Below are 53616 nucleotides of genomic sequence, written 5' to 3' on the forward strand. Positions count from 1 at the left end.
CCTGCCGGACCATCCCAACGGCATGGTGTTCACCGCCTACGACGCCTCAGGCCAGGTACGCCGCGAGCGGACCTACTACTCCGTCGGCTCCTGGCAGCACACGACGTCATTTCTGGATGCTGCAGAGCCACTCGATCGGCTCGAAGCCCATGGCCTCGTTGACCGAGATCATGTGCTCGTTGACCTCGGCGTTGTAGGTCGTCAGGGTCGGCACTTCGGGACGCTCGGACTGGAGCAGCCTGAGGTTGGCGACCTTCACCGCCAGCCCGAGCCGGTGGCCCCGGTGAGCCTTCTCGACCAGGGTGCCCCACTGATAGCTCTTGCCGTCCATGCTCGAGTAGCCGATCACCGTATAGGCCACCACCCGGCCCGCGGCGTCCAGCGCCACCGAGTGGTAGAGGGTCCGCTTCTGAGCCTCGACCAGCTCCTCCATCTCGCGCACCTTCGCCACTTCCGGTTCGGGCGCCTCGATGTCCAGGTCGCCGGTCGGCGCCTCGGTCTCCAGGCTGGCGTCGAGCACCGCCCAGCTCTCGACGATGTCGTCGGGCACCCGGCCGACCCAGGACCGCAGCGTGTAGGAACCGTGCCGTTCGGCGGCCTGCGCCGCCAGCCGGTCGAGGACGTCGCCCGGCACCGGGAGCCGCAGCAGGCGGCGTACCTCGACCAGCGCGGCCGCATAGCCCCGGGCGAGCCCGAACTCCCGCCCCGGCGAGCCCTCACCGCCCGACCCGAGCGACCAGGGCCACCAGACCTCACCCGTCAGCGACGTACGCCCCTGGGCCCGCGCAGCCGCCTCGACATGGCCAAGCAGGCTGGTGCCATGGCCCCGCCGGCGGTGGGCCGGCAGCACCGCCACCACGAGGGTCGCCCGGTGGAGGTTGTCCAGCAGCGGCATGGCCATCCAGGCGGCGGCGACCGCCTCCCCACCGACACGGCCGACGTACGCCCTCCGGTCGGTCTTCGCGGTTTCCTGCTGCAGCTCGACGCGCAGCTCCTCACGTGCCCACAGGTCCGCGTCGGGGCCGCGCACGTCCAGCCACGACTGCGTCATCACGTCGTACCACGTGTCGAAGACGTCCCCGTCGAACGGATCCACCCGCTCGATCACCAGCTCGCTCATCGTGACCTCTCCACTCTCGTCTCGTCCCAGACCGGCTCCGGGGACTCGTAGACGTCTCCGTCCGCGCCGTAGACCAGGAACCGGTCGAACCCACGGGCGAACCAGCGGTCGTGGGTGACGGCGACGACCGTGCCGTCGAACGACTCCAGCCCGGCCTCGAGAGCCTCGGCCGACTGGACGTCCAGGTTGTCTGTCGGCTCGTCGAGCAGCAGCAGGGTGGCGCCGCTCAGCTCGAGCAGGAGGATCTGGAAACGCGCCTGCTGCCCGCCCGAGAGCGATTCGAAGGCCTGCTCCGAGGCGTGGGCGAGCTCGTAGCGGTCGAGCACCCGCGAGGCCGCCTCGCGCCCCATCCCCGCGCGCCCGCGCCCGTCGGGCGTGACCTCACCGCGATGGAGGATGTCGAGCAATGTACGCCCCACCAGCTCCGGATGGGCGTGGGTCTGCACGAACCAGCCCGGCCGCACACGGGCGCCGAGCTTGGCCTTCCCACGGTGGCGGACCGGCTCGATGGGGGTGTCCTCGACCGGGCGGTGCTCCACGTCCGGGTCGGTGCCGCCGCGGGCGAGCAGCCGCAGGAAGTGGGACTTGCCCGAGCCGTTGGAGCCCAGCACAGCAACCCTCTCGCCGTACCAGACCTCCAGGTCGAACGGCTTCATCAGTCCGCTGAGCTCGAGCGCCTCGCAGACCACCGCCCGCTTGCCGGTGCGGCCGCCGCGCAGCCGCATCTGCACCGCCTGCTCTCGTGGCTGCTCGACGGGCGGGCCGGCCTCCTCGAACTTCCGGAGCCGGGTCTGGGCCGCTCGGTATTGGCTGGACATCCCGTCGTTGTACTCCGACTTGACCTTCAGCCGCAGGACCAGCGCCTTGATCTTGGCGTGCTCCTCGTCCCAGCGACGGCGCTGCTCCTCGAACCGCAGGAACCGGTCCTTGCGGGCCTCGTGGTAGGAGGCGAACCCACCAGGGTGCGTCCACGTGCTGTTGCCGGCGCCGGACGCGCCGAGCTCGACCGTGACCACCCTGGTCGCGGTGTTGTCCAGCAGCTCACGGTCGTGACTGATGTAGAGGATCGTCTTCGGAGACTCCCGGATGCGCTGCTCCAGCCAGATCTTGCCGGGCACGTCGAGGAAGTTGTCCGGCTCGTCGAGGAGCAACACCTCGTCGGGGCCGCGAAGCAGATACTCGAGCACCAGCCGCTTCTGCTCGCCGCCGGACAGGGTGTCCAGGGAGCGGTAGCGCGCGCGGTCATAGGGGACGCCGAGCCCGGCCATGGTGCACACGTCCCAGACGACCTCGAGGTCGTAGCCGCCGGCGTCGGCATACTCGGCCAGCGCGGTCGCGTACCGCATCTGCAGCCGTTCCTCCTCCGAGGACATCAGCTCCAGCTCGCACGCCTCCACGGCCGCCGCCGCCTCGCGCACCCGGAGAGGCGCCACGGAGAGCAGCAGCTCACCGACGGTCGAGGAGTCCTTGCCCACCATCTGCCGCATCACGCCGAGACCGCCTGAGCGCACCACAGACCCGGCCGTCGGGGTCAGCTCCCCGGTGACGATCCGCAGCAGCGTGGTCTTTCCGGCGCCGTTGGCACCTACCAACGCCACCTTCGCGCCCTCCCCCACCCGGAAGGAGACGTCGTCCAGCAGCACTCGCCCATCAGGCAGCTGGAACCGCACTCCAGCAACATCCACATGTCCCACAACCGTCCAGTCTGGCATCCGTGTCGAATGGTTATTCCGGCCCGGTTGGGTCGAACGGTCCCATCAGTAGAACGTGATGCTCGACACATTTCAGCGAATACCGATATGACTTACGCCATGCCTCCGCTCGACAGCCAGATCGCCGACCTGCTCACGCTCTTCGCAAAGGGCGAGCCCCTGGAGTCGTACGACCCGCCGACGGCACGAGCGCTCTTTCACGCACTGAGCGAGGGCGTTCCACTTCCACCCGTCGCCTCGGTCGAGAGCTCGGTGATCCCAGGTCCGGCCGGCGACCTGGACGTACGCATCTATCGACCGACCACCGAGGGACCGCTGCCGACGATCGTGATGTTCCACGGCGGCGGCTGGGTCGTCGGCGACCTCGACACCCACGAGGACCAGGCCCGCAACCTCGCCTCCATCTGCGACGCCGTGGTCGTCTCCGTCGACTACCGCCTCGCTCCTGAGCATCCCTTCCCCGCGGCCTACGACGATGCGCTGGCGGCCGCCCGCTGGGTCAGCGACAACGTGACGACGCTCGGGGGTGACGGCCGGGTGGCCGTCGCCGGCGACAGCGCCGGCGGCAACCTGTCGGCCGTGGTCGCCCAGGTCTTCCAAGCCGAGGGGCGCGAGCTCGCCGGCCAGCTGCTGATCTACCCGGCGACCGACATGACCAGCGGCTACCCCTCCTACGCGGAGAACGGCCACGGCTACTTCCTCGAGCTGCCGACGATGAAGTGGTTCTCCGACAACTATGTCGGCCGCGTCGGCCGCGCCGACCGCGCCGACCCGCGGATCAGCCCGATCAAGGGCAACCTGGAGGGTCTGGCACCGGCGGTCGTGGTGACCGCTGAGTTCGACCCGCTGCGCGATGAGGGCATCGCGTACGCCAAAGCCCTGGAGAGCTCAGGGGTGCCCACCACCTACATGCACTGCGACGGTCTCATCCACGGCTTCTTCGCGATGGGCCAGCATTCGCAGACGGCACAGCTCGCGATCGAGGAGACCTGCGCGCTGTTCCGGGCCGTGCTCCACGGGTGATTTCGATGGGTGATCAGGGATCGTCGGGGGTCTCGACAAGCTCGACCACCGGGAACCAGGGGTATTCCTGATGACCGTGCCCTGACGATGGGCCAGACTGGGCCGCATGCAGATTGCTGCCCAGGTACGTTCCTCTCTACGGGCTATGACGCGACCACTGACCGAGCGGGTCCGCAAGCTTGCCCTGCAGGTCGCGATGCGGGGCAAGGAGTCGCCGATCCCCGACATCACCACGCTGCGCAAGATCCCCGAGCATCTGACCTTCCCGTTGCTCCGTGACGGCGTCGACCCGGTGCCGATGCTCGCCGAGAGCCGCGAGCAGGCGCCGGTCACCAAGCTCGGCTCGGTGCTCGGGCTCGACATCGTGCTGGTCACCGGCCATGCCGAGTCCAAGCACGTCCTGGCCGACAAGACCGCCTACTCCAACGACATGCGCCACCTGCTCGGCACCCGCAAACGCACCGACGCCGAGAGCATCGGTGGCCTCGGCATGACCGACCCGCCCGACCACACCAAGCTTCGCGGGCTGTTGACGCCGGAGTTCACCATGCGGCGCCTGGGTCGACTCACCGAGATGATCGACCGGATCGTCACCGACGCCCTCGACGACATGGAGGCCCACGGTCCCGAGGTCGACCTGGTCCAGCACTTCGGCTTCGAGATCCCGTTCCGGGTGATCTGCGAGCTGCTGGGCATGCCCGAGGACGTACGCGAGGAGTTCCACAAGCTCGGCATGGCCCGGTTCGACCTGTCGGAAGGCAGCGCCGGGTCCTTCGGTGCCGCCACCGAGACCAGGACGTTCCTCATCGAGCAGGTCCGCCAGCAGCGCGCGAACCCCGGCGAGGGCATGATCGGCGAGATCATCCGCAACAAGGGCTCGGAGTACGACGACGTCGAGCTCGGCGGGCTCGCCGACGGCGTCTTCCTCGGGGGTTACGAGACCTCCGCCTCGATGCTGTCCATGGGCGCCTACGTCTTGATGCGGAACCCCGAGGCGTACGAGATCCTGCGCTCGGGCGAGCGGGCCGGGGTCGACAAGGTCGTCGAGGAGCTGCTCCGCTACCTGTGCCCGGTGCAGCTCGCCTTCCCGAGGTTCGCCCGCGAGGACCACGACCTCTTCGGCCTGCCGGTCAAGAAGGGCGCCGTGGTCCTGGTCAGCCTGACCGGCGCCAACCGCGACCCTGCGGTGGTTCCGAAGCCGGAGCAGTTCGACCTCCGCAACGCCGACACGATGCACTTCGCCTTCGGCCACGGCATGCACCGCTGCGTCGGCGCCGAGCTGGCCCGCATGGAGCTGCGCGCCGCCCTCACCGGCCTCGCCCGCCGCTTCCCCGACCTGGCCATGGCCACCGACGACCCCGGCGACCTCGGCTGGCGCGACCTCTCGGTCGTCTACAGCCTCGACCGCCTCCCGGTCCGGCTCGCCAAGGACCCGGTCCCCGCTTGATCAGTCGGTGCTGAGTGCGTACACCACGCACAACAGCACGAAGGTGTATGCGCCGATGTAGACGTTTCGAGCGGCAGGGTGGTGCACCATCGGCGTCGTCGCGACGGCAGCCCCAAGGCCCGGGGCGAAGAGGGCGATGGACCAGCCGAGCGGCGGGCTGACGGCGTAGGTGATGAACCCGAGGACTATTCCTCCCAGCGTCACCAGACCACTCACACCGGGCAACCCGGACACCCATGACAGCACGAGACCGCTCGCCGCCCCGACCATCACGAACGCGACGATGGCCCACCCCAGAGCGTCAAGTCCGTCCCCGCGCTGGTTGTTGAGCGCCCATAGCAACAACGACCATCCTGCGGCCGCTGCCGTGATGGCCGCGCTGATCCACGCAGCGTACGAACGCAGAATTTCGCCGTACCAGGTGGGTTCCGATTCGCTCACGCCCCGAGCATCCCGGGTCGGCGGATCCGTGCCTATCCGTACGGGTACTCAAACCCGCCGAGTCGGCGCGTCATGACGGGCCGACTCGACGGGAATCTTAGTCAGGGCGGGCCGGGTCGGCGGGGTCAGGCGCGTGCGGTCTCAAGGACGCGGAAGCCCTTGGCGCTGCCAATACGGGTGGTGGGGAAACCCTGCTCGGTGATCCAGCGCTGCAGCGAGTCCCCGCCGAGGTTCTTGCCGACGACCATGACCGCCCGGCCGCCCGGGGCGAGCCGCGGAAGCCAGGTCAGGAGGAGCTCGTGGAGGGCCTGCTTGCCGATCCGGATCGGTGGGTTGCTCCAGATCTCGTCGTACGTCACCTCGGCGTCGACCTGGCCAGGTGTCCGCGCGACATAGCGGTCTCCAAGCCCGAGCTTGGCTGCGTTCTCGTTCGCCAGCAGGACCGCTCGCTCGTTGACGTCGACCCCAGTGATGTACGCCTCCGGCACCGCGAGCCCCAGGGCGAGCCCGATCATGCCGTAGCCGCAGCCGAGGTCCAGGACTCGCGCACCCGGCTTCAGCGAGGGCGGCTCGGTCTCCTTGAACAGCACCGAGGTGCCGATGTCCAGGCGTCCCTTGGCGAACACGCCCGACCCCGAGACCAGCGAGAGATCCATGTCCCACACAGTCGCCGAGACGGGGATCCGTTCGAAGGGCACCGACGGGTCGGCGGAGAAGTAATGCTCATCATCGATCCCGGTCAAGCTCGCTCGCCTCTCTGCGATTCATGGTGCGTTCGTGCTGGGCCGCCAGCATCTCGTCGGGCGGATAGGCGACCTCTTCGAGGGTCAGCCCGTTGGCCGGCGCGATCGGGATCGAGGAGGACCGGGTGCGTGCGGCCAGCGACTCCTTCGCCCAGGTCACGTCCTTGCGCCCCTCCCCGATCACCATCAGGCACCCGACCAGCGACCGCACCATCGAGTGACAGAAGGCGTCGGCGAGGACGGTCGCCTCGATGATCCCGTCGGGGCGTCGGTCCCAGGTGAGCTGGCGCAGATCGCGGATCGTGGTCGCCCCCTCCCGCGGCTTGCAGAAGCTGGCGAAGTCGTTGAGCCCGATGAGGTCGGCGGAGGCGACGTTCATCAGCGACAGGTCGAGCGGCCGCGTCCGGTAGAGCACGTGCCCACGCTGCAGCGGGTCGACATACGCCGGATCGTCCACGATCCGGTAGACGTAGCGTCGCGACAGGGCCGAGAACCTGGCGTTGAACCCCATCGGCGCCTCGATCGCCCGGTGAACCCGCAGGTCAGCGGGGAGGATCCCGTTCAGGCGGCGCACCAGCGCGTCGAGCGGCGACTGCTCCGACCGTCCCCGGGAGGACTCGAGCACCTCAGCGTCGATGTCGAAGTGCGCGACCTGGCCGCGGGCGTGCACCCCCGAGTCCGTACGCCCCGCCACCGTCACCCACACCTGGGACCGCTCCCCGATCGCCGGCATCCGCAGGGCCGTCGCCAGCGCGTCCTGCAGCTCGCCCTGCACCGTACGCAGCCCCGGCTGGGTCGCCCAGCCGTGGAACATGGTGCCGTCGTAGGCGAGGTCGATCCTGATACGCACGGCTACCATCCTCCCAGACCGATGACGCTCAGCCCGAGCGGCCACGGCTACGAGCTCTTGACAAGGACCCTCATGAGGACTCCGTCTGATACGCGAGGAGAGATTCAGCGACTCCCAGCGGCGACTGTGGCGGTCGTGGGCGCGGCGGTTGCGACGTTCATAGCAACGATGGCACTGATCTACTACTTGGACTTGTACTGGTTCAAACTCCCGCTCCCGCTGCTTCGGCTTCGCGCGACGCCCGAGTGGGACCTCGTCATGTCATTGATCCGTTTCGTGCCCTTCGCGGTCCTTGCGGTCGGAGTTGGGATCATCGCCCCAACAACCCGGCGTCGAATCCTCGCAGTCGTCCTGGTCCTGGTCGCGGCGGCCGCCACCCAGATCGCCCTACCCTCCGTTGCAGCACCAGCGCCGTTGGTCATGATCATCGCCGCTTGGGGCGTCGTCCGGAGAAGCGGCAGCGCATGGTTGGCCGCCCTCCCCATGGCCTACCTCATCATCTGGACGTTTTCCTTCGCGTGGAACTCGATGCTGGAACGCATCGAGCTCACGAGATCCGATGCCTATCCATGGTTCCTCGCCTACTCGACAATTGCTGTCGCGATCGTGGCGGCCAGCGGCATCGGAGCGTGGCTTCTGGAGCTCGTTCAACGCCGCAGCGCCAAGAATCCCGAGCCGGAATCCAGATGACAGTGGCCCGTCACCCTCGCGGGTGACGGGCCACTGTTCAGAACCAGATCAGGCCTTGGCCTCGTCCGTGGTCTCCTCGGCGGGAGCCTCCTCGGCGGCAGCCTCCGTGGTCTCCTCGGCAGCGGTCTCCTCGACCGGCGCCTCCTCAACCTTCTCCTCAACGGGGGCAGCAACCGGAGCCGCGGCAGCCGGAGCGGCCTTGGTCTTCGGCTCGTAGGCCTCGTTGACGAGCTCGATCACAGCCATCGGAGCGTTGTCGCCCTTGCGGGGACCGATCTTGGTGATCCGGGTGTAGCCACCGGGGCGCTCCGCGAACTGCTCGGCGATCTCGGTGAAGAGGGTGTGCACGACGGACTTGTCGCGGATGGTCTTGAGGACCTCGCGGCGGTTGTGCAGGTCACCCTTCTTGGCCTTGGTGATCAGCTTCTCCGCGACGGGGCGGAGAAGCCGGGCCTTGGCCTCGGTGGTGGTGATGCGGCCGTTCTCGAACAGCGCGGTGGCGAGGTTCGAGACGATCAGCTTCTGGTGCGCGGGCGAACCGCCGAGGCGGGCACCCTTCGTCGGGGTAGGCATCGAGCCTGCTCCTTCTCTCCGGCCGTACTAGGTACCGGGGTAGACGCCCAAATGGGCGGTTTCTTCATGGGTTACGCCGGGCCGCGGCGAAGTCGCCTGGCCCGGCGCTACAAACTCAGTACTGCTCGTCCTCGACGAACGCGTCGTCGTCATCGTCGCCGTAGGCGGCGAGGGCGGCGGACGGGTCGAAGCCCGGGGCGCTGTCCTTGAGCGACAGGCCCATCTCGTGCAGCTTCAGCTTGACCTCGTCGATGGACTTGGCGCCGAAGTTGCGGATGTCGAGCAGGTCCTGCTCCGAGCGGGAGATGAGCTCACCCACGGTGTGGATGCCCTCGCGCTTGAGGCAGTTGTAGGAGCGGACGGTCAGCTGCAGGTCCTCGACCGGGAGGGCGAGGTCGGCGGCGAGCTGCTCGTCGACCGGCGACGGGCCGATGTCGATGCCCTCGGCGTCGACGTTCAGCTCACGGGCCAGACCGAAGAGCTCGACCAGGGTCTTACCTGCCGAGGCGATCGCGTCACGGGGAGCGATCGACGGCTTGGTCTCGACGTCGATGACGAGCTTGTCGAAGTCCGTGCGCTGCTCGACACGGGTGGCCTCGACCTTGTAGCTGACCTTGAGGACCGGCGAGTAGATCGAGTCGACCGGGATCCGGCCGATCTCGTTCTCGGCGCCCTTGTTCTGGACCGCGGAGACGTAGCCGCGGCCACGCTCGACGACGAGCTCGAGCTCGATCTTGCCCTTGTCGGACAGCGTCGCGATCTTCAGGTCGGGGTTGTGCACCTCGACACCGGCCGGCGGCGCGATGTCGGCAGCGGTGACGTCACCGGCACCGGACTTGCGCAGGTACATGGTGACGGGCTCGTCGTGCTCGGAGGAGACGACCAGGCCCTTGAGGTTGAGGATGATCTCGGTGACATCCTCCTTGACGCCCTCGATGGTCGAGAACTCGTGGAGAACGCCGTCGATCTTGATCGAGGTGACCGAAGCACCGGGGATCGACGAGAGCAGGGTGCGCCGAAGAGAGTTGCCCAGCGTGTAACCGAAGCCCGGCTCGAGGGGCTCGATCACGAAACGGGAGCGGAACTCCTCGACGGACTCTTCCGACAGGGTGGGGCGCTGTGCGATAAGCACTGATTTGTCCTTTCCGGGCCGACCGCTATTTGACGGACCCGAACTTCAAGGGGTGATGACGGAAGGCTGTGGGGGCGGCAAGGCCCCGGCGTACTTCTTCTGTGAAGTTTGAACGCCGGGGACTCGCCGTGGTTACTGCGTCGGGCTGATCAGAGCTTCGAGTAGTACTCGACGATCAGCTGCTCCTGGACCGGGACGTCGATCTGAGCCCGGACGGGGAGCTGGTGAACCAGGATGCGCATCCGGTTCGGGACAGCCTCGAGCCAAGCCGGGACGACGCGCTCGCCGTGGGTCTCGCGAGCCACGATGAACGGGGTCATCTCCAGCGACTTCTCGCGAACGTCGATGACGTCGTGAGCCGAGACCTGGTACGAAGGCACGTTGACCTTCTTGCCGTTGACCAGGAAGTGGCCGTGAACGACCAGCTGGCGGGCCTGGCGGCGGGTGCGGGCGAACCCGGCGCGGTAGACGACGTTGTCCAGGCGGCCCTCGAGGAGCACCAGGAGGTTGTCGCCGGTCTTGCCACCGCGACGGTGGGCCTCGGCGTAGTAGGAAGCGAACTGCTTCTCCATCACGCCGTAGGTGAAGCGAGCCTTCTGCTTCTCACGAAGCTGGAGGAGGTACTCGCTCTCCTTGATGCGGCCGCGGCCGTGCTGGCCGGGAGGGTAGGGGCGCTTCTCGAACGCCGCGTCGTTGCCGACAAGGTCGACACCGAGACGGCGCGACTTGCGGGTCATGGGTCCGGTGTAACGGGCCATTACTCTTCAGTCTCCTTCTATGTCTCGGTGGGGATCAAACGCGACGGCGCTTGGGCGGACGGCAACCGTTGTGCGGGGCCGGCGTGACGTCCTGGATGGTGCCGACCTCGAGGCCGATCGCACCCAGGGAACGGATCGCGGTCTCGCGGCCCGAGCCCGGGCCCTTCACGAAGACGTCGATCTTCTTCATGCCGTGGTCCATCGCCCGGCGACCAGCGGCCTCGGCGGCCATCTGAGCGGCGAACGGGGTGGACTTACGCGAGCCCTTGAAGCCGACGGTGCCGGCCGAGGCCCACGAGATCACCGCACCGGTCGGGTCGGTGATCGTGACGATCGTGTTGTTGAACGTGCTCTTGATGTGGGCCTCGCCCTGAGCGACGTTCTTCTTCTCCTTGCGACGAACCTTCGTCGCACCCTGTCGGGTCTTCGGAGGCATGCATTAACTCCTGTGTTGGCTGGTCTGTGAGATCGAGGCGAAGGCCGGATCAACGCTGCCCGGAAGAATCCGGTACAGGCGTCGAATCACTTGGCCTTCTTCTTGCCGGCGACGGTGCGCTTCGGGCCCTTGCGGGTGCGCGCGTTGGTCTTGGTGCGCTGACCGCGGACCGGAAGGCCCTGACGGTGGCGGCGTCCCTGGTAGCTGCCGATCTCGATCTTGCGACGGATGTCAGCCTGGACCTCACGACGGAGGTCACCCTCGGTCTGGATGCCCTGGGCTTCGATCTCGTCGCGGAGCTTGACCAGCTCGTCCTCAGCCAGAGCGTGCACCCGGGTGTTCGGGTTGACGCCGGAGGCCTCGAGGAGCTTCTGCGAGGTGGTACGGCCGATGCCGTAGATGTAGGTGAGAGCGATCTCCACGCGCTTGTCGCGCGGAAGGTCAACACCTTGGAGGCGTGCCATTGTGATCCTTACGTTGCGTCAGAGGTGTCGGTCGGGCCGCGTCCCGGGGTGGCACCCTCGGGCTCCGGCCTCTGCTCCGGAGGTGAGTTCGGACCCAGAAAGTTCTGGCCTGCGTCCTAGCGACTCGATGAAGTATTCAGTTGTGCTGCGAGCTGGGGCTCAGCCCTGACGCTGCTTGTGGCGCGGGTTCTCGCAGATCACCATGACGCGGCCGTGGCGACGGATCACCTTGCACTTGTCACAGATCTTCTTAACGCTCGGGTTGACCTTCATGTCAGCCCTTTCTTGATCGTCGGCTGGCTACTTGTAGCGGTAGACGATCCGACCACGCGTCAGGTCGTAGGGGGACAGCTCCACCACCACGCGGTCCTCAGGAAGGATCCGGATGTAGTGCTGCCGCATCTTGCCGCTGATGTGGGCGAGAACCTTGTGTCCGTTGCTCAGCTCCACGCGGAACATAGCGTTGGGGAGGGCCTCCACTACGGTGCCCTCGATCTCGATCACGCCTTCTTTCTTCGGCATGCCCTCTGCAATCTGTTGGTCGGTCATCTACCGTTCAAACCACGGATCGGATGACCCGCGGGCGGTCCGGGAACCTCCCCGATACTCGGAGTGGACCTCGTGAAGCCATCTGCATGTCTCACCCGCGAGCGCGCAGAAGCGCGCTGACCGGGCAGCCGCGAGGCACGACGGGACAGACCCACGTTGGACCGACTACGAAGCCTAGTCCCCTAGAACAGCAATGCCCTAATCGTCAAGCCGCCGCCTCCGTAGAGCATTGCAGAGAATACGGAAGCGGCGGCTTGAACCTCTGTGATCGCTCGCTGACGCTCGCTCAGGCCCGGGCGGCTGCGTCGGCCTCAGCGGCCTCCGCGACGTACGCCAGCGCCGCCTCCGGGTCACCGAGGAAAGGCCCGAGGTCCTCGGGGTGCGGGAACAGCCGGGTGAACCGGTCCGCCACCGCCTGGTGCTGGGTGGCCGCGCCGAGCACCTGCTGCACGTGCTCGGGCAGCGGGTTGAGCAGCGCGTCGGTCAGGCCGGTCGAGTGCTGGGCACGGGTCTCCCAGAAGGTCTCGAAGGTCGCCTGCATCCATTCCGGGTCGAACGGCTGGTCGCCCCGCTCGACGATCGCCTTGGTGTAGATCCCGGCGCAGTGCGCGGCGTTGTTGGACCCCTGACCCGCGACCGGGTCGTTGACCACGACGACGTCGCCCATGCCGAAGACGTAGGTGCCGTCGACGACCTCGGCGTACGGCTTGCGGATCATGCCGGTGAAGGAGCCCGAGAGCGAGGCGCGGGCGTCGGTCGGCACGCACTCACGCATCAGCTCGCCCTCCCACGGCATGTGCTCGAGCATCAGGTGCTGGAGACGGCGCAGGTGCTCGTCGGGACGCGGTCGGTCCCAGAAGCAGTCGAAGGGGCCGTCCGGGATCGCCTCGACGAACGCGACCCGGCTCGGTCCGGCGCTGGTCAGGGCGGGGATCACGAACAGCTCCCCCACGCCGGGCGCGACGTTGATGCGCATGCTCCCGGCCGGGAAGTCGTCCGGCTCGACCCAGTTCTGGAGGTAGATCGCCGAGAGCGTACGGCCGGGGCTGGTGTACTTGGAGCGGACGGGGTCCCGGTCGAAGAGGTCGACGATCTCGCCCTTGCCCGCGGCGATGAGGGTCAGGTCGTACATCGGCGCCAGGCCGGCCAGGTCGGAGGTCATCACGGGGTGGTAGATGATCCGGCCGCCGCGGTCCTCGAACAGCTCCAGCCAGGTGGACATCTTCAGCCGCTGGTCGACGGACATCGCGTACGGCTGCCACGGCCCGTCGAACTTCAGCGCCCGAACCCCTGGCTCCGGGCTGACCGAGATGCCGACCGCGGGGATGCGCGGTGCCTCGTCCTCCCAGAGGTTCAGGTCGTAGGCACGCTCGTAGGCCAGGGCGGGCTCGAACATGACCTGCGTCGACATCGGCCAGCCGTCGCGCAGCTCGGCGGGCGTACGCGCGGACATGACCGTCACCTCATAGCCCTCGATCTGGAGGCTGAGAGCGAGCTGCATGCCCGCCTGTCCGGCGCCGACGATCAAGATCTTGCGCAAGGAAACTCCTTCGGAGTGGGGACGCCTCCGGGGTCAGGCGCGGGTGGGGGTGGTTTTCATCGTGTGTGCCAGGCAGGCGACCAGCGTCTTGGCCGTGGACCTGCGGTCGCGGGCATCCACGGTCACCAGCGGCGTCTTCTCGTCGAGGCAGAGCGCGTCGCGCACCTTCTCCAGGGAATGGGTGAGCTTTCCGTCGAACAGGTTCACCGCCACGACGAACGGTACGTCGGAGTCGTTCTCGAAGTAGTTGATCGCAGGGAACGACGCATCGAGCTGGCGGGTGTCGACGAGCACGACGGCACCACTGGCGCCGCGGCACAGGTCGTCCCACATCGGCCAGAACCGGGGCTGCCCCGGCGTACCGAACAGGTAGAGCAGCAGGTCGGGGGCGAGGGTGACCCGACCGAAGTCCATCGCGACCGTCGTGGTCGTCTTGGCGCTCGAGTCCGAGAGCGGGTCCACAGACTCGCCGGCCTGCGTCATCCAGGCCTCGGTGTTCACCGGCGGGATCTCGGAGACGGAGGCGACCAGGGTCGACTTCCCGACGCCGAAACCTCCTGCGACCACGAGCTTGGCAGAGGTGACGGACAGCGACTGGCGGTCAGCCGAGCTCGGAAAGGCCATCGATAACTCTCTTCAACAGACGGTGGTCGAACGGGGAGTCGTAGGCCCCCTCATTGATCTGCAGGTGCTCGGTCGAGGCAAGGTCCTCGAGCAGCACGCGAGTCACCCCGAGTGAGATCCCGCAATGCGCGGACAGCTCCGCGACCGACTGTGGCCCGAGACGTACACGGTCGTAGAGCCGGCGCGACTCAGGCGTCAGCTTGGACGCCGCTCGCGCATCGAAGTGCGACGCCGAGATCAGCGTGTGCACGTACAGCTGGTGGTTGGTCTGGGTCCGGCCGCCGGTGAGCACATAGGGCCGCACCCACGGATTGGAACTCATGGTGCCCCCTCCCCGCGCTGAGCGTCGTTCACGCCCGCTCCCCCGCCATCGAGCTGACCGTCATCTGGCGCAGCTCGTCGCGCATCTGGGGAGTGAGTACGTGGCCGACGGCGTCGACCAGCTGCGCCATCTTGTGGGCGACGACGCCCAGGTTCGCACCGGCGCCGACGAGGACGGCGAAGCCGGCGAGGTCGCCGATGCCCATGAAGAGGAAGTGGCCGCTGTGGAACTTCAGCATCACCTGGTCGCAGCCGGGCTCGCCCACCTCACGCGCGATGTTGTTGCCGAGACTGATGACCCCGGCGGTCATCGCGGCAAGAGGGTCGGCGACATTGGCGGACATGCCGCCGGCACCGATCAGCGGAAGACCGTCGGAGGAGACGATGAGCGCATGGGTCACACCGGGAGTGGAGCTGGCGAAGTTGTCGATCAGCCAGCTGAATTCCTTGGGGTCGCGGGGGACGACCGGGCTTTCCATTACGAAAGGGTTCCTTTCACTGCTGAGACTTAGCTACCAAGGGAGAACGCGTCGAGGTCGTCTGCGAAGGAGTGACGGGCCGCCGACTGGTCCTCCGGTGAGGAGTCGTCGGTCGTCGGTCCGGCGGCTGCTTCAGGCACGGTCTGCTTGTTACGCAGGCTGACCGGCTCCCGGCGCGGGAGCGCACCGGACTCTACTGGTCCGCTCTGCTCAGCGGGCACGGAGGCCTCGTTCGTCTCATCCGCCCCACCGGTCTCACCGGGGAGCGGGATCGGCGACTTCAGGGTGTCGGTGGACGGATCCGGCGAGGGCTGCTGGCTGGGCGCCGGCGCGAACTGGGTCTCCGGCCGTCGGACGGGCTCCTGCGCGGGGTGCTGTCCGGTTGCCTCCGTGTGGGTCTCGGTGAACGGATCGGTGAGAGGGTCGGTCCGATGCGTGGGCCGCCGCACGGAATCCATGGGCTCGACGGGCTCCAGCGGGGGCCGCCGTGTCTCCAGGCGCGCAGGCTGCGCTGCCGACGGGGGCCGAGGCTGTGACACCGGCTGTGACGCCTGCTGGGGGCCACGCCGCCGCGGCGCGGGAGGCAGGACCGCGACGCTGCTCGCGCTGGAGCCTCTTGGCAGCTCGGCCGGCTCGATCGGCGCGACCGGCACCTCGCACAGCAGCTGGGCCGGGACGGTCACCATCGCGATCATCCCGTTGCCGGGTGCGGGCCGGGTGACGAGGCGTACGTCGATGTCGTACTTGCGGGCGATCCGGTGCACCACCGGGAAGCCGGTGTGGCTGCCCGACTTGCTGACCAGCTCCACGACCGGACCTGCCAGCAGCGCGTTGAGGCGTCCCACCGACCGCTCCGGGATGCCGATGCCGGTGTCCTCGATCCGGAAGAGAACGTCACCGGCGTCGGCCAGGTGGACGTTGACCGTCACCGCTCCCGGGGAGTACTTGGTCGCGTTGTCCAGCAGCGCGGCGATCAGGCAGGCGACGTCGTCGGCGGCATAGCCGATGACGGCCAGCTCGCTCACCCGGCCGATCGTCACCTGGTTGTAGCGCTCGATGCTCGACAGCGCCATCCGGATGATGTCCAGCAGCGAGGTGTCGACGCCGCCCATCTCGTCCTGGGCCCGACCGGCGAGCGTACGCAGGTCGCGGCTCGCGCGCCGCATGCGAGTCACCGCGTGGTCGACCTCGTAGAGCTTCCGCAACCGCTCGGGATCGTCCTCGTCGGCCTCCAGCCCATCGAGCGAGATGCGCATCTGCTCGGCCAAGCTGATCAGGTGGAGCCCGAACTGCTCCATGATCTCGGGCCAGGCCTCGTCATCGTCCTCCGGAGGCAACGCAGGTGTCGAGGAGATCGGCAGGGAAGCAGGTGTCGGCGGCGCGACCGGGTTCGTTGGCACCGGTGGAAAGGGCGCGGCATGGCCGTTCGTCGGAGGGAATGAGCGAGCAGGACCCGGATCTGACTGCTCAGCGAGCGTCGCAGTCTGGGGCGCCCGGCGCTTCATCAAGCGCAGGCTCCAGCGTGTCATGAGGCGGCACTTTCAAATGTGGAGAAGGAAAGGAGCGGTGATCAGATTGGCACAACCCGTGCGCGAGCGCAGAGTTACGCGCCCAGAAGCAGACAGTGTCCTAGGTCCCTCTTCCCGAGTGGCTCAGGCGCGCCGTCAGCTCCCGACGAGGTGAGCCAGATCCTACGCCGCCGCCCGACTCAGCTCGCCAGCAGGCGCAGGGTCTCCTCGCGGGCCGGCGCGGTGCGCGGATCCGTTCCCTCGTACGCAGATCCGACAGGGTTCACCATGACCTCGTCCACGCCGTACTCGTCGGCCATGCCGGCCAGGCGCGCCTTCGCATACTCGGCGGAGCCGATGATCCAGCGGCTGCGCATGGTGTCGACGAGCCCCTGGTGGGCCTCGGGGATCTCGGTCTTCTCGGCCTCGTCGATGCTGGGCTGCGCGGTCAGCGGCTGACCCGTACGCAGCTTCAGCATGGTCAGCAGCTGCGGCAGGGCCCGGCGGTCGGCCTCCTCCGCGGTCTCGGCCACGCTCGCGTTCACCGTGAGGAACGTCTTCGGCTCACGGAGGAGCTCCGACGGCTGGAACGTCGACCGGTAGAGGTCGATCATCGCCTTGGTGTCGGTGCCGTTGCCCGCGAAGTGGTGCGCGAAGACGTACGGCAGCCCCTTCTCGGCGGCCAGGCGCGCCGAGTAGTCCGAGGAGCCGAGCAGCCAGAGCTCGGCGACCGACGCTGCCGACGGGGTCGCGTGCAGGACGTGCTGGCGACCGCCGGCCATCAGCCCGACGCCCTCCGGCGCCATCATCGCGACGATGTCGTCGAGGTACTCCGGGAACCGGTTCACCGCATCGTCGGTGACTCCCCCGGCGCCGTGGCGCAACGCCCACGAGGTGACCGGATCGGTGCCCGGCGCGCGGCCGATGCCGAGGTCGATCCGCCCGGGGAACGCCGCCTCCAGCAGCGCGAACTGCTCGGCCACGACCAACGGTGCGTGGTTGGGCAGCATCACGCCGCCGGAGCCGACTCGGATGCGCTCGGTCGCGCCGGCCACCAGCGAGATCAGCACCGGCGGGTTGGTCGAGCCGACCGCCGGCATGTTGTGGTGCTCGGCGAGCCAATAGCGCTCATATCCCAGCTCGTCGGCGATCTTGGCCAACGACAGGGTCGCGGCCAGGGCATCTGCGGAGGACTGGTCCTTGCGGACCGGGACCAGGTCGAGAACGCTCAGCTTCACGTGAGGGCTCAACCCCCGCCGAGGCGTCGTTTATTCCGGGGGCAGCAGGGCGCGGAGTCCGTCGGCGACGGCTGAGCGCCACCAGGCGTAGTCGTGGCCGCCGTTGTGCTCCGCTGAGGTGACGTCGATCCCGGCCGCCCGGAGACGGTCGACGAGGTCGTGGTGGAGCTCGTCGAGGACCCACTCCTGGGTGCCGTGCGCCAGGTGCACGCGCGTCTTGGCCTCCGGCGTGACTGCGTCAGCGAGGTCGTCGAGCCACAGCGAGGCCGACTGGCTCGCGACACCGTGGATGTGCCCGGGATAGGTCAGTCCGGCCCGCAGCGCCGTCACGCCGCCGAGGCTCTGGCCCACGACGTACGTCTCCTCGGAGACCGCGCGACGCTCGCGCACCCACGGCAGGAGCTGGTTGACGATGTAGTCGGCACCCTCGCCACCGGCCAGCTCCTCCCAGCGCTTGTCCCGGCCACCGGAGGCGGGCAGGACGCAGCGTACGTGGCGGAGGTGGCCGTCGGCGATCAGGTTGTCGAGCGTGGTCGGCAGCGAGTGGTGGTCGGTCCAGATCTCGCCGTCGAGCGCGATCACGAGCGGCAGGTCGACGTTGAGCCCGGCGCCCGCCGGGTCGTAGAGCCAGACGTCGCGTCCGTCGGGGCCCGCCTCCAGGGTGACGGTGCCGGGGACGACGTCGTCGCGGCGGTGCAGCCAGGGCTGCAGCGGAGCGTCGGGCAGCGAGACGACCGACTGCTTGATGCCCTGCCGGTTGTGGCACCAGTCAGGGTTGAGCGGGTCGAGGTAGCCGCGGTGCAGCACGGCACGGAGCTCGACCTGCCCCTCGCTCTCCCACGGGGCCAGCTCACCGGGGTGCTTGCACAGGAACGCGTACGAGGCGCGCCAGTCGGCCTTCATCAGGAACGAGGCGTGCCACAGGTCGGTGCCTGCCTTGCGCTCGAGCATCGTCTCGTCGAGGTGGCGCTCGTCGGAGAGCCGGTTGGCGAAGAGGAACACCTCCTCGGCCTCGTCGTCGCGCCAGCAGAAGGTGACGACGACCTCGTCGTCCGCGCCCCCTGGCCCGGTCTCCTCGATGAGCGGGAGCGAGGTGGCGATCTGGTCCCAGAACATCTCGATGTCCTCAGGACTGAGTCGATCGATGATCGCGCTTCGCGTCCGTGCTGATGGATTGGGTCGCGCCGCCATGGGTCGTCGCAACTGCGTACTCATCCGGTTATTCCTCCCGAGTACGGGGCTCTCCCTGTCCCCGCGGGCTGACCAAGTTACTCACAGACGGGCCGGCACGCGAGGTACCGAGGTCCCTTTCTCTGTCAATCGACAGGTGATGTCGCATATCCGCTAGTCAAAGGCATGGACAACCGGGTTTCGTTCAGTTTCCTATCAGGTTTCGGTCCGCATGTCGGCACAGATCGCCACCGCGCCGAGAAATCCGTCGCCCTCCCATTGGGTGATCCGGAGCTCGCCGAGCCGGTCCATCGGGCCCTCTTCCGCCAGAACGTCGAGACGCTGCACCGCCGCCATGCTGCCGTGGCCGGCCTTCACCAAGGCCTCCTTGCGCACCCACAACCGCGTGAACGCGTACGCAGCGTCCGGTTGCCCCGACACCCAGGCCGCCTCGCGCGGCGAGAGCGCCCGGTCGGGCCCGCGCACGACTCTCTCCACGTCGATGCCGCACCGACGGGTGGCGGCGACCGCGGCGACCTGCCCGCGAGCGTGGCTGAGGCTCACCTGGACCGCGGATCGCGCCGGACCGGCCACCGACGGCGCTCCGTGCTCGGCGCTGCCGCACCGAGCGCAGCGCTGCTCGATCACGATCTCCTCGCGCGCGAGGCCCAGCAGCTCCGCTGCGCACTCGCGGACGAGGACGTGCCCTGCCGCGTACGCCTCTCGGTCGGCCTCGGCCACCAGTCGCTGGTGACGGGCCCGCTCCGCGGCGGTCAGCAGCCCGAGATCGGCGGCGACCTCGTCCACCGGCGCGAAGCGCACGATCTCAGTCATCCCGCGGCTCGACCCTGCCCGGCTCAGTGACCGCCCCAGGGGACACCGAGCTTGCCGAGCATCTCCTCGCCGCCGTCGAGCGCGGTGAGCACCCAGGCGCCGTCGGACGTCAGCGCGAAGGTGTGCTCGTAGTGGGCGGCCCAGGAGCCGTCGTCGGTGACGACGGTCCAGTCGTCCTCGAGGGTGGTGACCTCGGGGCCGCCGAGGGTGAGCATCGGCTCGATGGCCAACGCGATGCCGCGCTGCAGCTTGGCGCCCTTGCCGGGCTTGCCGTAGTTGAACACCGACGGCTCCATGTGCATCTCGGTGCCGATGCCGTGGCCGCTGAACTCCTCGAGGATGCCGTAGTCACCCTGGGAGTCGACATAGGTCTCGATGGCGTGCGAGATGTCGGTGACCCTACCGCCGAGGCGGGCCGCGGCGATGCCGTGCCACATGGCCTCCTCGGTGACCCGCATCAGCTCCGAGACCTCGTCGGAGACCGACCCCATGGCCACCGTGATCGCGGCGTCGCCATGCCAGCCGTCGACGATGGCGCCGCAGTCGATGGAGATGATGTCGCCGTCCTTCAGCTCCCGGGACCCCGGGATGCCGTGGACCACGACCTCGTCGACCGAGGCGCAGATCGAGCCCGGGAAGCCGTGGTAGCCCTTGAACGACGGGACGCCACCCCGAGACCGGATCGAGTCCTCGGCGATGGCGTCGAGCTCGGATGTGGTGACTCCGGGCCGCGCGGCGGCCCGGAGCACCTCGAGCGTCTCGCCGACCACGAGGCCGGCGGTACGCATCTTCTCGATCTGCTCAGGGGTCTTGATCTGGACCTTGTTCATGAAGCCCATGGCTCCCCCACGTACGAGATGTCGATCAGGATTCCGGGACGATGTCGAGCTCGTCGAAGATCCGCTTGGTGACGTCCTCGACCTCACCCAAGCCGTCGATCTCGTGAACCAGGCCGCGACCCTTGTAGACCTCGATCAGCGGGGCGGTCTCCTCGAGGTAGACCTCCTGACGACGCCGGATCACGTCGGCGGTGTCGTCGGCGCGGCCCTCGAGCTCGGCACGCTGCAGCAGCCGCTGCACGATCTCGTCCTTGTCGACCGTCAGCACGACCACCGCGTCCAGCGCGTGACCGGTGAACCTGATCATCCCGTCGAGCTCCTCCACCTGCGCGAGCGTGCGCGGGTATCCGTCGAGCAGGAATCCCTTGGCTGCGTCGGGCTCGTCGATGCGGTTGCGAACCATCAGGTTCATCACCGAGTCCGGGACGTACTCGCCCTTGCTCATGTACGAGTCGGCCTCGACTCCCAGCGGCGTGCCTTCGTCGACGTTCGCCCGGAGGATGTTTCCGGTCGAGATCGCGGGGATGCCGAAGTGCTCGGCGATGAACTTCGCCTGGGTGCCCTTGCCGGCACCCGGCGGGCCCATGATGATCAGTCTCATCGGAGGAACCCTTCATAGTTGCGCTGCTGGAGCTGGCTCTCGATCTGCTTCACCGTGTCGAGGGCGACGCCGACCATGATCAGGATCGAGGTGCCACCGAACGGGAAGTTCTGGTTCGCATTGATGAGCGCCAGCGCGATCAGCGGGATGAGCGCAACCAGACCGAGGTAGAGCGAGCCCGGCAGTGTGATACGGGACAGAACGTAGGACAGATAGTCCTCGGTAGGCTTCCCGGCCCGAATTCCTGGAATGAAGCCACCGTATTTCTTCATGTTGTCGGCGACCTCCGGGGGGTTGAAGGTGATCGACACATAGAAGTAGGTGAAGAAGATGATCAGCGCGAAGTACGTCGCCATGTAGATCGGGTGGTCACCCTGGACGAAGTAGTTGTTGATCCAGTCGACCCAGATGGGCGGGTCCTGCGCGTTCTGGTTGAACTGCGCCGCCATCGCCGGCAGGTAGAGCAACGACGAGGCGAAGATGACCGGGATGACACCGGCCTGGTTCACCTTCAGCGGGATGTACGTCGAGGAGCCACCGAACATCTTGCGGCCGACCATCCGGCGAGCGTACTGAACCGGGATCCGGCGCTGGGCCTGCTCGATGAAGATGACCGCGGCCATGATCGCCAGACCGATGACGAGCACGATCGCGAAGGTCCACCAGCCCTTGTCGTTCTTGACGGCCCACATGGTGGCCGGGAAGGTGGCGACGACCTGGGTGAAGATCAGGATCGACATACCGTTGCCGATACCGCGCTCGGTGATCAGCTCGCCCAGCCACATGATCACCGCGGTGCCGGCGGTCATGGTGATGACCATGACCAGGAAGGTGGCGGTGCCGTCGTCGTGCAGCAGGGGCTGCGTGCACCCCTGGAGCAGGTCGCCGGACCGGGCCAGCGCGACGATGCCGGTGGCCTGCAGGACCGCGAGGCCGAGCGTCAGGTAGCGGGTGTACTGGGTGATCTTCGACTGCCCGGCCTGACCCTCCTTCTTGAGCCGCTCCAGTCGCGGGATCACCACGACGAGCAGCTGCAAGATGATGCTCGCGGTGATGTACGGCATGATGCCGAGCGCGAAGACGGTCAGCTGCAGCAGCGCCCCGCCGGAGAAGAGATTGACCAGGTTGTAGAGGCCGGCGCTGTCACCGGTCTGGGCTGCGTCAAGACACTGCTGGACGTTCGCGACGTGAACGCCAGGAGCCGGGATCTGAGACCCAGCCCTGAAGATCACGACGATCAGGAGAACGAAGAGCAGCTTCTTGCGCAGGTCCGGGGTACGGAACGCTGATGCGAACGCGCCAAGCACGAATGGTTCCTCTTTCGACAATCAGGGGTCGCAGGGCCTGCGCCGATGCGAAAACCCGTGGCAGCCTAACAGCCTCCACGGCAGCTCATGCACGTAGGGCTGAAACAGCGGGAGCGCGGTCGGGACCCCGAAGGGGCGACCCGGCCGCGCTTCCACGTGACAGGCTCTACGTTAGTAGAACTGTCAGAGAACCGTGACAGTTCCGCCAGCAGCCTCGATCTTCTCTTTGGCAGAGCCGGAGAAGGCGTTGGCGCTGATCTCGACCTTGACGGTCAGGTCGCCCTGGCCCAGGACCTTGACCGGGTGGCCCTTGCGGACGGCACCCTTCTCGATCAGGGTCTCGGGGGTGACGACGCCGCCCTCGGGGAACAGCTCGTTGAGCTTGTCGAGGTTGACGACCTGGAACTCCACCTTGAAGGGGTTCTTGAAGCCCTTCAGCTTGGGGAGCCGCATGTGCATCGGGGTCTGGCCACCCTCGAAGTAAGCGGGGACCTGGTAACGGGCCTTCGTGCCCTTGGTACCACGGCCGGCCGTCTTACCCTTGGACGCCTCACCACGACCCACACGGGTCTTGGCCTTCTTGGAGCCGGGAGCCGGCGCCAGGTTGTGCACCTTGAGTGCCATATCAGTCGACCTCCTCGACCGTCACCAGGTGACGGACGGTCTGGACCATGCCCCGGATCTCCGGGCGGTCCTCCTTGACGACCACGTCGCCGATCCGCTTGAGACCGAGCGTACGCAGGGTGTCTCGCTGGTTCTGCTTCAGACCAACGAGGCCCTTCTTCTGCTGGACCTTGAGCTGTGCCATCAGGCCGACACCCCCGCCTTGGGCTCCGCAACCTCGGCCTGCGCCTTGAGCAGCGCCTCCGGGGCAACGTCCTCGACCGGGAGACCACGACGCGCGGCAACAGCCTCGGGCGTCTCGAGCATCCTGAGCGCCTCGACCGTCGCGTGGACGATGTTGATCTGGTTGGACGACCCGAGCGACTTGCTCAGGATGTCGTGGATGCCGGCGCACTCCAGGACGGCGCGCACCGGGCCACCGGCGATGACACCGGTACCAGGAGCGGCCGGGCGGAGCATGACCACACCAGCGGCCTTCTCACCCTGCACCGGGTGCGGGATCGTGGCCTGGATGCGGGGAACGCGGAAGAAGTTCTTCTTCGCTTCCTCGACACCCTTGGCGATCGCCGCGGGAACTTCCTTCGCCTTACCGTAGCCGACGCCGACCAGACCTTCGCCGTCACCGACGATCACGAGGGCGGTGAAGCTGAAGCGACGACCACCCTTCACGACCTTGGCAACTCGGTTGATCGCGACGACCTTCTCGATGTAGGCGGTCTTGTCGGCACCTTGGTTGCGACGATCGTCGCGACCTCGGCGCTCGCCACCACGCTGTCCGCGCTGGGCTCCGCTCATCAGACTTTCCTCTTCTCTCGTTCGATCGTTGCGATCAGAAGGTCAGACCGGCCTCGCGCGCGCCATCAGCGAGCGCGGCGACACGGCCGTGGTACTTGTTGCCGGCACGGTCGAAGACCACGGTCTCGACCCCAGCGGCCTTGGCACGCGACGCAACCAGCTCGCCGACCTGCTTGGCCTTGGCGGTCTTGTCACCGGAAGCGGACCGCAGGTCGCCCTCGATGGTCGAAGCCGAGGCAAGCGTGTTGCCGGCCAGGTCGTCGACGACCTGGGCGGTGATGTGCTTGGCCGACCGGGTCACGACGAGGCGCGGGCGCTCCGGCGTACCCTCGATCTTCTTGCGACCGCGGGCCTGACGACGCAGGCGCGAGCGGACACGGGAAGCGGTGTGCTTGTTGTTCGACAGCGAGATGGCCATCACTTACCAGCCTTTCCGACCTTGCGGCGGATGTTCTCGCCGGCGTAACGAACGCCCTTGCCCTTGTAGGGCTCCGGCTTGCGCAGCTTGCGAATGTTGGCCGCAACCTCACCGACGAGCTGCTTGTCGATGCCGACGACGCCGAGCTTGGTCGGTCCGTCGGTGGTGAAGGTGATGCCTTCGGGAGCGTCGAAGACGATCGAGTGCGAGTAGCCCAGCTGGAACTCCAGCTTGGTCGGACCCTTCGACAGGACGCGGTAACCCACGCCGACGATCTCGAGCTTCTTCTCGTAGCCCTCGGTGACACCCAGGACCATGTTGTTGACCAGCGTGCGGGACAGGCCGTGGAGGGCCTTGTTGTCCCGGCTGTCGTCGGGGCGCTTGACGTCGAGGACGTTACGGCCCTCGTCGTCCTGAGCCTTCTCGACGGTGATCGGGTCGACCACGGTGTGCGACAGGGTGCCCTTGGGGCCCTTGACGCTCACAACCTGGCCATCGATGGTGACGTCCACGCCGGCCGGAACCAGGACGGGGAGCTTGCCAATACGCGACATGTTCTTCTCTCTCCCTTCCCTGATTACCAGACGTAGGCGAGGACTTCCCCACCTACGCCCTTCTTGTTCGCCTGGCGGTCGGTCAGCAGACCCTGGCTCGTCGAGATGATCGCGACGCCGAGGCCGCCGAGCACCTTGGGGAGACCGGTGTGCTTCGCGTAGACACGCAGACCGGGCTTGCTGATGCGGCGTACGCCGGCGATCGAGCGCTCACGGTTGCGGCCGTACTTGAGGGTGATGGTCAGGGTCTTGCCTACCTGGCCCTCGGTGGGCTCCAGCACCTCGTACTTGGTGATGTAGCCCTCCTGCTGGAGGATCTCAGCGACGCCCTGCTTCAGCTTGCTGTACGGCATCGAAACCGTATCGTGGAACGCCTGGTTGGCGTTGCGCAGACGAGTGAGCATGTCTGCGATCGGGTCAGTCATCGTCATTGGCCGAACGGCCCTTTCTCGTAGTGGTTTCCTCGCGACCAGTAGTCACGAGGACCTTCAACGTCAGTGGTTGTGGTGAATCTGGTGATCGAGCCTGTCGAGATTCACCAGGAGGACTTGGTGACGCCGGGCAGCTCGCCGCGGTGGGCCATCTCACGCAGGCAGATACGGCACAGGCCGAACTTGCGGTAGACAGCCTTCGGGCGGCCGCAGCGCTGGCAGCGGGTGTAACCGCGAACCGCGAACTTCGGCTTGCGGGCGGCCTTCACCTTGAGAGCGGTCTTCGCCATCTCAGTTCTCCTTGAACGGGAAGCCGAGCGCCTTGAGCAGCGCGCGACCCTGGTCGTCATTGGTGGCGGTCGTCACGAGGGTGATGTCCATGCCCCGCGAGCGGTCGATCTTGTCCTGGTTGATCTCGTGGAACATGACCTGCTCGGTGAGACCGAAGGTGTAGTTGCCGTTGCCGTCGAACTGCTTGCCGTTGAGGCCGCGGAAGTCCCTGATTCGGGGCAGCGCGAGCGAGAGCAGGCGGTCGAGGAACTCCCACATCCGGTCGCCACGCAGCGTGACGTGCGCACCGATCGGCATGCCCTCGCGCAGCTTGAACTGCGCGATGGACTTCTTCGCCTTGTTGATCAGCGGCTTCTGGCCGGTGATCGCGGTCAGGTCGTTGACAGCGCCCTCGATCAGCTTGGAGTCGCGAGCAGCCTCGCCCACACCCATGTTGACGACGATCTTGGTCAGACCGGGGATCTGCATGACGTTCGGGATCTCGAACTCGGCCTGCAGGGCCGGGGCGATCTCCTCGCGGTACTTCGTCTTGAGGCGCGGGGCCACAGCGGTGTCGGTCATGATCAGATGTCCTTACCGGTCTTGCGCGAGATGCGAACACTGCGCTCGGCGGCGTAGGTCGAACCGTCGGCGCGACGCTTCTGAACCGTCTCGCGGCGGTAGCCGACGCGAACCGGCTCGCCACCCTCGAGCAGCTGAACGTTGGAAACGTGGATCGGGGCCTCGGTGGTCACGATGCCGCCGGTCATGCCGGCGCGGCCGCCCTGGTCCTGGACCTTGGTGTGCTTCTTGATGAGGTTGATGCCCTCGACAATCACACGGTCCTCTTCGGTGAAGACAGCGATCACCTTGCCGGAGCCGCCCTTGTCCTTACCAGCGATCACCTTGACGGTGTCGCCCTTCTTGATGTGCGAGCGACCCATCACAGCACCTCCGGCGCGAGCGAGATGATCTTCATGAACTTCTTGTCGCGCAGCTCACGGCCAACCGGGCCGAAGATGCGGGTGCCTCGCGGCTCGCCGTCGTTCTTGAGAATGACGGCGGCGTTCTCGTCGAAGCGGATGTACGAGCCGTCAGCGCGGCGGCGCTCCTTGACGGTGCGCACGATGACGGCCTTGACGACGTCACCCTTCTTCACGTTGCCACCGGGGATAGCGTCCTTGACGGTGGCGACGATGGTGTCGCCGATGCCGGCGTAGCGACGACCGGAACCGCCGAGCACACGAATGCAAAGGATCTCCTTCGCACCAGTGTTGTCGGCGACCTTGAGTCGCGACTCCTGCTGGATCATTACTTCTCCTTGTCGAGCTGGTTCTCTCCCCGCTCCAGGGCGGGTGAGCCTTGCCGAACGTAATGGGATTTGATGGGCACAGGCCCAGCGAACAATGGTCGCTGGACCTGCACCCTTTGGTCAATTTGGCGACGTTTGTCGCCGGCCGGATCCGTCGCGTGTGCGACGAGGATCACTTGGCGCGCTCGACGACCTCGACGAGGCGCCACCGCTTGGTCGCGGACAGCGGCCGGGTCTCCATGACCAGGACGCGGTCGCCGACGCCGGCGGTGTTCTGCTCGTCGTGAGCCTTGAGCTTGCTGCTGCGGCGCATGACCTTGCCGTAGAGCGGGTGCTTCACGCGGTCCTCGACCTCGACGACGATGGTCTTGTCCATCTTGTCGCCGACGACGAGGCCCTCGCGCACCTTGCGCGTGTTGCGCTCAGTGCCCTCGGTGGGCTCTGCCTGGGTGGACTCTGTAGCCATCTCAGGCCTCCTCAGTGGTCTCGGCACCCGGGGCCACTCGGATGCCGAGCTCGCGCTCACGCACCACGGTGTAGATCCGGGCGATGTCCTTCTTGACGGTGCGGAGCCGACCGTGGCTCTCCAGCTGGCCGGTGGCCGCCTGGAACCGGAGGTTGAACAGCTCCTCCTTCGCCTCGCGCAGCTTCGCCTCGAGGTCGACGTCGGTGAGCTCGTCCAGCTCGAACGCCTGCAGGGAGTTAGCCATCAGAACTCACCAGCCTCTCGCGTGATGAAACGGCACTTCATGGGCAGCTTGTGGATCGCGCGGCGCATCGCCTCGCGAGCCGTGTTCTCGTCGACACCGGAGAGCTCGAACATGACGCGGCCCGGCTTGACGTTGGCCACCCACCACTCGGGGGAACCCTTACCGGAACCCATGCGGGTCTCAGCGGGCTTCTTGGTCAGCGGGACGTCGGGGTAGATGTTGATCCACACCTTGCCGCCTCGCTTGATGTGACGAGTCATCGCGATACGCGCTGCCTCGATCTGGCGGTTGGTCACGTAGTGACCCTCGATCGCCTGGATGCCGTACTCACCAAACGCGAGCTTCGTGCCACCCTTGGCCATGCCGGTGCGCTTCGGGTGGTGCTGCTTGCGGTGCTTGACTCGACGGGGCATCAGCATGGGTCAGCCCTCCTGGGTCGTGGTCTCGGCGGCGGGAGCCTCAGCGGCAGCCGGCGCCTCAGTCTTCGCCGCGCGGTCAGCGCGGTTCGGGCGGTCACCACGGGTGCCACGCGACGGACGGTCGCCGCGGCCACCGCGACGGTCGTTGCCACCGCGACCCGGGACGCCCGCACGGGCGGCCTGGGCAGCCTGACGCTCGGCGCGCGAGCCGGAGACCTCGCCCTTGTAGATCCAGACCTTCACGCCGATGCGGCCGAAGGTCGTGCGGGCCTCGTAGAAGCCGTAGTCGATGTCGGCACGCAGCGTGTGCAGCGGAACGCGGCCCTCGCGGTAGAACTCGGTACGCGACATCTCGGCGCCGTTCAGACGACCCGAGCACTGGATCCGGATGCCCTTGGCACCGGAGCGCATGGTGGTCTGCATGGCCTTGCGCATCGCGCGACGGAACTGCACGCGACCGCTGAGCTGCTCGGCGACACCCTGGGCGACCAGCTGAGCGTCGACCTCGGGGTTCTTGACCTCGAGAATGTTCAGCTGCACCTGCTTGCCGGTGAGCTTCTCCAGCTCGGTGCGAAGGCGGTCGGCCTCGGCGCCGCGGCGGCCGATGACGATCCCGGGACGCGCGGTGTGGATGTCCACACGGACGCGGTCACGGGTGCGCTCGATCTCGACCTTGGAGATGCCGGCCCGCTCCATGCCCTTGCTGAGCAGCTTGCGGATGTTGACGTCCTCGCCGACGTACTCCTTGTACTGCTTGTCGGCGTACCAACGCGACTTGTGGTCGGTCGAGATGCCCAGGCGGAAGCCGTTCGGGTTGATCTTCTGACCCATTACTTCTTACCGCCCTTCTCGACGACGTCGGCCGGCTGCACGACCAGGGTGATGTGCGAGGTCCGCTTGTTGATGCGGGTCGCACGACCCTGGGCGCGGGGACGCCAGCGCTTCATGGTCGGACCTTCGTCGACCATGGCGACCGAGACGACGAGGTCGTCGCGGTCCAGACCCTCGGCCGACACCGCGTTGGCGATGGCGCTCTCGAGAACCTTGTAAACAGTCTCAGAGGCTGCCTGCGGCGCGAACTGCAGCAGGGACAGGGCCTCGTCGACGGGCAGACCGCGAACCATGTCGACGACCCGGCGTGCCTTCATCGGAGTGATCCGCACGAAGCGGGCACTCGCGAAGGCACCCGGCTGGTCGCCGAGCAGGGACTCGCGGCGGGCGCTTACGCGCACACGCTCGGTGGTGCTCATCGACGCCGTCCCTTCCGATCGTCCTTGATGTGACCCTTGAAAGTGCGGGTCGGTGCGAACTCGCCCAGCTTGTGACCGACCATCGAGTCGGAGACGAAGACCGGGACATGCTTGCGACCGTCGTGCACCGCGATGGTGTGACCGATCATCTCGGGCACGATCATCGAGCGGCGCGACCAGGTCTTGATCACGTTGTGGGTGCCCTTCTCGTTCTCGGCGTCGACCTTCTTCTGAAGGTGATCGTCGATGAAGGGGCCCTTCTTCAGGCTGCGAGGCATTGCTTACTTCCTACCCTTCCCGCTCTTACGGCGGCGGATGATCTGCGAGTCAGAGGCCTTGCGCTTACGCGTGCGGCCCTCGGGCTTACCCCAGGGGCTGACCGGGTGACGGCCACCGGAGGTCTTACCCTCACCACCACCGTGCGGGTGGTCGACCGGGTTCATGACGACACCACGGACGGTCGGGCGAACGCCCTTCCACCGCATCCGGCCGGCCTTGCCCCAGTTGATGTTCGACTGCTCGGCGTTGCCGACCTGGCCGACGGTCGCGCGGCAGCGCACGTCGACGAAGCGCATCTCACCCGAGGGCATACGCAGCGTGGCCTTGGAGCCCTCACGGGCGACAAGCTGGGCGCTCATACCGGCGGAGCGGGCGATCTTCGCGCCGCCACCCGGACGCAGCTCAACATTGTGGATGGTGGTACCAACCGGGATGTTGCGCAGCGGCAGGTTGTTGCCGGGCTTGATGTCAGCGGCGGGGCCGGACTCCACGACGGTGCCCTGCGAGACGCCGACGGGCGCGAGGATGTAGCGCTTCTCGCCGTCGAAGTAGTGCAGCAGGGCGATGCGGGCGGTGCGGTTCGGGTCGTACTCGATGTGAGCGACCTTGGCCGGGACACCGTCCTTGTCGTAGCGACGGAAGTCGATGATCCGGTACGCACGCTTGTGACCGCCACCGATGTGGCGAGTCGTGATGCGACCCTGGTTGTTGCGGCCGCCCTTTTTGGGAAGGGGCTTGGTCAGCGACTTCTCCGGCGTGGTCCGAGTGATCTCGGCGAAGTCGGCCACCGACGAGCCACGACGGCCCGGGGTGGTCGGCTTGTACTTACGAATAGCCATGTTCAGTCAGTCCTTCTCACGCGCCGAAGATGTCGATGCGGTCGCCCTCAGCCAGGGAGACGATCGCGCGCTTGGTGTCGGGGCGCTTGCCCAGGCCGTAACGAGTACGACGGGCCTTGCCCTTGCGGTTGATCGTGTTGACCGAGGTCACCTTGACGTCGAACACCTTCTCGACCGCGATCTTGATCTCGGTCTTGTTCGCGTCGGGGCGAACGACGAAGGTGTACTTGTTCTGGTCGAGGAGGCCGTAGCTCTTCTCGGAGACCACCGGCGCGATCAGGATGTCGCGGGGGTCATAGTGCAGCGTGCTCACTTGTTAGCCTCCTCATCAGACGCAGCCTTCTCAGAAGCAGCCTTCTTGCCGGCCTCGACGAAGCCAGCGGCAATGGCGTCCTCAGCGGACTTGAAGTAGAACTCCGCCTTGGTGGACTCGTACCAACGGCCGCCCGGGGCGTGGAACTTCTTGTCCTTGCCCTTGACGTTGCCCTTGATCTCGAAGCCCTCGGGAGCCGAGCCGTCCTCGAGCGGCGCGACAGCGCCCTCGGGGAGGTCGTTCGCCTTGGCGGGCTCGACGGCGGCTTCCTTGGTCGCGTCCTTCTCGACCTCACCGATGGTGACGGTCTCCTTGGCAGCGACGACCGGCTTGCCCGAGACGAAGATCTCGTAGGCCGGCTTGGAGAAGACAACATCGTCGGAGACGAGGACGTCGTAGGTGTTGAGCTGGTCGGCCCAGAGCAGGTGAACCTCAGGCACGTTGCGCAGGCTCAGCGCGGCGACGGACTCGGAGCGGTCCAGGACGACGAGGTAACGCTTGACGTCCGAGATCGCCTTGAGGGCGGTCAGCGCGGTCTTGGTCGAGGGCGCCTCGAGGGCGAACTCGGCGACGTGGATCTGGCCGGCACGAGCCCGGTCCGAGAGGGCACCGCGGAGAGCGGCAGCCTTCATCTTCTTGGGGGTGCGCTGGCTGTAGTCACGCGGCTGCGGGCCGTGGACGGTGCCACCACCGGCGAACTGCGGCGCACGGGTCGAACCCTGGCGGGCGCGACCGGTGCCCTTCTGCTTGTAGGGCTTGCGGCCACCGCCGCGGACTTCGCCGCGGGTCTTGGTGGAGTGCGTGCCCTGGCGCGCAGCAGCCTGCTGCGCGACGACGACCTGGTGGATCAGCGGGATGTTGACCTCAACATCGAAGATCTCAGCCGGGAAGTCGACCTTGACGGTCTTGATAGCCATGATCAGGCCTCCAGCTTCTTAGCAGCCGAGCGGAGGACCACGAGACCACCCTTGGGGCCAGGAATGGCGCCCTTGACCAGGATGAGGCCCTTCTCGGTGTCGACGGCGTGCACGGTCAGGTTCTGGGTGGTGACGGTGTCAGTACCCATGTGACCGGCCATGCGGACGCCCTTGAAGACGCGACCGGGCGTGGCGCAAGCGCCGATCGATCCCGGCTTGCGGTGGTTGCGGTGAGCACCGTGGGAGGCGCCGACACCGTGGAAGCCGTGACGCTTCATGACACCCGCGAAACCCTTGCCCTTCGAGGTGCCCGTCACGTCGATCTCCTCGCCGATGGCGAAGGTGTCGACGGGGAGCTCCTGGCCGGCGGCGTAGGACGCGGCGTCGGCGGTGCGGATCTCAGCCAGGTGACGGCGCGGCGTGGTGCCGGCCTTCTCGAACTGGCCGGCGCCCGGCTTGTTCACCTTGCGGCCGTCGATCTCGCCGTAGCCGATCTGGACGGCGTTGTAGCCGTCGACCTCGGGGGTGCGGACCTGGGTCACGACGTTGGTGTTCGCCGCGATGACGGTCACAGGGACGACGATGTTGTTCTCGTCCCACAGCTGGGTCATGCCGAGCTTGGTGCCCAGGAGACCCTTCACGTTGCGTTCGATCGTCATGTCGTCAACCTCAGAGCTTGATCTCGATGTCGACACCAGCAGGCAGGTCGAGCCGCATGAGGGAGTCAACAGTCTTCGGGGTCGGGTCGATGATGTCGATGAGGCGCTTGTGGGTGCGCATCTCGAAGTGCTCGCGCGAGTCCTTGTACTTGTGGGGCGAGCGGATGACGCAGTACACGTTCTTCTCGGTCGGCAGCGGCACCGGGCCGGCGACCTTGGCACCCGTACGGGTGACCGTGTCCACGATCTTTCGCGCCGAGGTGTCGATCACCTCGTGGTCATAGGCCTTGAGCCTGATGCGGATCTTCTGTCCCGCCATCTGTCTCTCTCGTCCTTCTTGGTCAGCGTGCCGCGTGCTACAGGCTTCCTCCGGCTGAGTCGGCCCGGTTGCTCACCTCTGGCTCCGACCCCCGCGGTCGGGCGTGTCGCGGATGATGTTCAGAGGAACACCAATGCAAACAACGCCGACGTCACGTCGGGACTTTCACCATCAGCTTCACTGGAACCACGCCTTCGGGATGGGCACACGGCGACCACAGACCACATCCGGACAGGCTGACAGCCTGCTCAGGTGACGCGATTCAGTAGTCAAGGTGTGCGCACCCCAGCGAACGTTCACTGGAGCAACCAGAGAATCTTGGCACGCGTACGCAGGTGGCTCCAAATCAACGATGTCCTCTGGGTCGCTCTGAGAGGATGCCCCCAACCGAGCGAGATCGCCGGTCGTCGTGACGAGGAGCATCAGGATGTCAGGAGCGTGGCCACCCCCACCGGGTGAGCAACCTCAGCAGGGTGCGGCCAACCCGTCCACCCCTCCCCCACCGGGCCAGCCGGTGCACCCTCAGCAGGTGCATCCTCACCCCGCCCAACCGACATGGACGCAGCCGCTGCCACCGGCCCACAAGCCAGGAGCGATCCCGCTGCGCCCGCTGGGGCTCGGTGACATCCTCGACGGAGCCTTCCGGCTCGTCCGCTTCAACCCGGGCGCCACGGTCGGCGCCTCGGTCCTCGTGGCCGCGCTCGCGATGGCCATCCCGCTGGGGGTGTCCGCGGCGATGACCTTCTCCGGCGACAGCCTGGATTGGTTCGGAGCCACCCTCGAGGACCCCGACTACGCGCCCAGCAACTCCGAGATCCTCAGCATCGTGGCGGCCGTCGGCTCCCTCGTCCTCGGCACGATCCTGCAGGTGATCGGGGCGATCCTGGTCGCCGGGATGATCTCCCACGTGGCCCACGCCGCCGCGATCGGCCGCAAGCTCACCCTCAGCCAGGCCTGGGCAGCGACCCACGGAAACCGCTGGCGGCTGATCGGGCTCGCGCTGCTGACGACGCTGGTCTTCATCCTGGTCCTGGCGGTCGCGATCACGCCCGTGGTCGTGCTCGCGATCTTCGTCGACAGCCCTGCCCCAGCCATCCTGGTCGGCATTCTGATGTTCCTGCTGCTGATCGTGGCCTCCCTCTTCCTGACGGTGCGGCTCTACCTGCTCTCGGTGCCGTCGCTGATGCTCGAGAACACCGGTGTCTTCGGCGCCATCGGCCGGGCCTGGCGGCTGTCGGCACGCCAGTTCTGGCGCCTCTTCGGAATCTGGCTGCTGGCCAGCATCATCGTCGGCTTCGTCTCCCAGATCGTCGCCTTCCCGATCAGCATGGTCGCCAGCGTGGTCGGCATCGTGCAGCCGGATCTCTACTTCTTCGCGACCATCGCCGGCAGCGCCGTCTCGACCGTCGTCGCGGCCGCCATCGTGGCTCCATTCAGCGGAGCGGTGACCAACCTGCAGTATCTCGACCAGCGCATCCGCAAGGAGTCCTACGAGGTCGAGCTGATGGAGCAGGCCGGGCTGCTGAGCAGATGATCCTCCTCCAACTGGCCCCTCCTCTGGAACCGACGCCCGAGGAAGGTCGCTCCTGGCTCCGGCGTGAGCTGGCCGACCCGGAGTACCACGAGCTCGACCTCGTCCAGCGGATCCTGCGCTGGATCGAGCGCACCCTGTCCGACGGCATCCCGTCAGCGGGCGACGTGCCGTGGGCGCAGACCGTCGCCGCCATGATCGTCTTCGCGGCGATCCTAGTGGGGCTCGGCCTGCTGGTCTCCCGCGCCCGACGCAGTCCCCGAGCAGCCCGCGACCGCGGCGGGGACGTGCTCACCGACGAGTCGCTGTCGGCAGCCGCTCTGCGGGAGCGGGCCGAGGCTGCGTACGCATCGGGGGACCATGGCGCAGCGGTGATCGACGGCTTCCGGGCACTGGCCAGGCGCCAGGTCGAGCGCGGCCGGCTCGCGGAGGATCTGGGGCTGACCGCCGCCGAGGTCGCGGCGAGCCTGGAGCGGGAGATGCCGCTCGATGGCCGCGCCGGCCGGGCCGCGGAGCTGTTCAACGAGGTGCTCTACGGCAACCACCCTGCCACGCGTGAGCAGGCCGAGGGCGTGCTGGCTCTCGAGCAGGAGCTGGCGGTGAGCCGATGAGCATCACCGACGAGGTCTCGACAGGCTCGACCACCGGGCGACCAGGCCCGACCACCGGCGTGGCCGGCTGGTTCAGCCGGCACCGTCCGTTCCTGGCGGTCGCGCTCGCCATCGTGGTCGCGGTCACGCTGGCGTACATCGCGACGCCGAAGGGCCAGGAGTCCTATGCCCGCTATGACCCCGAGAGCCCGGATCCCGAGGGCACCCGGGCGCTGGTCCGGGTGCTCGAGGACCACGGGGTCGAGGTCGACATCGTCCGGTCCGCCAAGCGCCTGGAGAGCGCCGAGATCGGGCAGGACACGACGGTCTTCGTGACCGGCACCGACGCGCTCGGCGAGAACACCGCCAACAGGCTGCGCGAGCGCGCCGACGGCGCCGACCTGATCCTCTCCGACCCTCCGCCCTACGTCTCGGCGATGCTCGGCATCCCCTACGCGCTCTCCCAGACGCCTGAGACGGTCGAGGCGGACTGCGACGACCCGCGCTGGGAGGGGCTCAGCATCCAGGCCGACGCGGTCACCGCGTACGACGCCGGCTCCTGCTTCCCGCACGAGGGCGGCGCGGTGCTCGCGCCCGCCGACGGGCTCACCGTCTGGGGCGCACCACAGGTGCTGACCAACGACCAGATCCTGCGGGCGGACAACGCCGCGGTCGCGCTGCGGCTGCTGGGCGGCAACGACCGCCTGGTCTGGTACGTCCCCTCCTTCGACGACCTCGCCCCCGACGAGGCCCACTCCGCCGGGTCGCTGCTGCCGGACTGGATCAGGCCGGCTCTGTGGATCCTGCTGCTCGCGGTCGTGGCCTTCGCCCTCGCCCGCGGGCGACGGCTGGGGCCGCTGGCGGTGGAGCCGCTGCCGGTCCATGTCCGCGCCGCGGAGACCACCCGCAGTCTGGGCCGGCTCTACCGCCGTTCCGGCGACCGCGCCCACGCAGCGACGACGCTTCGGCACGCCGCCCGCGCCCGCCTCGCCCGGCGACTGCGGCTGGACCGGGAAGCCACCACGGAGGCCGTCGTACGCGCCGTCGTCCATCGCACCGGACGATCCGACCTCGAGGTCTCCGCGCTGCTCACCGACTCTCCGATGAAGAACGACCAGGACCTGATCACGCTGGCCAATGCGCTGGCGGCCCTTGAGGAAGAGGTACGACACCCATGACCCAATCCGAGACCATGCCCCACGTCTCGCCCGACGCCGCGCGCGAGCGCCTCACCGCGGTCAGGGCCGAGGTCGCCAAGGCGGTCGTCGGGCAGGACGCCGCGGTCTCCGGGCTGCTGGTCGCGCTGGTGTGCGGCGGCCACGTGCTCATGGAGGGCGTGCCCGGCACCGCCAAGACCCTGCTGGTGCGGTCGCTGTCGGCGGCGCTCTCCGTGGAGACCCGGCGGGTGCAGTTCACCCCCGACCTGATGCCCGGCGACATCACCGGCTCGATGGTGGTCGAGTCCTCCCACGGTTCGCTGACGTTCCGGGAAGGGCCGGTCTTCACCAACCTGCTCCTCGCCGACGAGATCAACCGCACCCCGCCGAAGACGCAGTCGGCGCTGCTCGAGGCGATGGAGGAGGGGCAGGTCTCGGTCGACGGGGTCACCCGGCCGCTGCCGAAGCCTTTCCTGGTGGCCGCGACCCAGAACCCCATCGAGTACGAGGGCGTCTACCCGCTCCCCGAGGCGCAGCTGGACCGGTTCCTGCTCAAGGTCGTCCTGCCGGTGCCCGAGCGCGCCGACGAGGTGCAGATCCTCACCCGGCACGCCTCCGGCTTCGACCCGCGAGACGTCACCGCTGCCGGAGTCACCGCAGTGGCCTCGGGCGCCGACATCGAGGCCGCACGACAGCTGGTCGGCTCGGTCCAGGTCTCCCCGGAGGTCACCGGCTACATCGTCGACATCGCCCGGGCGACCCGCGAGTCCCCGTCACTGTCGGCCGGGGTGTCTCCGCGCGGCGCCACCGCGCTGCTCCGCGCCGCGCGCGCCTGGGCATGGCTCGCGGGTCGTGACTTCGTCACCCCGGACGACGTGAAGTCGCTGGCCCACGCCACCCTCGCCCACCGTCTGGCCCTGCGCCCCGAGGCCGAGCTCGAGGGTGTCCAGGTCGCCCAGGTCCTCTCCTCCGCCATCGGCGCCGTCCCCGTTCCCCGATGACCATGCCCCGAGAAGTCACCTTCTGGCGCCGAGAGCTCAGTTTCTGGGCTCGAGACGTCAGTTTCTCCCGGACGAGGCGGCATTGATGGCGATCACCTGGCGCGTCGCGCTGCTCATGCTGGCCGGCATCATCCCGGTCGTCCTGCGTCCGGGGGCGGGCACCGCTGCGATCTGGATCGTGCTCGTGGTCGTGCTGGTGCTGGCCGATGTGCTCCTGGCTCCGAAGCCGGCGGCTCTGGAGATCGGCCGGAAGCCGCTCGGCGGGATCCGGCTGGGTGACTCGACGACCTCGGAGCTGGTGGTCCGCTCCCCCGATCGGCGCGTCAGAGCGTTGGTGCGCGACGCCTGGCAGCCCACCGCCGGCGCGACTGGCAACCGACACCGGATCCGGCTCGGCCGAGGCGAGAGCACCAGGCTGCGTACGCCGCTGCGGCCGCGCCGCCGCGGAGACCTGCGCGCGCTCGGGGTGACGGTCCGTAGCTTCGGACCCATGGGCCTGGGCGCACGGCAGAGCACGCGCCCGGTCGACGGCTCGGTGCGGGTCCTGCCCGCGTTCGAGTCCCGCAAGCACCTCCCGTCCCGGCTTCAGCGTCTCCGCGAGCTCGACGGCCGTGCAGCGGTGCGGGTGCGCGGGCAGGGAACGGAGTTCGACTCGCTGCGGGAGTATGTCCGTGGCGACGACGTCCGCTCCATCGACTGGCGCACCACCGCCCGCTCGCGCACCGTCGTGGTGCGCACCTGGCAACCGGAGCGGGACCGCCGCGTCGTGCTGGTGCTCGACACGTCCCGCACCTCGGCCGCCCGGGTCGAGGGCACCGGCGGCGGGGTGCCGCGGCTCGACTCGGCGATGGACGCCGGGCTCCTGCTCGCCGCCATCGCCTCCCGGGCAGGCGACCGGATCGACTTCATCGCCGGCGACCTGCGCGTCCGTTCCCGGGTCCGGCTCGCCGGACAGCGCGACGTCACCCAGCGTCTGCAGGAGGCGATGGCCGACCTCGAGCCGGTCATCGCCGAAGCCGACTGGTCCAATCTCGCCGGCGCGGTCGCGGGCCTCGGTCGCCACCGCGCGCTCGTGGTCCTGCTGACGCCCCTCGACCCGCACGCGATCGAGGAGTCACTCCTCCCCGTCTTGCCGGTCCTGACCCAGCACCACCGCGTCGTCCTCGCCTCGGTCCGCGACCCCGAGCTCGAGGCCACCGCGACTGCGCGGGACACCCTCGAGGACGTCTACGCCGCGGCCGCCGCCGAGCAGACGCTGCGCCGCCGCGAGCACACCGCCGCCATGCTCCGCACCCTGGGCGTCGACATCGTCGACGCCGACGCCGAGTCCCTCCCGCCCGCTCTCGCCGACCACTACCTCCAGCTCAAGGCCACCGGTCAGCTCTGAGGCACGTCCTAAGCCTGGGTGGCGACGCGGTCCTCGAGCAGCCGCTCGTCGATGTCGCCCGTCTCCCCGCGGGAGGCAGCGGCGCGGCCGACGATGAAGACGTACGCGAAGAACGCGAGCTCGGCGAGGATGCCGATGCCGACGCGGGCCCAGGTGGGCAGGGGCGACGGAGTGACGAAGGCTTCGATGATGCCGGAGATGAGCAGCACGACGATGAGACCGAGCGCGATGCCTCCGGCGGTGCGGCCCTCCCGGGCCATCGACTGACCGCGGGTCAGCGGCCCGGGGTCGATCCAGGACCAGAAGATCCGCAGCCCGACGGCGCCGGCGACGAAGACCGCGGTCAGCTCCAGCAGGCCATGGGGCAGGATCAGGCCCCAGAACTGGCCGCCCCGGTCGTGGCGGTGCATCAGGGTGCCGAGGATCGCCAGGTTGGAGATGTTCTGGAACATCGAGTAGATCACCGGCAGTCCGAGCACACCCAGGGCGATGCAGATGAACGAGACCCAGACGTTGTTGACCCAGACCTGGGTGGCGAACGACGAGGCCGCGTGCTCGCTGTAATAGCCCTCGATGTCGTGCTCGACGAGCTGCCTGACCTGCTCCGGACCCAGCAGCGACTGCTCGACCTCCGGGTGGCGCAGAAGCCACCAGATCATCACCGCGGTGACGACCACGTTGGCCACCAGCATCCCCAGCCACCACCAGCGCAGCCGATAGAGCGCGGCAGGGAACCGATGGGTGAAGAACCGCAGGACGCCGGACCAGGTGCTGGTCCGGGTCCCGGTGGTGCGGTTTCGGGCCGCGGCCAGCAGCACCGAGAGATGCTGGACCACCGTCGGGTCGGGGGCGTTGCTGCGTACGACCGAGAGCTGGGTGCTCACCCTTTGGTAGAGCTCGACCAGCTCGTCGGCCTGGGCACCGCTCAGCCGGCGCTCGGCCAACAGCTCCTGGAGCCTGGTCCGGTCGGCCGCGGTCGCGGCCAGATACGCATCGAGATCCACGCCCGCAGCGTACGCTGACCGCCATGACCCTCGCGCCGCAATCGCCCGAGCGACGTCCTCCGGAGCAGAGCCTCCCCCAAGAACGTGAGCTGCTGACCGACGACGACCTCGTCACCGGCGACGCGGTCGCCCTCGACCTACCGGCGGCCGGGCTGGGGATGCGGCTGCTCTCCGGCCTGATCGACGTGCTGGTGACCTGCGTCCTGCTGGTGGTCTTCCTGATCCTCTTCATGACCGCGACCTTCGACACCGACGAGGCGCTCGCCTGGGCCGCCTACATCGCGGCGACCGCCGCGGTCCTGGTCGTCTTCCCGACTGCCATCGAGACGCTCACCCGCGGCCGGTCGCTCGGCAAGCTGGCGCTCGGACTGCGGACGGTGCGGGACGAGGGCGGCGCGATCAGCTTCCACCACGCGTTCATCCGTGCCTTGGTCGGCGTCGTCGAGATCTACGGCACCAGCGGTGCCGCTGCCCTGATCACGGCGATGATCCACCCCCGCGGCAAGCGCCTCGGCGACATCGCCGCCGGGACCTACGTCATCCGCGTCCGGGTTCCACTGAACCGTCCGGCGCCGGTCCAGATGCCGCCCGGCCTCACGGCCTGGGCCTCCCGTGCGGACGTCGCCGCCATCCCCGTCGGTCTGAGCCTGGCGGTGCGCCGGTTCCTCTCCGGCGAGGTCGGCACCTCCACCGATCCGGTCCGCCGCCACGCACTCGCCGAGCGGCTGGCTACCCACGTGCAGACCTACGTCGCCCCTGGCCCTCCCCCGGGCACACCGCCCGAGGCCTACCTGGCCGCAGTGCTCGCGACCCGCCGCGATCGGGACGCCGCCCGGCTCGCCCGCGACGGAGATCTCCGGAAGCGGCTCACCGCGCGCTAGCGCGCCAGACGCTTGGCGCTCAGCCCGACCGACTTCAGCTCCAACGCGGCCAGCTTCGTCACGACCTCGACGTCCCCCTCGCGCCAGGCCTTGACCGGATCGTCGCTGATCTTCACCAGCTTGTGCAGCGGCTGGGTCGACATCGCTCGCAGCGCCACGAGATCGGCGGCCGTACCCGCCTCCAGGAACCGCTGTGTCGAGGTGGCTCTGCGGATGAACCGCCACCGCAGCGGCACGTAGACCAGCATCCACATCAGCACCGGAAACACCACGACCGCGATCGCCAGCCCGATCGCGATGCTGGCCACGGCCTCGACCTGCGCCTCGCCGGCCGCGGCGAGCTGATCGGCTGCCTTCGCGGCCCCCGTGAACGGCGCCGCGATCCCGTCCTTGACCAGCGGCAGGTCATCGACCCTGCCGGCCGCCTCGAGCATCCTCTCGGAGAGCGAGGTGCCGGCGGCGTCCATCTTCTCGCCGGGCAGGGCGAGCGCCGAGACCATCTCGTGGACGAACCTGCCGATGAGGACCCACCCGACGATCCACACCACCGTCAGCAGGTCGGTGAACAGCTGGGCAACGCGCCGCGTGGGCGTATCGGCGTACCACTTCATGGCACTGATCCTTGCGGCTCCGAGCCCACAGATCAGTGACGACACGGGCAGTTCGGGTCAACGCCTCCGGTAGAGCAGGTCGGTGATGACCCGATCCTTGGCCAGCCCCTTGCGCTCGAACTTGGTGATCGGACGCTCGTCCCAGCGGTCGACCGCTCCCCCGCTCAGCAGCGGCTCGGCGTCGAGGACCTCGACCATCTGCTCGGCGTACTCGACCCAGTCGGTCGCCAGCCGCCAGATGCCACCTGTCTGGAGCCGTTCGGCGACCATCCGCGCGTTGGCGGGCGTGACCAGGCGTCGCTTGTGGTGGCGGGTCTTGTGCCACGGGTCGGGGAAGAACGTCCAGACCTCGCTGACCGACTCGGGGGCGACGAGGTTCTCGAGGGTCCAGAGCGCGTCGACGCTGCAGAACCGCACGTTGGTCGCCCCGGCGGCGCCCACTCGGGCGAGGCTCTCCGCTACGCCGGGCCGCCAGACCTCCAGCGCCAGGATGTTGGTCTCGGGACGGTTGGCCGCCAACACCGCGGTCGCCTCTCCTACGCCGCCGCCGATGTCGACGATCAGGGGCGCCTTGCGGCCGAACCAGCTCTCCAGCGAGAAGCCGGGCTCGTCGACCGCCTCGTCCGGGATGACCCACTCCTCGGCGTACGCGTCCCAGGCGCGCTGCTGCTTGGCGTCCAGGCGGCTGCCTCGGCGGGCGTAGGTGAGGACTTCTCTTACCGTGCGGCCATCTTCTAGGAGCTTTTGGTGGGGCCTTGCGGGGCGTACGGGCGTGTCTGGATCTGTCACTTCTCTTGCCTTGGTCTCGTGGCGCGCCGACGCGGCGCAATCCGGTCCTCGCTTCGCTCCGGTCCGTTTGCGCCGAGTCAGCGGTCGTTCGATCGCTTGACCACAGCGAAGGACCCCCTTCGCCTTTCGGCTCCGGGGGCCCTTCACTGTGGATCAGACGATCACTTGATGATCTTCGTAACCCGACCCGCGCCGACGGTGCGACCGCCCTCACGGATAGCGAACTTCAGACCCTCGTCCATCGCGATGGGCTGGATGAGCTCGACCGACATCTCGGTGTTGTCACCCGGCATGACCATCTCGGTGCCCTCGGGGAGGGTCACAACGCCGGTCACGTCCGTGGTCCGGAAGTAGAACTGCGGACGGTAGTTGTTGAAGAACGGCGTGTGACGGCCACCCTCCTCCTTCGAGAGGATGTAGACAGAGCCCTCGAAGTTGGTGTGCGGGGTGGTGGTGCCCGGCTTGATGACAACCATGCCGCGCTCGACGTCCTCGCGCTTGGTGCCGCGGAGCAGCAGCCCGACGTTCTCGCCGGCCTGGCCCTCGTCGAGCAGCTTGCGGAACATCTCGACGCCGGTGACGGTCGACTTCTGCGAGGTCTCGCGGATGCCGACGATCTCGACCTCTTCGCCGACCTTGACGATGCCGCGCTCGATACGACCGGTGATGACGGTGCCACGACCGGTGATCGTGAAGACGTCCTCGACGGGCATCAGGAACGGCTTGTCGGTCTCACGAGCCGGGGTCGGGATGTAGTCGTCGACGGCCTGCATGAGCTCGGCGACGGAGTCCATCCACTTCTCCTCGCCCTGCAGGGCGGGGAAGGCGGCAACGCGCACGACCGGCAGGTCGTCACCCGGGAACTCGTACTCGCTGAGGAGCTCGCGCACCTCCATCTCGACGAGCTCGATGAGCTCCTCGTCGTCGACCATGTCGCACTTGTTGAGCGCGACGACGATCGACGGCACGCCGACCTGGCGGGCCAGGAGCACGTGCTCCTTGGTCTGCGGCATCGGGCCGTCGGTGGCGGCGACCACGAGGATCGCGCCGTCCATCTGCGCGGCACCGGTGATCATGTTCTTGATGTAGTCCGCGTGACCCGGGCAGTCGACGTGAGCGTAGTGACGCGACTCGGTCTGGTACTCGATGTGCGCGATCGAGATCGTGATCCCGCGCTGGCGCTCCTCGGGGGCCTTGTCGATGTCCTCGAACGCGAACTCCGGGTTCAGGTCCGGGTACTTCGCGTGCAGCACCTTCGAGATCGCCGCGGTAAGGGTGGTCTTACCGTGGTCGATGTGACCGATGGTGCCGATGTTGACGTGCGGCTTGTTCCGCTCGAACTTCGCCTTAGCCACTGTGGGCTCCTCCTGGTGTGATTTTCTTACTGACTCGTACTGAAAGGTGGTGCTGCCGAAGTCCCTGGACGGGCGACCCGAAGGTCACTCGCCACGGGCCTTCTTGATGATCTCGTCGGCGACGTTCGTGGGAACCTCGGCGTACGAGTCGAACTCCATCGAGTACGACGCCTGACCACTGGTCTTGGACCGGAGGTCACCGACGTACCCGAACATCTCGGAAAGCGGGACGAGCGCGTTGACGACCATGTCGCCGTGACGCTCCTCCTGCGAGGAAACCTGGCCGCGGCGGGAGTTGATGTCGCCGATCACGGTGCCCAGGAAGCTATCCGGGGTGGTGACCTCGACGGCGAACATCGGCTCCAGCAGAACGGCCTTCGCCATGCGGGCGGCCTCCTTGAAGGCCTGGTTGCCGGCGATCTTGAAGGCGAGCTCGGAGGAGTCGACGTCGTGGTAGGCGCCGTCCTCGAGCGATACCTTCACATCGACCATGGGGAAGCCAGCGAGGATGCCGAACTCCATGGCGTCCTGAGCACCCTGGTCGACCGAAGGGATGTACTCCTTCGGCACGCGACCACCGGTGACGTTGTTTGCGAACTCGTAGCCCGCGCCCTGGCCGGTCTCCTCGTCGATGTTGGGCTCGACGGAGATGACGACCTTCGCGAACTGACCCGAACCACCGGTCTGCTTCTTGTGGGTGTAGCTGTGGTTCGAGACCTTCTTGCGAAGCGTCTCGCGGTAGGCGACCTGCGGCTTGCCGACGGTCGCCTCGACCTTGAACTCGCGCTTCATCCGGTCGACGAAGACCTCCAGGTGAAGCTCGCCCATACCGGCGATGATCGTCTGGCCGGTCTGCTCGTCGGACTTGACCGTGAAGGTCGGGTCCTCCTCGGTGAGCCGCTGGATCGCCGTGCCGAGCTTCTGCTGGTCGCTCTTGGTCTTCGGCTCGATGGCGACCTCGATCACCGGAGCCGGGAAGGACATCGACTCGAGCACGACCGGGTTGGACGGGTCGCACAGGGTGTGACCGGTCTTGGTGTCCTTCAGACCCATGACCGCCACGATCTGGCCGGCGCCCACCGACGCGATCTCCTCACGCTTGTTCGCGTGCATCTGGTAGATCTTGCCGATGCGCTCCTTGCGGCCATTGATCGGGTTGACCACGGTCGCACCCGCCTCGACCTTGCCGGAGTAGACGCGCAGGTAGAACAGCTTGCCCAGGTGCGGGTCGGAGGCGATCTTGAAGATCAGACCGGAGAACGGCTCGGACTCGGAAGGCTGGCGAGTGACCTCGACCTCCTCGTCCTTGACGTCGTGGCCGATGATCGACTCGACATCGAGCGGCGAGGGCAGGTAGTCGACGACCGCGTCGAGCAGGGGCTGGACGCCCTTGTTCTTGAACGCCGTGCCGGTGAGGATCGGGTTGAGCTTGTCGGCCAGGGTCGCGCGACGGATGGCGGCCTTCAGGGTGGGCACGTCGAAGACGTCGCCCTCCTCGAGGTAGACCTCCATGATGTCGTCGTCAGCCTCGGCGAGGGTCTCGACCAGCTTCTCGCGGTATTCCGCAGCCTTGTCGGCGAGGTCGGCCGGGATCTCCTCGACCGTGTAGTCCTCACCCATCTCGGTCTCGCCGCGCCAGACCTTGGCGTGCATCTCGACCAGGTCGACGACACCGATGAAGTCGGACTCGGCACCGATCGGCAGCTGCAGCACCAGCGGGGTGGCGTGCAGCTTGTCGACGATCGAGTCGACGACCATGTAGAAGTCGGCACCGGTGCGGTCGAGCTTGTTGACGAAGCACATCCGCGGGACGGCGTACTTGTTCGCCTGACGCCACACGGTCTGCGACTGCGGCTCGACACCGGCGACACCGTCGAAGACGGCGACGGCACCGTCGAGGACGCGCAGCGAGCGCTCCACCTCGACCGTGAAGTCGACGTGCCCCGGGGTGTCGATGATGTTGATCTGGTGGTCCTTCCACCAGCAGGTCGTCGCGGCAGACGTGATCGTGATGCCGCGCTCCTGCTCCTGCTCCATCCAGTCCATCGTGGCTGCGCCTTCGTGGACCTCACCGATCTTGTACGAGATTCCGGTGTAGAACAGGATGCGCTCGGTGGTGGTGGTCTTACCGGCATCGATGTGCGCCATGATGCCGATGTTGCGGACCACATTGAGGTCCGTGGTGATGTCGACGGCCACTGTCTTCAGCGTTCCTTAAAGAGATTGTCTTCGGTCTGGATTGGCGGGGTGCCCACATCGTGCGGTGAGCACCCCGCCATACGTCACCAGCGGTAGTGCGCGAAGGCCTTGTTGGACTCGGCCATCTTGTGGGTGTCCTCGCGCTTCTTCACAGCGGCACCGAGGCCGTTGCTCGCGTCGAGGATCTCGTTCATCAGACGCTCGGCCATCGTCTTCTCACGACGGTCCTGGGCGTAGCCGACGAGCCAGCGCAGCGCGAGCGTGGTGCCACGCGTGCCCTTGACCTCGATCGGGACCTGGTAGGTCGCGCCACCGACGCGGCGGGACTTGACCTCGATGGCCGGCTTCACGTTGTCCATCGCACGCTTGAGCGTGACCACGGGGTCGGTGCCGGTCTTCTCGCGGCAGCCCTCCAGCGCGGTGTAGACGATGCGCTGAGCGACCTGCTTCTTGCCGTCCTGCAGGACCTTGCTGACGAGCTGGGTTACGAGCTGCGAGCCGTAGACGGGGTCGACGACGAGCGCACGCTTGGGAGCGGGACCCTTACGAGGCATGTCACTTCTCCTTCTTCGCGCCGTAGCGCGAACGGGCCTGCTTGCGGTTCTTGACACCCTGGGTGTCGAGCGTGCCGCGGATGATCTTGTAGCGAACGCCGGGGAGGTCCTTCACACGACCGCCGCGGACGAGCACGATGGAGTGCTCCTGAAGGTTGTGACCCACGCCCGGGATGTAAGCGGTGACCTCGACGCCGGAGGAGAGGCGCACACGGGCGACCTTCCGGAGGGCGGAGTTCGGCTTCTTCGGGGTGGTGGTGTAGACGCGCGTGCAGACGCCACGGCGCTGCGGCGATCCCTTGAGGGCAGGCGTCTTCGACTTAGTCGCCTTGTCCTCGCGGCCCTTGCGGACCAGCTGGTTGATTGTGGGCACCTCGGTGGTTCCCCTTCTTTTCTGCTCTCACTACGCGGCGCTCTACCGCGAAGGATCAAATGTTGTGCGTCCAGGTGGTGCGATACCAACTGGTCCCGCCTCGCCCCCGAGGTCGGGCGTGTCGCCCTTACCTCAACGCACGTGTTGGCGGATCTCTCGAACCGACCCCCACAGGGGGGCGCCGAACCCGGGTCCGAGACCTTTTCTCGAGCTTGTTCCGGGCACGCGCGACGGCCTGGTTGTCCCAGACACGCTTCAGAGGCTACCCGGCGGCCTGAGAGGGGGTCAAAACGGCCCGGATACCACCTCGGAGCGCGACCAGGAGCAGGACCCCCGCAAGCGTGCCGAACAGGACCATGGTGCCACTGGCGTACAAGGTCGTGCGGGCGCCGAAGTGCTCGCCGATGAAGCCGATGAGCGGGGCCCCGAGCGGGGTGCCGCCCATCAGGACGGTCATGTAGATCGCCATCACCCGGCCACGGAACTCAGGCGCCGCCTCGGTCTGCATGGTGGCGTTGCAGGCATTGAGCACCGTGATCGTGCAGAACCCGACGATCGGGCCGGTCAGGGCGAACAAGGCGTACGTCGGCATGAATCCCGACACGATGATGGACAGTCCGAACCCGGTCGCGGCCGCCACGATCAGCCGGAGCGGGATTCGGGTGCGGCGGGCGCCGAGCAGAGCTCCGGAGAGCGAGCCGACGGCCAGGACGGTGCCGAGGAGGCCGTACTCGCTGGCGCCCTTGCCGAACTCCTCGGTCGCCATCAGCGCCGAGGTGATCGGGAAGTTCGCCCCGAACGTACCGACGAAGAAGACGATGACGAGCACCATCAGCATCTTGGGCTGCGTACGGACGTAGCCGACCCCTTCTCGCAGCATCCCGCGCCGCCGGGCGACCGGGTCGGGCGAGCGGAGCTCGCCGGTGTTCATCCGCTGCAGCTGTCCGATGACGGCGAGGTAGGAGACGGCGTTGATGAGGATGACCCAGCCGGTCGCCTGTGGACCGCCGCCCAGCGCGCCGATGAGCAGCCCGGCAGTCGCCGGTCCGATCAGGCGGGCGAGGTTGAACGAGGCCGAGTTGAGGCCGACGGCGTTGGTGACGTCGTCGGGGTGGACCATCTCCGAGACGAACGACTGCCGGCCGGGGCCGTCGAAGGCGGCACCGATGCCGAAGAGGAAGGCGACCAGGTAGACCATCCACACCTCGGCGTTGCCGCTGACCGCGAGCACACCGAGGAGCAGCGACATCAGCGCCATCCAGCCCTGGGCCACCTGCAGCAGGCGGCGCTTCGGGAAGCGGTCCGCGATGACCCCGGCATAGGGGCTGAGCAGAAGGATGGGCAGGAACTGCAGGCCGGTGGTGATGCCGAGGGCCGCTCCCCCGCCGCCCAGGCTCAGAACCAGCCAGTCCTGGGCGATGCGTTGCATCCAGGTGCCGACGTTGGAGACGACACTGCCGGCCAGGTACAGGCGGTAGTTGTGGCTGCGCAGGGAACGGAACGTGGGGCTCAACTGGTAGCTATTCTCTCCATGATCGAAGCGGCAGTGCGGATGGCGGCGAGCTCGTCGGCATCGAGGCCGACGAGCTGCTGGGCAAGCCAGGCGTCCCGGCTGAGCCGGTCCTTGCGTACGGTCCGGCGACCTTTGTCGGTGATCGAGACCAGCACCTGGCGGCGGTCGGTCTCGCCCTGGCGGCGTACGACGTAGCCGCCCTCCTCGAGGAAGTTGACCATCCTGGTCATGCTCGGCGGCTGGACCCGCTCGCGTCCGGCGAGAGCACCGAGGGTCATCTCGTCGTTGGCGTACAACGCCCCGAGCACCGCCATGGACCCCAGGGAGAGGTCGTTGTCGGGGTGGCGCTCGTTGGCGAGACGGCGGCGCATCCGCATGACGGAGGTGCGCAGCACCGACGCGACCTCGGGGATGTCAGAGGTCGCGTCGGACGCGGGAACGGGCTGTGCGGTAGGCATGTCGGCAAGCATAACTGCTTACCGGCGCTAACTATTCCGGCAAGAGACGGCGCCCTGGTGAGGGCGCCGTCACAGGATCAGGACATCGCGGCAAGCATCAGGATGTCGTCACGGCTGTAGGTGCGGCCGGGGTGAGCCTCCGCAAGGTGCTCCTGCACCTTCTCGACCAGCTCGTCATCGGTCTCCGTGCGGAAGTTGGTGCCACAGGGGCAGCGGAGCGAAGCCATCAGGGACCTCCAAGTCGTCAGCGTTCCTCCCCACCCTACCGGCTGGTGATGACCCATAAGATGGGTCCCATGAGCGACCAGTACCGCGACGACGACTATTCCGGCGGCTACCCGGAGCAGCAGCACGACGCGTACGACGGCGACTACTACACCGAGGCTCAGTCCGACGACGGGCGTGGCTACCCCCAGGCCTACGGCTACGACGAGCCGCCGGTCGAGGAGCCGGTCCAGGCCGCGCCCGAGCCGAAGATCGAGCTCGTCGACGAGGACGGCATCCGCGCCTTCGAGCTCGCCACTCTCGGCTGGCTCGTCGGTTTCGTCGCCCTGCTCCCGTTCTGGGGCCTGCTCAACGACCGCGGCTGGACCTGGTGGATCTGGACCTGCCTGGCGGCCTTCGGACTCGGCGCGATCGGCATCGAGCTGACCCGGCGCCGCAAGGTGCGCCGGCTGCGCGCCGAGGGGCTGTAGCCCTGGGGCCTGTTTGAAAACTCGGAAAGCGCCGGCGCCGAGTTTCCATACAGACCCTAGGAGCGGACTCCAGGCCTAGAAGGTCTCGACGTCGACGCTGATGGTGTCGAAGACCGGGTCCGGCAGCGGCAGCGGCTCGTGCTTCTTCGCCAGCCGCACCTCCGAGTGCGCACCGCACCCGTGGTTGAGGCTGACCACCTTGCCGTCGTCGTTGGCGTCGCCGTTGGCGCAGACACCGAAGCTCGAGGCGAGATGTCCGGTCAGCCGGACCAGGAAGCCACAGCTGTGGCACTGGTCGGGGGCAGCCTGCGCGAGCGGCGCCTCGGGGCCGCCGTCGCCGGTGTACCAACGCTCCGCGGCGGCGTCGAAGCCGGAGGTGGACAGGGTCCGGACACGGCCGAGGCCGAGGTCCTTGGCGACCTCGCGCACCTGGGCCTTCTCGTCGGCGTCGAGCGGATCGTCGCCGAAGGCGTACGTCGGGACCAGCCGCGCGTCGTCGTCCTCGACCGGGAGGAGATCCCCGGGCGAGAGGTCGCCGGGCTTGATCCGCTCGCGGTAGGGCACCCAGGCCGGCGCGACGATCGCAGCGTCACCGGGAACCAGGACGATCTCGTTGATCGTCACCGGAGCGTCGACGCCGAATCCCGGGCCGTCCAGCGTGGGCACGGTGACGAGCGTGACCGACCAGTGCCAGCCAACGTATCCCTTGCGGGCGCAGGCGAACAGGTGGGTCACGACGCCTGGGCCGGCGCCCTCCTCGGCCACATGGCCGAGGTGTTCTCCGACGTCACCGGCTGGCACGTCGGACAGGAGCGCGGCGCGGGCCTCGTCGACGGCAGCGACGGCCGTCGCATCGGCGTACGGGGTCGAGATCACGGTCCACATCTTCGCCCACAGGCGTCTCAGGTTCCACTTCGGGGTCACCTTGCGCCACCACAACCTGAACTTACGCACAACGCGTGATCCTCCCAGACGTACGCCGCTACTGCACAGTCACGGCGGCATTCGAAACGACAACACCCGCCGGAGCGTTGCTACGGCGGGTGTTGGTGACACTTGGATCTCGACACGCGAACGCGGCTTCGCAAGCTCAGCCGCGACGCTCGCTCGATCTCGTCTCAGTTCGGCCTCGCTCCAACGCCTGCGAGCCCGAGTCGCTTGACTACTGGAGCGCGCGCGTGGAGACCATGGAGAGGACGTACTCGACGAGCGAGATCAGCGTCGCCTTGGTCGACTGGCGGTCGCGGGCGTCACAGGTGACGATCGGGATGTCCGGGCGCAGAGCCAGAGCCTCACGGATCTGCTCCGGCTTGTAGGCCTGGTTGGCGCCGAAGACGTTGTGTGCGACGACGAACGGCACGTTGCGGGACTCGAAGTAGTCGATCGCGCCGAAGGAGTCGGCGAGACGACGGGTGTCGATGAGCACCACAGCGCCGATGGCACCCTGGGTCAGGTCGTCCCACATGAACCAGAAACGGTTCTGACCGGGTGTGCCGAACAGGTAGAGGATCAGGTCGGAGTCGAGGGAGACCCGGCCGAAGTCCATCGCGACCGTGGTGGTCTTCTTGTTCGGCACTGCGGAGAGGTCGTCGACGCCGGCGGTCGCCTGCGTCATCACGGCCTCGGTCGTCAGCGGAACGATCTCCGAGACGGAACCCACGAAGGTCGTCTTACCAACGCCGAACCCGCCGGCGATGACGATCTTCGCAGACATTGTCGCCTGCTTGGAGTCGGTGGTCACTGCATTACTCCTGTCAAAGCTTCCTCAGGCCGGACAGCACGCGCTCGAGGAGAGCGGTGTCCGGGGCGTCCGGGACCTTGCTGGCGTGCACCTGCACCACGCCGCGCTCCGCAAGGTCACCGATCAGGACTCGGGCGACACCCAGGGGCACCCGGATGAGCGCCGCTACCTCAGCGACGGAACGGCTCTCACGGCAGAGCTCTGCGATCGTCCGCTCCTCGGGCGACCGGACGTAGCCGTCGATCACGTAGCGGTCCGTGATCACCAGGGCTTCTATCGGGAAGACGCGCTTGGGTTGCGTGCGGCCACGGGTCAGGGCATACGGCCTGACCAGCGGCGGCGGTTCGGATGCGTGGTTGCTCACGATCTCGGTCCTAGGGTCGGGGCACTGATCAGGCGCCGGTTCTGGTGTCGGGGGTGAGGGCGGTGGCAACACGCGAGATCAACAGCTGCATCTGGTAGCCAACCTGTCCCAGATCGCAGTCGGGGGCGGCAAGGGCAGCAAGGCTGGAGCCCTCACCAACCGCCATGAGGACCAGATAGCCACCGTCCATCTCGATGACCATCTGCTGGACATTACCCGCCGCGAAGCACCGAGCTGCTCCCTGGGTAAGACTGGTGAGACCGGAGGCGATCGCCGAGAGCTGGTCGGCCCGGTCCGGGGGGAAGTCGACGGAGCTGGCCATCGGCATGCCATCAGCCGACACCAAGATCGCATGAGCGATGTCAGGGGTGCGCTGGGTCAGGCTGTCGACAAGCCAGTCCAGTCCTGCGGGGGCCGTTGTCACTGCTGCTCCTCACCTTCGGGGTTGCTTTCCGCCTCAGCGGGGTTGTTGCGGGCGCGGCTGACGCCCTTCTGGAAGCTGGACAGGCCACGGGTGCGGCGAGCGTCCATATTACGCGGACCTGAGGCCGGTGGGGTGACGGCTGGGGCCGCACCTGGGATCAGGTTCTGACCCGGGACACGCACCGGGAGGCCACCTTGGGTCACCGTCGCCGGCTCCTGCTCCTGCAGCTGCTCCAGCTCCTGCGCCCGGCGCCAACCCTCGTCACCCGGCGAGGACCAGCTCGTCGGCGTGGTCGGTTCGTCGTCCTGAGCGACCGGCTCCTCGACGGGAGCATCCGCCGGGGCGGCCGCAGCGGCGGCGTCGCCGGCCTTGGCACCGGTGTCGGTCTTGGCGGCCGGAGCAGCGATCGGGTCGCTGAGCGGGTCACCCTTGGCCTCCATCGCCCGGCGCGCGCCCAGCGGGCGACGGCGGGTGAACCACTCGGACTGGAGGTCGTCGAAGATCGAGCTTCCCTCGTCATCGAGGATCGGAACCTCGGTGGTCGAGTCGAGCGGGTTCGCCGAGTTGGTCGGCTCCGGAGCCACCGGGCCCATCGGGCCCGGGGCGATCGTGTCACCGGCAGGACCGAACGGGTCGTCGTCGGGGCCGAAGCCCGGCGGCGGCGTACGCGGCGTGGTGCGCTCGTTGGGACGCTCGAAGGTGCGGAACGCGCCGGTGTCGGTGCCGAACGGGCTGCCGCCCTGGCCGCCCGGTTCGCGGCGAGGGAGCTCGCCGGCGTCGGTGCTCGGGTCGAAGCGACCGTCGGGGAAGCGCGCAGCCAGGTCCTCGGCCTTGCGAACCGGGAGCATGCTGGACAGGAAGTTCTGCTGCGGGCCGCTCGGGTTCTGCTGCGGAGCCGGCGGCTGGTTGGAGCCGAACGGGTCCGCGCCGAACTGCTGCTGGCTGCCGCTGAACTGCTGCGGCTGCGGTTGCGCCGGGAAGGTGCCCGTGCGTGCGGCGTGCGGTTCGAAGCCCGGGTCGCCCGGCATCGGCGGGACGCCACCGTAGGCGGGCAGCTGACCCGTGTGCGTGCCGGTCTGTCCGAAGCCGTTGTGCTGGCCGGACTGACCGTCGCCACCCTGCTGCGCGAAGCCCGGCGAACCGCCACCGGAGAGGTTGGGGTGGTTGGAGGCGCCGGGCGTACGGCTCGGCAGCGCCGGGGGCGCTGCGGCGGAGGCCATGGGTGCCTCGGGCGCCGGAAGGGCACCGACGGGCACGTCGTAGGGATTGCCACCGGTATGCGGCTGGGCGTCGTAGGCCGGCATCCCGTACTGCATCTCGTAGGGGAGCTCGCCGGTGCCCGGGTAGCCGCCGGCCTGCTGGCCGTAGCCGCCCTGCTGGAAGGCGTAGGCATCGAAGCCCTGCTGCTGACCCGACGGCGCCTCGACGGCGTGGGCGCCGACGATGGTGGTGACCGGCATCTCGACGCGCGCGACGACACCGCGGGGGCGGTTGGGCACGAGCTCGATGTAGAGGCCGTGACGCGCTGCCAGGCGCGCGACCACGACCAGACCCATCATCCTGGCGACATCGGCGTCGAGACCGGTCGCGCGGCGCAGCTTCAGGTTGGCCGCGTCGAGCTCCTCCGGCGTCATGCCGATGCCGAGGTCCTCGATCTCGACCAGCAGCGGCGCGGCCGGGCCGGCGCGGAAGGTGCGGATCGTGACCGCGGTGTCGGGCGGGGAGAAGTTGGTGGCGTTCTCGATCAGCTCCGCGAGCAGGTGCACGAGGTCACCTGCGATCGCACCCTCGAACTCGGCGTTCTCGTCGGAGTCGATGTCGACCCGGGCGAACTGCTCGATCTCGGAGGCCGCGGCGCGGAGCACGTCGAGGACCGGAACCGGGCCACGAGCGGCGTGGCCGATCTCGCCGCCGGCGAGAACCAGGAGGGACTCGTCGTTGCGGCGCATTCGGGTGGCGAGGTGGTCCAGGCGGAACAGGTTCGCGAGGTCGTCGGGGTCCTGCTCGTTGGCCTCGAGCTGGTCGATGAGCTGGAGCTGACGCTCGACGAGGCTCTGCGAGCGGCGCGAGAGGTTCATGAACATCTTGTCGACGTTCGTACGCAGCTCGGCCTGCTCGCCGGCCAGTCGGATCGCCTCGACGTGGACCGCGTCGAACGCGTCCGCGACGTCACCGATCTCGTCTCGGCGGGCGATGTCCAGGGGCTCGACATGGGTGTCGACCGGGCCTTCGGCCTGGTTCATGTAGGCGACTCGCTCAGGCAGGTCGTGGTTGGCCAGGTTGTAGGCCAGACGACGCAGCTGGCTCAGCGGCGACAGGATGGAGCGGGCCGCGACCAGGCCGACGGCGAGGGCGAAGATCAGAACGCCGAGGACCAGCAGGCCGATGATGATGGCCTTGTTGGTCGAGTCGACCTTGATCTGCTCGACGTCCGCGCTGATCTCTTCCGCGGTCTGGACGATCAGCTTCTGCAGACCACGG

General features: G+C 67.8%; 69 protein-coding genes (1 of these 69 only partly in view). 10 read left to right on the forward strand and 59 right to left on the reverse strand.

The window, feature by feature from the left end:
* Positions 1-106: 106 nt before the first annotated feature.
* Both ABZZ22_RS11745 and ABZZ22_RS11750 read right to left on the reverse strand, forming a co-directional pair.
* Positions 107-1120, reverse strand: a complete 1014-nt coding sequence (locus ABZZ22_RS11745; protein ID WP_354931052.1) for a GNAT family N-acetyltransferase — start codon at positions 1118-1120, stop codon at positions 107-109.
* Positions 1117-2814 (reverse strand): ATP-binding cassette domain-containing protein, encoded by a 1698-nt coding sequence (locus tag ABZZ22_RS11750; protein WP_354931055.1) that lies wholly within the window; start codon positions 2812-2814, stop codon positions 1117-1119. The genes ABZZ22_RS11745 and ABZZ22_RS11750 overlap by 4 nt, the downstream gene beginning before the upstream one ends.
* Before the next feature lie 117 nt (positions 2815-2931).
* On the opposite strand from ABZZ22_RS11750, the gene ABZZ22_RS11755 reads away from it, so the two are divergent.
* Positions 2932-3855, forward strand: coding sequence for an alpha/beta hydrolase (locus tag ABZZ22_RS11755; RefSeq protein ID WP_354931058.1), 924 nt, complete (start codon positions 2932-2934; stop codon positions 3853-3855).
* Positions 3856-4000: 145 nt separating this feature from the next.
* Positions 4001-5302 carry a cytochrome P450 gene (locus ABZZ22_RS11760; RefSeq protein WP_354931061.1) on the forward strand — a complete coding sequence of 434 codons (1302 nt, stop codon included), beginning with the start codon at positions 4001-4003 and terminating at the stop codon, positions 5300-5302.
* Here the strand turns inward: ABZZ22_RS11760 and ABZZ22_RS11765 are convergent, their stop codons facing one another.
* The 3 genes from ABZZ22_RS11765 to truA all read right to left on the reverse strand — a co-directional run bounded on the left by ABZZ22_RS11765 (position 5303) and on the right by truA (position 7336).
* The gene (locus ABZZ22_RS11765; RefSeq protein ID WP_354931063.1) at positions 5303-5743 is read right to left on the reverse strand and encodes a hypothetical protein; all 441 of its coding nucleotides are present in this window, start codon (positions 5741-5743) and stop codon (positions 5303-5305) included.
* A 125-nt stretch (positions 5744-5868) separates the two neighbouring features.
* Positions 5869-6486: a methyltransferase gene (locus tag ABZZ22_RS11770; RefSeq protein WP_354931066.1), complete on the reverse strand. Its 618-nt coding sequence runs from the start codon at positions 6484-6486 to the stop codon at positions 5869-5871.
* Complete coding sequence (gene truA, locus ABZZ22_RS11775; RefSeq protein WP_354931069.1) at positions 6470-7336, reverse strand: tRNA pseudouridine(38-40) synthase TruA; 867 nt, start codon at positions 7334-7336, stop codon at positions 6470-6472. The genes ABZZ22_RS11770 and truA overlap by 17 nt, the downstream gene beginning before the upstream one ends.
* Positions 7337-7357: 21 nt before the next feature.
* On the opposite strand from truA, the gene ABZZ22_RS11780 reads away from it, so the two are divergent.
* On the forward strand, positions 7358-8026 hold the full coding sequence (locus tag ABZZ22_RS11780; protein WP_354931072.1) for a hypothetical protein: 669 nt from the start codon (positions 7358-7360) through the stop codon (positions 8024-8026).
* Positions 8027-8074: 48 nt separating this feature from the next.
* Here the strand turns inward: ABZZ22_RS11780 and rplQ are convergent, their stop codons facing one another.
* The 39 genes from rplQ to rpsJ form a co-directional block, all read right to left on the reverse strand.
* Positions 8075-8599, reverse strand: coding sequence for a 50S ribosomal protein L17 (rplQ, locus tag ABZZ22_RS11785; protein ID WP_354931075.1), 525 nt, complete (start codon positions 8597-8599; stop codon positions 8075-8077).
* A 115-nt stretch (positions 8600-8714) separates the two neighbouring features.
* On the reverse strand, positions 8715-9731 hold the full coding sequence (locus ABZZ22_RS11790) for a DNA-directed RNA polymerase subunit alpha (RefSeq protein WP_008361061.1): 1017 nt from the start codon (positions 9729-9731) through the stop codon (positions 8715-8717).
* Between the two features lie 149 nt (positions 9732-9880).
* Positions 9881-10489, reverse strand: coding sequence for a 30S ribosomal protein S4 (gene rpsD / locus ABZZ22_RS11795; protein WP_183544329.1), 609 nt, complete (start codon positions 10487-10489; stop codon positions 9881-9883).
* A 34-nt stretch (positions 10490-10523) separates the two neighbouring features.
* Positions 10524-10925 (reverse strand): 30S ribosomal protein S11, encoded by a 402-nt coding sequence (gene rpsK, locus ABZZ22_RS11800; protein ID WP_091052417.1) that lies wholly within the window; start codon positions 10923-10925, stop codon positions 10524-10526.
* 86 nt (positions 10926-11011) lie between these two features.
* Positions 11012-11389, reverse strand: a complete 378-nt coding sequence (gene rpsM, locus ABZZ22_RS11805) for a 30S ribosomal protein S13 (protein WP_354931080.1) — start codon at positions 11387-11389, stop codon at positions 11012-11014.
* A gap of 159 nt (positions 11390-11548) precedes the next feature.
* Complete coding sequence (rpmJ, locus tag ABZZ22_RS11810) at positions 11549-11662, reverse strand: 50S ribosomal protein L36 (protein WP_008361054.1); 114 nt, start codon at positions 11660-11662, stop codon at positions 11549-11551.
* A gap of 27 nt (positions 11663-11689) precedes the next feature.
* Positions 11690-11911: a translation initiation factor IF-1 gene (gene infA, locus ABZZ22_RS11815; RefSeq protein ID WP_011757309.1), complete on the reverse strand. Its 222-nt coding sequence runs from the start codon at positions 11909-11911 to the stop codon at positions 11690-11692.
* Positions 11912-12224: 313 nt separating this feature from the next.
* Positions 12225-13478: a styrene monooxygenase/indole monooxygenase family protein gene (locus ABZZ22_RS11820; protein ID WP_354931090.1), complete on the reverse strand. Its 1254-nt coding sequence runs from the start codon at positions 13476-13478 to the stop codon at positions 12225-12227.
* Positions 13479-13511: 33 nt separating this feature from the next.
* Positions 13512-14102 carry an ATP/GTP-binding protein gene (locus tag ABZZ22_RS11825; protein WP_354931093.1) on the reverse strand — a complete coding sequence of 197 codons (591 nt, stop codon included), beginning with the start codon at positions 14100-14102 and terminating at the stop codon, positions 13512-13514.
* The gene (locus tag ABZZ22_RS11830) at positions 14080-14424 is read right to left on the reverse strand and encodes a DUF742 domain-containing protein (protein ID WP_179659677.1); all 345 of its coding nucleotides are present in this window, start codon (positions 14422-14424) and stop codon (positions 14080-14082) included. The genes ABZZ22_RS11825 and ABZZ22_RS11830 overlap by 23 nt, the downstream gene beginning before the upstream one ends.
* Before the next feature lie 28 nt (positions 14425-14452).
* Positions 14453-14902 (reverse strand): roadblock/LC7 domain-containing protein, encoded by a 450-nt coding sequence (locus ABZZ22_RS11835; RefSeq protein ID WP_179659678.1) that lies wholly within the window; start codon positions 14900-14902, stop codon positions 14453-14455.
* Positions 14903-14931: 29 nt separating this feature from the next.
* A complete protein-coding gene (locus tag ABZZ22_RS11840; protein ID WP_354931098.1) occupies positions 14932-16302 on the reverse strand; it encodes an ATP-binding protein in 1371 nt (456 codons plus the stop codon).
* A gap of 308 nt (positions 16303-16610) precedes the next feature.
* Complete coding sequence (locus ABZZ22_RS11845; protein WP_354931101.1) at positions 16611-17648, reverse strand: LLM class flavin-dependent oxidoreductase; 1038 nt, start codon at positions 17646-17648, stop codon at positions 16611-16613.
* Between the two features lie 30 nt (positions 17649-17678).
* Complete coding sequence (locus ABZZ22_RS11850) at positions 17679-18863, reverse strand: enterochelin esterase domain-containing protein (RefSeq protein WP_354931104.1); 1185 nt, start codon at positions 18861-18863, stop codon at positions 17679-17681.
* 171 nt (positions 18864-19034) lie between these two features.
* The gene (locus tag ABZZ22_RS11855; protein ID WP_354931107.1) at positions 19035-19652 is read right to left on the reverse strand and encodes a 4'-phosphopantetheinyl transferase superfamily protein; all 618 of its coding nucleotides are present in this window, start codon (positions 19650-19652) and stop codon (positions 19035-19037) included.
* Between the two features lie 23 nt (positions 19653-19675).
* Positions 19676-20491, reverse strand: coding sequence for a type I methionyl aminopeptidase (gene map, locus ABZZ22_RS11860; protein ID WP_354931110.1), 816 nt, complete (start codon positions 20489-20491; stop codon positions 19676-19678).
* 25 nt (positions 20492-20516) lie between these two features.
* The gene (locus ABZZ22_RS11865) at positions 20517-21092 is read right to left on the reverse strand and encodes an adenylate kinase (RefSeq protein WP_354931113.1); all 576 of its coding nucleotides are present in this window, start codon (positions 21090-21092) and stop codon (positions 20517-20519) included.
* On the reverse strand, positions 21089-22399 hold the full coding sequence (gene secY / locus ABZZ22_RS11870; RefSeq protein ID WP_354931116.1) for a preprotein translocase subunit SecY: 1311 nt from the start codon (positions 22397-22399) through the stop codon (positions 21089-21091). Before secY ends, ABZZ22_RS11865 begins: the two co-directional genes overlap by 4 nt.
* A gap of 183 nt (positions 22400-22582) precedes the next feature.
* Positions 22583-23023, reverse strand: a complete 441-nt coding sequence (gene rplO / locus ABZZ22_RS11875; RefSeq protein ID WP_183544352.1) for a 50S ribosomal protein L15 — start codon at positions 23021-23023, stop codon at positions 22583-22585.
* Between the two features lies 1 nt (position 23024).
* Positions 23025-23207: a 50S ribosomal protein L30 gene (gene rpmD / locus ABZZ22_RS11880; protein ID WP_008361029.1), complete on the reverse strand. Its 183-nt coding sequence runs from the start codon at positions 23205-23207 to the stop codon at positions 23025-23027.
* A complete protein-coding gene (rpsE, locus tag ABZZ22_RS11885) occupies positions 23207-23818 on the reverse strand; it encodes a 30S ribosomal protein S5 (RefSeq protein WP_354931121.1) in 612 nt (203 codons plus the stop codon). Before rpsE ends, rpmD begins: the two co-directional genes overlap by 1 nt.
* A 34-nt stretch (positions 23819-23852) precedes the next feature.
* Complete coding sequence (gene rplR, locus ABZZ22_RS11890; RefSeq protein WP_354931124.1) at positions 23853-24236, reverse strand: 50S ribosomal protein L18; 384 nt, start codon at positions 24234-24236, stop codon at positions 23853-23855.
* A complete protein-coding gene (gene rplF / locus ABZZ22_RS11895) occupies positions 24236-24790 on the reverse strand; it encodes a 50S ribosomal protein L6 (RefSeq protein ID WP_354931127.1) in 555 nt (184 codons plus the stop codon). Before rplF ends, rplR begins: the two co-directional genes overlap by 1 nt.
* A 23-nt stretch (positions 24791-24813) precedes the next feature.
* Positions 24814-25221: a 30S ribosomal protein S8 gene (rpsH, locus tag ABZZ22_RS11900; RefSeq protein ID WP_179659690.1), complete on the reverse strand. Its 408-nt coding sequence runs from the start codon at positions 25219-25221 to the stop codon at positions 24814-24816.
* Between the two features lie 104 nt (positions 25222-25325).
* On the reverse strand, positions 25326-25511 hold the full coding sequence (locus ABZZ22_RS11905) for a type Z 30S ribosomal protein S14 (protein WP_011757321.1): 186 nt from the start codon (positions 25509-25511) through the stop codon (positions 25326-25328).
* 1 nt (position 25512) lies between these two features.
* Positions 25513-26073 carry a 50S ribosomal protein L5 gene (gene rplE / locus ABZZ22_RS11910; RefSeq protein ID WP_091052391.1) on the reverse strand — a complete coding sequence of 187 codons (561 nt, stop codon included), beginning with the start codon at positions 26071-26073 and terminating at the stop codon, positions 25513-25515.
* A gap of 2 nt (positions 26074-26075) precedes the next feature.
* Positions 26076-26435 (reverse strand): 50S ribosomal protein L24, encoded by a 360-nt coding sequence (gene rplX / locus ABZZ22_RS11915; protein WP_292648871.1) that lies wholly within the window; start codon positions 26433-26435, stop codon positions 26076-26078.
* Positions 26435-26803 carry a 50S ribosomal protein L14 gene (rplN, locus tag ABZZ22_RS11920; protein WP_008361015.1) on the reverse strand — a complete coding sequence of 123 codons (369 nt, stop codon included), beginning with the start codon at positions 26801-26803 and terminating at the stop codon, positions 26435-26437. Before rplN ends, rplX begins: the two co-directional genes overlap by 1 nt.
* 172 nt (positions 26804-26975) lie before the next feature.
* Entirely contained in the window at positions 26976-27269 is a 294-nt protein-coding gene (gene rpsQ / locus ABZZ22_RS11925) for a 30S ribosomal protein S17 (protein ID WP_292648876.1), read from the reverse strand.
* 1 nt (position 27270) lies between these two features.
* Positions 27271-27513, reverse strand: a complete 243-nt coding sequence (rpmC, locus tag ABZZ22_RS11930) for a 50S ribosomal protein L29 (RefSeq protein WP_292648878.1) — start codon at positions 27511-27513, stop codon at positions 27271-27273.
* Positions 27513-27932 carry a 50S ribosomal protein L16 gene (rplP, locus tag ABZZ22_RS11935; RefSeq protein WP_179659694.1) on the reverse strand — a complete coding sequence of 140 codons (420 nt, stop codon included), beginning with the start codon at positions 27930-27932 and terminating at the stop codon, positions 27513-27515. The genes rpmC and rplP overlap by 1 nt, the downstream gene beginning before the upstream one ends.
* Positions 27933-27935: 3 nt before the next feature.
* Complete coding sequence (gene rpsC / locus ABZZ22_RS11940; protein ID WP_354931137.1) at positions 27936-28763, reverse strand: 30S ribosomal protein S3; 828 nt, start codon at positions 28761-28763, stop codon at positions 27936-27938.
* Positions 28763-29182 carry a 50S ribosomal protein L22 gene (rplV, locus tag ABZZ22_RS11945; RefSeq protein ID WP_183544367.1) on the reverse strand — a complete coding sequence of 140 codons (420 nt, stop codon included), beginning with the start codon at positions 29180-29182 and terminating at the stop codon, positions 28763-28765. Before rplV ends, rpsC begins: the two co-directional genes overlap by 1 nt.
* The gene (rpsS, locus tag ABZZ22_RS11950) at positions 29179-29460 is read right to left on the reverse strand and encodes a 30S ribosomal protein S19 (RefSeq protein ID WP_008361004.1); all 282 of its coding nucleotides are present in this window, start codon (positions 29458-29460) and stop codon (positions 29179-29181) included. The genes rplV and rpsS overlap by 4 nt, the downstream gene beginning before the upstream one ends.
* Positions 29461-29463: 3 nt before the next feature.
* The gene (rplB, locus tag ABZZ22_RS11955) at positions 29464-30300 is read right to left on the reverse strand and encodes a 50S ribosomal protein L2 (protein WP_292648889.1); all 837 of its coding nucleotides are present in this window, start codon (positions 30298-30300) and stop codon (positions 29464-29466) included.
* A gap of 16 nt (positions 30301-30316) precedes the next feature.
* A complete protein-coding gene (rplW, locus tag ABZZ22_RS11960) occupies positions 30317-30613 on the reverse strand; it encodes a 50S ribosomal protein L23 (RefSeq protein ID WP_292648892.1) in 297 nt (98 codons plus the stop codon).
* Entirely contained in the window at positions 30610-31530 is a 921-nt protein-coding gene (gene rplD, locus ABZZ22_RS11965; protein ID WP_354931142.1) for a 50S ribosomal protein L4, read from the reverse strand. The genes rplW and rplD overlap by 4 nt, the downstream gene beginning before the upstream one ends.
* A gap of 2 nt (positions 31531-31532) precedes the next feature.
* Positions 31533-32189 (reverse strand): 50S ribosomal protein L3, encoded by a 657-nt coding sequence (rplC, locus tag ABZZ22_RS11970; RefSeq protein ID WP_179659701.1) that lies wholly within the window; start codon positions 32187-32189, stop codon positions 31533-31535.
* Positions 32190-32199: 10 nt separating this feature from the next.
* Positions 32200-32508, reverse strand: coding sequence for a 30S ribosomal protein S10 (rpsJ, locus tag ABZZ22_RS11975; protein ID WP_008360994.1), 309 nt, complete (start codon positions 32506-32508; stop codon positions 32200-32202).
* Between the two features lie 529 nt (positions 32509-33037).
* Between rpsJ and ABZZ22_RS11980 the strand changes: the two genes are divergently transcribed.
* From ABZZ22_RS11980 to ABZZ22_RS12000, 5 genes are all read left to right on the forward strand, one after another.
* Complete coding sequence (locus ABZZ22_RS11980; protein WP_354931149.1) at positions 33038-34042, forward strand: hypothetical protein; 1005 nt, start codon at positions 33038-33040, stop codon at positions 34040-34042.
* On the forward strand, positions 34039-34650 hold the full coding sequence (locus tag ABZZ22_RS11985; RefSeq protein WP_354931152.1) for a DUF4129 domain-containing protein: 612 nt from the start codon (positions 34039-34041) through the stop codon (positions 34648-34650). The genes ABZZ22_RS11980 and ABZZ22_RS11985 overlap by 4 nt, the downstream gene beginning before the upstream one ends.
* The gene (locus ABZZ22_RS11990) at positions 34647-35807 is read left to right on the forward strand and encodes a DUF4350 domain-containing protein (RefSeq protein ID WP_354931155.1); all 1161 of its coding nucleotides are present in this window, start codon (positions 34647-34649) and stop codon (positions 35805-35807) included. The genes ABZZ22_RS11985 and ABZZ22_RS11990 overlap by 4 nt, the downstream gene beginning before the upstream one ends.
* Positions 35804-36787 (forward strand): MoxR family ATPase, encoded by a 984-nt coding sequence (locus ABZZ22_RS11995; protein ID WP_354931158.1) that lies wholly within the window; start codon positions 35804-35806, stop codon positions 36785-36787. The genes ABZZ22_RS11990 and ABZZ22_RS11995 overlap by 4 nt, the downstream gene beginning before the upstream one ends.
* Before the next feature lie 85 nt (positions 36788-36872).
* The gene (locus ABZZ22_RS12000) at positions 36873-38174 is read left to right on the forward strand and encodes a DUF58 domain-containing protein (RefSeq protein ID WP_354931161.1); all 1302 of its coding nucleotides are present in this window, start codon (positions 36873-36875) and stop codon (positions 38172-38174) included.
* Between the two features lie 8 nt (positions 38175-38182).
* Here the strand turns inward: ABZZ22_RS12000 and ABZZ22_RS12005 are convergent, their stop codons facing one another.
* Entirely contained in the window at positions 38183-39178 is a 996-nt protein-coding gene (locus tag ABZZ22_RS12005) for a stage II sporulation protein M (RefSeq protein ID WP_354931164.1), read from the reverse strand.
* Positions 39179-39201: 23 nt separating this feature from the next.
* Here ABZZ22_RS12005 and ABZZ22_RS12010 point away from each other — a divergent pair, with 23 nt between their 5' ends.
* Positions 39202-40059, forward strand: a complete 858-nt coding sequence (locus ABZZ22_RS12010) for an RDD family protein (protein WP_354931167.1) — start codon at positions 39202-39204, stop codon at positions 40057-40059.
* Here ABZZ22_RS12010 and ABZZ22_RS12015 read toward each other — a convergent pair.
* From ABZZ22_RS12015 to ABZZ22_RS12055, 9 genes are all read right to left on the reverse strand, one after another.
* Positions 40056-40670: a hypothetical protein gene (locus ABZZ22_RS12015; protein WP_354931170.1), complete on the reverse strand. Its 615-nt coding sequence runs from the start codon at positions 40668-40670 to the stop codon at positions 40056-40058. The two genes, ABZZ22_RS12010 and ABZZ22_RS12015, sit on opposite strands and share 4 nt — an antisense overlap.
* Before the next feature lie 57 nt (positions 40671-40727).
* Entirely contained in the window at positions 40728-41459 is a 732-nt protein-coding gene (trmB, locus tag ABZZ22_RS12020) for a tRNA (guanosine(46)-N7)-methyltransferase TrmB (RefSeq protein WP_354931173.1), read from the reverse strand.
* Between the two features lie 161 nt (positions 41460-41620).
* Positions 41621-42814 (reverse strand): elongation factor Tu, encoded by a 1194-nt coding sequence (gene tuf / locus ABZZ22_RS12025; RefSeq protein WP_292648917.1) that lies wholly within the window; start codon positions 42812-42814, stop codon positions 41621-41623.
* An 84-nt stretch (positions 42815-42898) separates the two neighbouring features.
* Positions 42899-45013: an elongation factor G gene (gene fusA, locus ABZZ22_RS12030; RefSeq protein ID WP_354931176.1), complete on the reverse strand. Its 2115-nt coding sequence runs from the start codon at positions 45011-45013 to the stop codon at positions 42899-42901.
* 83 nt (positions 45014-45096) lie between these two features.
* A complete protein-coding gene (gene rpsG / locus ABZZ22_RS12035) occupies positions 45097-45567 on the reverse strand; it encodes a 30S ribosomal protein S7 (protein WP_292648923.1) in 471 nt (156 codons plus the stop codon).
* A 1-nt stretch (position 45568) separates the two neighbouring features.
* A complete protein-coding gene (gene rpsL, locus ABZZ22_RS12040; protein WP_091052356.1) occupies positions 45569-45940 on the reverse strand; it encodes a 30S ribosomal protein S12 in 372 nt (123 codons plus the stop codon).
* Positions 45941-46202: 262 nt separating this feature from the next.
* Positions 46203-47453 carry an MFS transporter gene (locus ABZZ22_RS12045; protein WP_354931181.1) on the reverse strand — a complete coding sequence of 417 codons (1251 nt, stop codon included), beginning with the start codon at positions 47451-47453 and terminating at the stop codon, positions 46203-46205.
* Complete coding sequence (locus tag ABZZ22_RS12050) at positions 47450-47911, reverse strand: MarR family transcriptional regulator (protein ID WP_354931184.1); 462 nt, start codon at positions 47909-47911, stop codon at positions 47450-47452. Before ABZZ22_RS12050 ends, ABZZ22_RS12045 begins: the two co-directional genes overlap by 4 nt.
* A 77-nt stretch (positions 47912-47988) precedes the next feature.
* Positions 47989-48138: a DUF1059 domain-containing protein gene (locus ABZZ22_RS12055; protein WP_091052351.1), complete on the reverse strand. Its 150-nt coding sequence runs from the start codon at positions 48136-48138 to the stop codon at positions 47989-47991.
* A gap of 69 nt (positions 48139-48207) precedes the next feature.
* On the opposite strand from ABZZ22_RS12055, the gene ABZZ22_RS12060 reads away from it, so the two are divergent.
* Positions 48208-48606: a DUF2530 domain-containing protein gene (locus tag ABZZ22_RS12060; protein WP_354931188.1), complete on the forward strand. Its 399-nt coding sequence runs from the start codon at positions 48208-48210 to the stop codon at positions 48604-48606.
* Between the two features lie 75 nt (positions 48607-48681).
* On the opposite strand, the gene ABZZ22_RS12065 is transcribed toward ABZZ22_RS12060, so the two are convergent.
* From ABZZ22_RS12065 to ABZZ22_RS12085, 5 genes are all read right to left on the reverse strand, one after another.
* Positions 48682-49491: a DUF3027 domain-containing protein gene (locus tag ABZZ22_RS12065; RefSeq protein WP_354931240.1), complete on the reverse strand. Its 810-nt coding sequence runs from the start codon at positions 49489-49491 to the stop codon at positions 48682-48684.
* Between the two features lie 277 nt (positions 49492-49768).
* Positions 49769-50320 (reverse strand): ATP/GTP-binding protein, encoded by a 552-nt coding sequence (locus ABZZ22_RS12070; protein ID WP_084101379.1) that lies wholly within the window; start codon positions 50318-50320, stop codon positions 49769-49771.
* Between the two features lie 40 nt (positions 50321-50360).
* A complete protein-coding gene (locus ABZZ22_RS12075; RefSeq protein WP_179659719.1) occupies positions 50361-50711 on the reverse strand; it encodes a DUF742 domain-containing protein in 351 nt (116 codons plus the stop codon).
* Between the two features lie 28 nt (positions 50712-50739).
* Positions 50740-51135: a roadblock/LC7 domain-containing protein gene (locus tag ABZZ22_RS12080; protein WP_008360946.1), complete on the reverse strand. Its 396-nt coding sequence runs from the start codon at positions 51133-51135 to the stop codon at positions 50740-50742.
* Positions 51132-53616, reverse strand: partial view of a nitrate- and nitrite sensing domain-containing protein gene (locus ABZZ22_RS12085; protein WP_354931193.1) — the 3' portion only. 824 nt of this gene lie beyond the right edge of the window; only the last 2485 of its 3309 coding nucleotides appear in the window; the start codon falls outside the window, past its right edge — the gene reads right to left on this strand; its stop codon occupies positions 51132-51134. Before ABZZ22_RS12085 ends, ABZZ22_RS12080 begins: the two co-directional genes overlap by 4 nt.

Source organism: Nocardioides sp. NPDC006273, assembly GCF_040613495.1.
In the GTDB taxonomy this organism is placed as follows: Bacteria; Actinomycetota; Actinomycetes; order Propionibacteriales; family Nocardioidaceae; genus Nocardioides.

Bases quoted from the DNA above. Each gene is read 5' to 3' on its own strand.
- ABZZ22_RS11745 (WP_354931052.1), bottom strand. From the start codon at position 1,120: ATGAGCGAGCTGGTGATCGAGCGGGTGGATCCGTTCGACGGGGACGTC.
- ABZZ22_RS11755 (WP_354931058.1), top strand. From the start codon at position 2,932: ATGCCTCCGCTCGACAGCCAGATCGCCGACCTGCTCACGCTCTTCGCA.
- ABZZ22_RS11760 (WP_354931061.1), top strand. From the start codon at position 4,001: ATGACGCGACCACTGACCGAGCGGGTCCGCAAGCTTGCCCTGCAGGTC.
- ABZZ22_RS11780 (WP_354931072.1), top strand. From the start codon at position 7,358: ATGACGCTCAGCCCGAGCGGCCACGGCTACGAGCTCTTGACAAGGACC.
- rplQ (WP_354931075.1), bottom strand. From the start codon at position 8,599: ATGCCTACCCCGACGAAGGGTGCCCGCCTCGGCGGTTCGCCCGCGCAC.
- rpsD (WP_183544329.1), bottom strand. From the start codon at position 10,489: ATGGCCCGTTACACCGGACCCATGACCCGCAAGTCGCGCCGTCTCGGT.
- rpsK (WP_091052417.1), bottom strand. From the start codon at position 10,925: ATGCCTCCGAAGACCCGACAGGGTGCGACGAAGGTTCGTCGCAAGGAG.
- rpsM (WP_354931080.1), bottom strand. From the start codon at position 11,389: ATGGCACGCCTCCAAGGTGTTGACCTTCCGCGCGACAAGCGCGTGGAG.
- rpmJ (WP_008361054.1), bottom strand. From the start codon at position 11,662: ATGAAGGTCAACCCGAGCGTTAAGAAGATCTGTGACAAGTGCAAGGTG.
- infA (WP_011757309.1), bottom strand. From the start codon at position 11,911: ATGCCGAAGAAAGAAGGCGTGATCGAGATCGAGGGCACCGTAGTGGAG.
- ABZZ22_RS11825 (WP_354931093.1), bottom strand. From the start codon at position 14,102: ATGGCCTTTCCGAGCTCGGCTGACCGCCAGTCGCTGTCCGTCACCTCT.
- ABZZ22_RS11830 (WP_179659677.1), bottom strand. From the start codon at position 14,424: ATGAGTTCCAATCCGTGGGTGCGGCCCTATGTGCTCACCGGCGGCCGG.
- ABZZ22_RS11835 (WP_179659678.1), bottom strand. From the start codon at position 14,902: ATGGAAAGCCCGGTCGTCCCCCGCGACCCCAAGGAATTCAGCTGGCTG.
- ABZZ22_RS11850 (WP_354931104.1), bottom strand. From the start codon at position 18,863: ATGAGTACGCAGTTGCGACGACCCATGGCGGCGCGACCCAATCCATCA.
- ABZZ22_RS11855 (WP_354931107.1), bottom strand. From the start codon at position 19,652: ATGACTGAGATCGTGCGCTTCGCGCCGGTGGACGAGGTCGCCGCCGAT.
- map (WP_354931110.1), bottom strand. From the start codon at position 20,491: ATGGGCTTCATGAACAAGGTCCAGATCAAGACCCCTGAGCAGATCGAG.
- ABZZ22_RS11865 (WP_354931113.1), bottom strand. From the start codon at position 21,092: ATGAGACTGATCATCATGGGCCCGCCGGGTGCCGGCAAGGGCACCCAG.
- rplO (WP_183544352.1), bottom strand. From the start codon at position 23,023: ATGGCACTCAAGGTGCACAACCTGGCGCCGGCTCCCGGCTCCAAGAAG.
- rpmD (WP_008361029.1), bottom strand. From the start codon at position 23,207: ATGGCACAGCTCAAGGTCCAGCAGAAGAAGGGCCTCGTTGGTCTGAAG.
- rpsE (WP_354931121.1), bottom strand. From the start codon at position 23,818: ATGAGCGGAGCCCAGCGCGGACAGCGTGGTGGCGAGCGCCGAGGTCGC.
- rplR (WP_354931124.1), bottom strand. From the start codon at position 24,236: ATGGCCATCTCGCTGTCGAACAACAAGCACACCGCTTCCCGTGTCCGC.
- rplF (WP_354931127.1), bottom strand. From the start codon at position 24,790: ATGTCGCGTATTGGCAAGCTCCCCGTCCTGGTTCCGGCCGGCGTGGAC.
- rpsH (WP_179659690.1), bottom strand. From the start codon at position 25,221: ATGACGATGACTGACCCGATCGCAGACATGCTCACTCGTCTGCGCAAC.
- ABZZ22_RS11905 (WP_011757321.1), bottom strand. From the start codon at position 25,511: ATGGCGAAGACCGCTCTCAAGGTGAAGGCCGCCCGCAAGCCGAAGTTC.
- rplE (WP_091052391.1), bottom strand. From the start codon at position 26,073: ATGACCGACACCGCTGTGGCCCCGCGCCTCAAGACGAAGTACCGCGAG.
- rplX (WP_292648871.1), bottom strand. From the start codon at position 26,435: ATGGGTCGCTCGCACATCAAGAAGGGCGACACCGTCAAGGTGATCGCT.
- rplN (WP_008361015.1), bottom strand. From the start codon at position 26,803: ATGATCCAGCAGGAGTCGCGACTCAAGGTCGCCGACAACACTGGTGCG.
- rpsQ (WP_292648876.1), bottom strand. From the start codon at position 27,269: ATGGCTACAGAGTCCACCCAGGCAGAGCCCACCGAGGGCACTGAGCGC.
- rpmC (WP_292648878.1), bottom strand. From the start codon at position 27,513: ATGGCTAACTCCCTGCAGGCGTTCGAGCTGGACGAGCTCACCGACGTC.
- rplP (WP_179659694.1), bottom strand. From the start codon at position 27,932: ATGCTGATGCCCCGTCGAGTCAAGCACCGCAAGCAGCACCACCCGAAG.
- rpsC (WP_354931137.1), bottom strand. From the start codon at position 28,763: ATGGGTCAGAAGATCAACCCGAACGGCTTCCGCCTGGGCATCTCGACC.
- rplV (WP_183544367.1), bottom strand. From the start codon at position 29,182: ATGAGCACCACCGAGCGTGTGCGCGTAAGCGCCCGCCGCGAGTCCCTG.
- rpsS (WP_008361004.1), bottom strand. From the start codon at position 29,460: ATGCCTCGCAGCCTGAAGAAGGGCCCCTTCATCGACGATCACCTTCAG.
- rplB (WP_292648889.1), bottom strand. From the start codon at position 30,300: ATGGCTATTCGTAAGTACAAGCCGACCACCCCGGGCCGTCGTGGCTCG.
- rplD (WP_354931142.1), bottom strand. From the start codon at position 31,530: ATGGCTATCAAGACCGTCAAGGTCGACTTCCCGGCTGAGATCTTCGAT.
- rplC (WP_179659701.1), bottom strand. From the start codon at position 32,189: ATGACGATCGAACGCAACGTGAAGGGTCTCCTGGGCACCAAGCTCGGC.
- rpsJ (WP_008360994.1), bottom strand. From the start codon at position 32,508: ATGGCGGGACAGAAGATCCGCATCAGGCTCAAGGCCTATGACCACGAG.
- ABZZ22_RS11985 (WP_354931152.1), top strand. From the start codon at position 34,039: ATGATCCTCCTCCAACTGGCCCCTCCTCTGGAACCGACGCCCGAGGAA.
- ABZZ22_RS11990 (WP_354931155.1), top strand. From the start codon at position 34,647: ATGAGCATCACCGACGAGGTCTCGACAGGCTCGACCACCGGGCGACCA.
- ABZZ22_RS11995 (WP_354931158.1), top strand. From the start codon at position 35,804: ATGACCCAATCCGAGACCATGCCCCACGTCTCGCCCGACGCCGCGCGC.
- ABZZ22_RS12000 (WP_354931161.1), top strand. From the start codon at position 36,873: ATGGCGATCACCTGGCGCGTCGCGCTGCTCATGCTGGCCGGCATCATC.
- ABZZ22_RS12010 (WP_354931167.1), top strand. From the start codon at position 39,202: ATGACCCTCGCGCCGCAATCGCCCGAGCGACGTCCTCCGGAGCAGAGC.
- ABZZ22_RS12015 (WP_354931170.1), bottom strand. From the start codon at position 40,670: ATGAAGTGGTACGCCGATACGCCCACGCGGCGCGTTGCCCAGCTGTTC.
- rpsG (WP_292648923.1), bottom strand. From the start codon at position 45,567: ATGCCTCGTAAGGGTCCCGCTCCCAAGCGTGCGCTCGTCGTCGACCCC.
- ABZZ22_RS12050 (WP_354931184.1), bottom strand. From the start codon at position 47,911: ATGCCTACCGCACAGCCCGTTCCCGCGTCCGACGCGACCTCTGACATC.
- ABZZ22_RS12055 (WP_091052351.1), bottom strand. From the start codon at position 48,138: ATGGCTTCGCTCCGCTGCCCCTGTGGCACCAACTTCCGCACGGAGACC.
- ABZZ22_RS12060 (WP_354931188.1), top strand. From the start codon at position 48,208: ATGAGCGACCAGTACCGCGACGACGACTATTCCGGCGGCTACCCGGAG.
- ABZZ22_RS12065 (WP_354931240.1), bottom strand. From the start codon at position 49,491: ATGTGGACCGTGATCTCGACCCCGTACGCCGATGCGACGGCCGTCGCT.
- ABZZ22_RS12070 (WP_084101379.1), bottom strand. From the start codon at position 50,320: ATGTCTGCGAAGATCGTCATCGCCGGCGGGTTCGGCGTTGGTAAGACG.